Here is a 57,671-nt window from a genome sequence, read left to right on the forward strand (position 1 = left end):
ATATCAGCTAAATAATCAGCAACAAGAGGCTATAAATAAAATTATTTCATTAGATGCTTTCAGGGTTGTTGTGTTACATGGTGTAACTGGCTCAGGTAAAACAGAAGTATATCTTAATAGTGCAAAATCATTTCTTAATATTGGGAAACAAATTCTATTCCTTGTTCCAGAGATAAACCTTACTCCACAATTAGAAAATGCAGTAAGATCATATTTGGATAATTTAATTAAACAAGAGGAAATAGTTGTTATTCATAGTGGTTTGTCTATTCAAGAAAGAGTAAGATCTTGGTCTAGAATTCAAAAATCACAAGCAAGAGTTGTTTTAGGGACGCGTATGGCTATATTTGCTCCTATGAATAATCTTGGGTTAATAATTATAGATGAAGAGCATGATATATCATATAAACAGCAAAATGGACTAAAATATTCAGCTAGAGATGTTGCTATCTGGAGAGCTAAAGATTTAAATATTCCAATAATTTTAGGTTCTGCTACTCCTTCTCTAGAAACATGGAATCATGTTAATAATAATCGTTACTTACTAATATCTCTAGATAAAAGAGTAAAGAATATAAAAATGCCTATTATAAGGTTAGTTGACACTAAAAATATATTATTCTCTAGTGTTCTAACAGATGAACTTATAGAAGCTATAAAAGTTAGAATAAGTAAAAAAGAACAATCTTTAATATTTATTAATAGAAGAGGTTATGCTCCCGTTTTCTATTGCTATGCTTGTAATTGGATTAGCAATTGTCCTAGATGTAGCGTTTATACTGTTATACATAGCTATCCCAATAATCATTATGAACTACATTGTCATCATTGTGGTTATCATTCTCATATTCCGAAGATTTGTCCTGATTGTGGAAACCAAGATTTAAAAACTATAGGTTTTGGCACTCAGAAAATTGAAGAAACCCTTTTTTCAATTTTTCCAGAAGCTAAAATTGTTAGAATAGATTCTGATACAACAAAGAATAAGGGCAGTGTCAATTTATTGTTATCAGCTGTTCATGGAGGGGAAGTAGATATTTTAATAGGAACACAAATGGTTACAAAAGGTCATGATTTTTCTATGGTTAGTCTTGTTGGTGTTATTAATTCTGATTCGATGTTATTTTCACAAGATTTTAGGTCGTCAGAGCGTTTATTTTCTCAATTAATGCAGGTTTCAGGAAGGGCAGGTCGTCATCTTGATGATGCTGAAGTTATTATACAAACATCTTTTACAGATCATTTAGTATATCAGTCGTTAATTAAATATGATTACGTAGGTTTTGCCAATACTCTTTTAGAAGAAAGAAAGAAAACTTTATTACCACCTTATATTTTCCAAGCTCTTTTGACAGTTGAATCTAAAAAAATTGATATTTCAATGAGTTTTTTGGAAAAAATCAATTTTTCTATTAAGAATGATATTCTTCAAAAATTTGCAAAAAGAAATCAAATAATTTGTTATGAGCCATTGCCAGCAAGACTGGTTAAGATTTCTAATGTAGAAAGGGCTCAGTTATTAATAGAAAGTAGTGCTAGATCTACCCTATTAAGTTTTTTGAGATTATTAATACCTAATATTTCTGCTAATCAAAGTAGTAAAATTAGATGGCATTTAGAAGTTGATCCTTTGGAAATCTAGTTTTGATAACTATGTTGGTTAAGTATTTCACGTGCTGCTTCAGCAAGTTCGCTAGCTGTCATTCCGATAGGTCCCTTGTGTATAGAAGCTAAATGTTCAGCAGCTTTGCCATGTAGCCATACAGCTCCAGAAATTGCTTGTTGTATATCATTAGACTGTCCTAAAAAACTTCCTATCATTCCAGCTAATACATCACCTGTACCAGAAGATGCTAATCCTGGGTTACCACTAGTGTTAATTAATATATCTCCATTTGGGCTAGATATAATTGTTTCAAATCCTTTTAATACAGTCCATGAATTGTATATTTTGCTAATTTTTTTAGCTGATTTTATTCTATTTGATTGGATTTCTTTCGTAGTGCATTTTAGTAGTCTAGCTGCTTCACTAGGATGTGGTGTCATAATTATAGTATTAGAAGAGTTTTTGTATATCGTATTTTGTTCAGAAATAATATTAAGGGCATCTGCGTCTAACACAATATTCTTATTTTCTATATAACTTAGAGCTTTATGTAGAATATTATTAGAAATATTATTTTGCCCCATACCACATCCTATAATCCATGTGTCAATTTTTATTAAAAATTTTTTTAGTATTTGATTAGCAGTTTGCAACATAAGCTCTGGTTGAATTAAATCAACAGTGATAGGTATATTTTTTTGCGTAAAACCTATTAACACTTTACCTGATCCTATTTTTATGGCTGTTCGTGCAGCCAATAATACTGATCCTTCCATTCCACGGTTGCCTCCTATTATTGATATAGTTCCAAAATCTCCTTTATGGCTATTCTTTTCTCTTTTTTTAAATATGTTTTGTAGATTTTTCGGTTCTACATATTTAATAATTATTTCTTTAGAGGAAATATTACTCATAATAGTGCTAATATATAAATATCTTTAAAAGCATCCGTAGTTCAAAGGATAGAATGAGGGCCTCCGAAGCTCTTGATACAGGTTCAATTCCTGTCGGATGCGCCATATTATTTAGAATATGATTATATCTAGTAAAGTTCCAAGCTATTTAATATATAATTTTCGAGACTGCCAGATTCATTTTTCTCTATATTTTCTTGTAATTTAATTGAGTCCGCAGAATGATTCTGGTATTCAGTCAGAGTTTCTTTGCTTATCTTGTGTTTCATTATATTCTCGTAATGTTGCTTGCTTTTATCAAGAGTATATTCATGTAAGTTTTTCCTATTTTTCTGCATTTGATTTAACATATCGAAAGAAGGAGTCAGTTCTACATTATTAACTTTTTTAAGCTGTGTTTGTAGGGCTTTGCTATGTAATTCACCAGGATTGTCTTTATCCAGTAGCTCAGCATAAGGTTTTATTTTATCTATTATTTCATTTCCCCATTCTACCAAGGAAATACTTCTCTTATTATTTAATAAGAGTTTAGGTTTTCTGCCATGTGTAGATACTTTTATAAAGTTATCATAATAATGTTTGCAGTCTGCATTTTCATGAAAAAGCGGGCTTTCATCTACAGCACAAAATAATAAAAAAGCATCTAGGAACAAACAAGTATCCTTTGATATGCCTATGCTGGCATTAGGATCTATATCAAGACATCTAATCTCTACATATTCTATGCCTCTTTTTTTTAGTGCATTTATTGGTCTTTCGCCATTTTTGACAGTACATTTTGGTCTTATGCTGGAATAATACTCATTTTCTATTTGTAAAATATTAGTATTTAACTGTAGCCATTCGTTGTTTTGATATGTTCCTATTAATTCATATTCTGGCCAAGATGTCTTTAAACCCCAAGTGATTTTTTCAATAAACGCATCTAGGTCGTTATAACATATTTTTAATTGTTCTTGTACCTTACTTTGATAACCTATATCACTCATTCTTAAACTTGTTGCATATGGCATATATAGTGTTTCATTATCAAGAACATCTAATTTGCAAGTATGATTTGGTTTAAAAAATGTTTTTGATATTGCTGGTGATGATCCGAATAGATACAGTATTAACCAAGAGTACCTTATAAAATTTCTTATTAAAGAAGAGTAACTATGTGATTTAAGAGAACTTGTAATTGCTCTAGAATCATCATATATGGCTTTCCAAACATCATCACTAATTGAAAAGTTGTAGTGCAAACCAGATATACATTGCATCGTTTTTCCATAGCGATGAGCTAGACCTTTTCGGTAAATATGTTTTAATAGGCCAGCATTCGATTTTCCATAGAAGGCTATAGGTATATCTTCTTCATTTGGCATTAGCAATGGTGGCATTGAATTATGCCATAGTCTTTCTTCTTCCATTGCTTCATATACAAAACGATGTGTATCTAATAATTCTTTTATGAGTGAATCTATATTATTATGTGTGCCAGTAATAAGTTCTAATAAAGATTCAGAATAGTCAGTAGTTATTTTATCATTTGTAAGAGGAGAACCTAATTTTTCAGGGTGCTTTTTACAAGATAACTTGCCACTATTATCTACACGCAATCCTTCTCGTTCAATACCTCGTAGTATCTTATTTGAAATATTAGATTGTGTGGTAAGTCTATCTAGCTTATTTAAAAGTGCCTCTTTAAAATATATATTTCTTGAATTATGCATTATGAGATTGTTTTCTTACAATATATTCGATGTTGATTGACTTTATGAAACTAAATAATAAAGATAATAATCTTATAATTTTATTATCGCATAATATAATATGCATGTATATTTTTCATAGCACTATTTGTAAGTACTAGCATGAATTTTGATTCTATTGCGGTGTATAAATTATTTTTAGTGATATTTTTTATTGCTACTAATGGTGAATTTTAAAGCTTTTGATACAAAATATTGTATTAATAAATCAGTGGTAATAATAGTTTTATTCTAGGTTTTAAATAGATATTTTAGTCTAGATTGTTTTCGCAATATTTGATTAGATTTTATGTTGTATAATGAATTTTAATTTTTTATATGTTTTTATCTTATAAAGTAACACATAGTATTTAATTATAATAATGAAGTTCCTTGTTTTGGGTTTTTAGGATGTTTTATGTATAGACTATATTTAAATAGATTTATGTTGGTAATTATTATTAGTTTTTCGATTCTCTCAATTTCCTTTAATGCTGATGCAAGACGTATAGGTAATGGAGGATCTTATGGTAAGCAATTTTCAAATATTAGTAAAATACGTAATAATACTTATTACTCTAATAAATCAAACCATCATAATAAATCTTCAGTAAAAAAAGAAGTAATAAATAAAAAAGATAGAGGTATATTAGGTGCTATTTTAAGTGGTTTATGGCTAGCTGCTATTTTTTCATTTTTTGGTATGAACAATTTATTTTTTGCTGCTTTTACTAACTTATTGATTTGGATGTTGGCTATAGGGATTGTAATATACGTTATTAGAAAGTATTTTTTTTCAAAATTTTTGGTAAATCAAGTGGTAGCAGATACGAATTTTACAGTAGATAGATATCACCACAATTATGGGAAAATAGATAGTAAAGACATATCGGAAGCTAGGGTTATTTCTGATGATTTTTATGATGTCACAAAGAGTAATATTGAGTTTAACAAAGATCGTTTCTTAAATGAAGCAAAGAGAATTTTTATTTATATTCAAGAAATATGGAATAAAAGAGATCAGAATAATTTAAAAGAATATTTAACAAAGGAATTGTTATTAGAACTTCAGAATCAATTTGATACTCAGCCAGAAGTTATTGTTAAAGTTTTAGAAGTAGAAGCTAAATTTTTATCAATGAATAAATTGGATGATTGTTATTTAGCTAGTATTTGTTTTTCTGGTTATATAGAGTATTGCAATGATTTGAATCTTTTATATTTTGAGGAAATATGGAGTTTTCAGAAATATGACAGCACAGGATGGTTATTAGCAGGAATTCAACAAAAAAACATATAATTATTTTAATCAAATTTGTTTGATAATTAGAACCATTTGTGGAAGTGATGTAATGGACCATAACCTTGACCGACTTGTAGTCTATTTGAAGCTTTAATAGAGTTAGTCAGAAATAATTTAGCTTTTTCAGCTGCTGATAATACGCTTTCTCCTTGAGCTATGAAAGCTGTTAAAGCGGCTGATAAGGTGCAGCCGGTACCATGTGTGTTATTAGTATGTATTTTTTTTCCAGGTATTTCGACAATGTTTTCACCATTAAAGATCATATCAACCATCTCATTTCCTGGTAAATGACCTCCCTTAAGAATTACCCATTTGTTATTTGTATTAGAATTATTATTAATCATTTTATTATATAATTTTTTTATAGTAATTCTCATATCAGCTAAGTTTTCTGCTGGCGGTTCTCCAATAATTATTGCTGCTTCAGGTATATTAGGAGTTATCACAGTAGATAACGGTAACAATTGATCTACTAGGGTTTTTGTAGCATTGGATTTTAGTAAGTAATCGCCATGTTTAGATATCATTACTGGATCTAATATTATGTGGGCAGGGCTCCATTTTATCAGACTTTCTTTTACAGCTAAGGCAATCTCAGAGTTTCCAAGCATTCCTATTTTAACAGCATTGATGTTGACATCTTGAAAAATAGTATCAATTTGTTTGGAAATAAAGTTTATAGGCATATATGATATTTCATGTACACCAGATGTATTTTGTGCTGTAACTGCAGTTATTACAGCGCAGGCATAGACATTTAGAGCACTCATGGTCTTTACATCTGCTAGAGTACCAGCTCCTGCAGATGTATCAAACCCTGCTATACTTAGAGTATTAACTATATTTATCTTGTTCATTCAAGTTAGTTGTTTTTACTAGTATGAATTAATCCTTCGCGAGGAGAGCTGGGAGAACTTTCATACGTTTTTTTAGGCATACGTTTTGCTAGGAAAGCTTCTCTACCAGATTCTACTGATTTTTTCATTGCGCTAGCCATCAAAACAGGATTACCAGCACATGCTATAGCAGTATTCATTAATACTCCATCACATCCCAACTCCATAGCAATAGATGCATCTGAAGCTGTTCCAACTCCAGCATCTACTAATACTGGTATTTTGACATTATCAATAACTAATTTTAAATTCCATGGATTTAGTATTCCCATTCCAGATCCTATAAGGGACGCTAGTGGCATGACTGCAACAACACCTATATCTTCTAAAATTCGACATTGTATTGGATCATCAGTGCAGTATGCCATTACTTGAAATCCTTCCTTGACTAAAATTTCAGCAGCCTTAATTGTTTCAGGCATATTTGGGAATAATGTTTTTTCATTTCCTAGCACTTCTAGTTTTACTAGGTTGTGACCATTAAGTAATTCCCTAGCTAATCTCAAGGTTCTAATTGCATCTTCTGAGTTATAACATCCTGCTGTGTTAGGTAATAATGTAAATTCAGATGTAGGTATGAAATCTAATAGATTAGGAGATTCTTTATTTTGACCAATATTAGTTCTTCTAATTGCTACAGTTACAATTTCAGCCCCACTTGCGATTATTGCTTGTTTAGTTTGTTCAAAATCTTTATATTTACCAGTACCTACAAGTAGTCTAGATGTGAATTTTCTATCAGCAATATAGAAGATATCTTTATGATTCATATTAATTTCCAGAATTTATGCATTAATAAGGTTATATAGTTTATTGGATGATTTATAATAGCTCATTATAAGATTCCTATGCTATTGATGATTTAGACTACCAATATTTTCATATAACAAATTTATTTACAAGATTACTATAATGTTACACCTATTTGTGATATATGTGAATTGCTCTTTAGTTTAATGAAGTTACTTTATTTTATTATTTGTCGTTATTTAGAGGTCATATTTTATAGATTAGGAGGAGTATTTATTTTGTGTTTAAAATTGGTCTAACTGGTGGTATTGGGTCTGGTAAAACTCTCGTTTCTAATTATTTAAAACAAATGGGGGTTTTTATTATAGATACCGATGAAATAGCTAGAGACTTAACGAGTGTTGATGGTAAGGCTATTCAATGTATTAGGACAGCATTCGGTTCTGAAGCTATAGATGATAAAGGTTCTTTAAATAGAATATGGATGAGGAATAGGATTTTCTTAGATTATTCAGAAAAAATAAAACTTGAGAATATTTTACATCCTTTAATTATGGAGTATGCTTTTATACAAGCAGCCAACTTTTATGGAAGTTATGTGGTTTTTGTTGTTCCTTTATTAACTGAATCAAAAGACTGGATGAATAAGGTTGATCGTATATGTGTGGTTGATTGCAATATTTGTGATCAAATAAAACGGGTTAAAGACCGTGACTTTATTAAAGTAGATTTAATTATGAAGATAATTCAATCTCAGTCAACTAGGTCTATGCGTTTAAAGTATGCAGATGATGTCATTTATAATGGCAATGATGTTTCTGCTGATGAGTTATATAGGCAGGTTGTAATTAAACATAAAAATTGGTGTTTATTGTCCCAATAATGTTCGGTGTTTTTATTGTAAGAAATTTTAACTTTATAATTGGATTTTTATATAACGTGATTTTTTTTGAACATCCTTTTAATGAGCATATTCGAGCATATTTGCGCTTGGAATATTTGTTTGATAGATTGCTTTTTGCGATAAATAGTAATGATATTAGATTGCATCAATTAGCAGTATCTTCATTTTTTGATATCATTGATCTTATTGAACGGTCAGATGTTAAAGGGGCCGTTTTACAAGATTTAGAGAAACAACGCTTATCTCTTTTGCGTTTTCGTGAACATAATGCAGTTAATCAAAAAGCCCTAGAAGATGCACTGACTGAGATAGAAAATATTAGTTCTAGATTAGCGACATCAGGTAGACCTGGTAACATTTTGAGAGATAATGAATGGTTAAATAGTGTGAGAAGTAAACTTCTGGTTTATGGATGTGCAGCACAGTCTGATATGCCTTCATATCACTTTTGGCAACATAAACCAGATGAAGAAAGAAAACATGATTTGTTGTCTTGGTTCTCTCATATTAGTCCTTTATTTGATGCTTTAAAAATAGTTCTTGATTTGTTAAGAGAGTCAGGAGAGTTTTCAGAATGTTTGGCTGAAAAGGAAGGATATCGACAAATGTTAGGTGGGAAAATTTATCAGCTATTAAGAGTTGGTATTGATAAAAGGTCTGGGGTTTTTCCAGAAATAAGTGCTAATAAACATATGATTTGGATAAGATTTTCTCTTCAAGATGCAAATTTTAAATCTAAGTATGTGAAAGAAAATATTTTATTTGAAATGGCTTTATGTAAATAGATTATTTTTTATATAAAAGACCTGATTCCTGCTATTCCATGAGCTCCATGTTGGTATGCTAGTTCTCTACACTTTTCTGATTGACCACCTAGAGAAAATACTGGTAATTTTGCTTCTTTAACTAATTTTTGAAAGTTACTCCATCCCATTCCTAATTCACCAGGGTGTGTTAGTGTATTATTTACGGGACCAAGGACAGCAAAATCTGCGTTCAACTTATTAAAAGCAAATTCTAAATCATTGCTATTATGTGTTGATACAGCAGTTAAGAAATTAGATCTGTTTTTATTAGATTTATAGTGGAAACTCTCCATATCTGTGGAGCGTAAATGTAATCCATTTGCTTCTCTCCACCATGATTCTGGATGGGAGCTGTTTATTAATAACCTTGCATTGTGTTTTTTACACATATCTAACACTAAATTCATTGCTTTGTATAAAGATTTTGATGATATTCCATCTGGCCAATCTGGTTCTCTAAATTGAATAAGAGATAGACCTTTACTAAGAGCCTGATCTAGTCTAATTAAGAATGATTCAATGTTTTTTTCATTCTGAATTGAAGTTATTCCATATGTATTGGGTATTTTGAGCCATCTTATTGGGTAGAAAGTACTTGGAAGTAAATTATCAATTTTGTTGATTTGATTTATATTTACCCATTGTAGATTTTGTTTTTCTTTTCCATATATATTTCCTTGCCACTGGATTACTCTGTAAAATAATAAGTGATATTTTATATTTTGTTTATAGAAGATATGATTTACCCATGGATAAGCTTTTATTATATCTATATCTAACTCTTCTTTAAGTTCCCTATTTAAGGTATCATTTGGTAACTCATTTTTTTCCACTTTCCCGCCAGGGAACCCCCAATAGAATGGATATGATTCATTCTTAGGTCGTTGTTCTAGCAAAATTTCATTATTTTCATTTAATATGATTCCTATAGATACTTTTATAGTTATATTATTTGCCATTTTTTGATACCCAATGACGTGCAAATTGGTTTGCTATTCTTCCAGAACGCGATCCTCTTTCTAATGCCCATTGTAAGGCTTCTAAACGAAATGCATTTTGTTCTATTTTTTGTGTTCCAATTTTGTTTATCCAATATTGAACTATATCTAAGTAGGTATCTTGAGTGAAATTATAGAATGAGATCCAAATTCCAAATCTTTCAGAAAGAGATGTTTTTTCTTCTATAGTTTCTCCAGGATGAATTTCTCCATTAATATCATGAGTGTTTTGTAAATTTTCTTTAAAATATTCAGGAATTAAATGTCTTCTATTTGAAGTGGCATATATTAGGATATTATTTCCAGTAGATAAAATTGATCCGTCTAGAAATGATTTAAGTGCTTTGTACCCAATTTCTCCTTCTTCAAAAGATAGGTCATCACAAAAAATAATAAATTTTTCTGGTCTGTTATTTAATATTTCTACTACATCAAATAGGTCTCCTAAATCTGATTTGTCAATTTCAACTAATCTTAAATTTTTTTTGCTATATTTGTCGAGCATTGATCGAACTAATGAACTTTTTCCTGTTCCTCGAGCTCCTGTCATCAATACATTGTTAGCAGGACGACCATTTACAAATTGATAAGTATTATCATCTATAATATTTTTTTGTCTTTCTATATGAGATAAATCATCTAGGCTTATTTTTGAAAAATTACATATAGAGTGCAAATAGCCTTTAGGACCTAATTTTCTCCATTTAAATGCAATAGCATTCCAATCTACTTCTTTTGGTACAGGAGGAAGCCAATTATGGATTTGAAGTAGTACTTTTTCAGCTAAAGAATATAATTCATTAATGTTATTAGTTTTCATATTTTCTCGCTAAGAACGGTAATCTGCATTTATTGTTACGTATTCATGGGAAAAATCACAAGTATAAATAGTTTCGTTAGTTTTTCCTTGGTTAAGCGATATTCTTATGATTATTTCTTTTTGTTGCAAGACTTGTTGTCCATCAGATTCTATGTAATCTGGATTTATTTCTCCATTTTTAACAATAAGAACATCATTAAGCCATATGAATAAATTATTAGTTGATATTTTTACATCTGAGTATCCAACGGCGACCAGAATGCGTCCTATATTAGGATCAGATGCATAAAAAGCTGTTTTGACAAGAGGAGAATGAGCAACAGAATATGCTACTTTAAGTGCTTCTTGTGAATTGGTCGCTTTTTCTACATTTATAGTGATGAATTTCGTTGCTCCTTCAGCATCTCTAACAATTTTTTGAGCTAAATCTATCGAAGCTTTCTTTAATAATTCAAAAACCTTTTTATAGTTAGGATCATTTTCATTCCTAATGTCTAGGCCTGATTTACCCGTGCACATGATTATGAAAGAATCATTTGTTGAAGTATCACCATCTACTGTAATGCGATTAAAAGAAAAATCTGCAATTTCTTTAATCATTTTATTTAATAACGATTGCTCTATTTGAACATCTGTTCCAATAAAACCTAGCATTGTTGCCATATTAGGGCAAATCATTCCAGCCCCTTTGCTTATTCCTGTAACTGTTATTTCTTTTCCGCTAATATCTAATTTTTCAGAAAATATTTTTGGTTTCGTATCAGTTGTCATTATGCTATAAGCAGCATCTTTCCATGTATATTTGCCAAGACCATCCAAAGTTCTAGGCAAGGCATTTATTATTTTATCTTCAGGAAGTTGTTCCATTACTACTCCTGTTGAGAAAGTAAGTATTTCCTGTGAATCTATTTGTAACTGTTTTCCAAGCTCAGTACATATTTTTTGTGCTTTCTCTATTCCTTTAGAGCCAGTTCCTGCATTTGCATTGCCAGTATTGATGATTAATGTTTTTATTTGTTTTTGGTTTGCTAAATTTTTTTCAGAAATTATAACTGGAGCTGCTTTAAATAAATTCTTTGTAAATATTCCAGCTACATTAGTTCCTGACGATAATTTAAATATTGTAAGATCTTTTTTGTTATTTTTTTTTACGCCAGCTTCTCCAATTGCTATTTCTATTCCATTGATTGGAAAAATTTTATTGTCATCTGGAATATTTAAATTGACAGCCATATCACTAAACTCCAATATAGGTAAGAATGTAAATTTTTTGTTGATTAAGTAGCACTTATTAATTGATTACTAAGATAACTTTTTTGTAGAACTAAAGTGATTATGAGTATATATAAAATTATAGATATGATTAGTAACATAAATTATTAATAAAGAAACAATTTACTGTTTAATCTTGTGGAATGATTAAATATGTAGATTAAAGAAATTCAAGATTCGATTTAAAAAAATGGTGGCCTGGGGCGGAATCGAACCACCGACACAAGGATTTTCAGTCCTCTGCTCTACCGACTGAGCTACCGGGCCTTATAATCTAGTAACTATATATAAAAAAATGTAATATAACAATACCAATTGCAAATAATCAGTTGTTAGTTCATCATATATCTTGCAATGTATTGAATCTATGATGATTCTAAAATAATAAATGTTGCTTTTTTAACACTAAAATTTTACAAATGATAATAGTTCCTATTGTTATTGGCTTGAATCATACGTCAGCTCCTCTCGAAATTCGTGAACAAATGAGCTTGTCAGTTGATGTCATAAGAAAATTATTGTCTAATTTGCCAGTATTAGATGGAGATGTAATTAATGAGGCAGTGATTCTATCAACATGTAATCGTACAGAATTGTATTGTATTGCTAATCCTAAAATGCTTGATAAATTATTTTTATGGTTTGCAAAAACAGGCAGTATTAATCCAGATGTTTTTAGAAAGCATAGCTACCATTACATTGATTTTGACGCTGTATATCATATTTTTAGAGTATCTAGTGGCTTAGATTCAATGGTCTTGGGAGAGCCAGAAATTCTTGGCCAAATGAAAAAAGCAGTGCTAATTGCTAAAGAAGCTAAAGGCGTAGGTTTTTTCTTTCATCGTTTGTTTCAGGATGCTTTCTCTGTAGCTAAAACTGTGCGTACTCAAACTGATATAGGTAGAAATTCTATTTCTATTGCTTCTTCATGTTTAAAATTATCTAGTATTGTAATGAATAATGGAATACAAAATGCCAAAGTTTTGTTTATTGGTGCAGGAGAGATGATAGAACTTTGTATAAAACATTTTAGTTCTGTAAATTTTGGAGGATTAGTAATATCAAATAGAACTTTAGCAAAATCTAAAAATCTTGCTGATAAGTTTTCTATTGATTTTATCCCATTTGAACAAATATATGATGATATATCAGATTTTGATATTATTATTTCATGTACTGCAAGTAATGATTTTATCATTGATAACTCATATGCTGAAAAGCTATCTTATAGTACAAATAAATTAATGATAGATTTGGCAGTTCCTAGAGATATAGATCCGGTAATAGGTAATCTGAACAATGTTAAATTGTACTCAATTGATGATTTAGCAAGTATTATTAAACAAGGTTTGGACGCTAGAAGAGCTTCTATTCCAAAAGCTGATAATATTATATTGGCAAAAGTAAAGATATTTATGAAATGGGCTCATCAAAGAGATTTGACCTTAACAATAACTAATCTTATTAATAAAATCGAAAATATTAAGCTGCTAGAAATAGAAAGAGCTAATAGCATGATTAGTAAGAATTTTAATAAAGAATATGTCATAAGTGTTATGGCTCATAGGCTAACTAAGAAGTTTTTGCATGGGTTAATAAATGCTATGAAAAATAGTGAAGAAAAAGATTTTTCACATATCCATGGGTATTTGTCTAAAGTAATAGATAGTCAAGATAAATAATTTGTTTAATATAAAAGTATTTTTGTAGTGTAATTTTCATGAAGCAATCGATGCGTAAAAGATTGGAAGAATTATCTGATCGTTTAAAAGAAATTGATCTTATGCTTGCTGAGTCAAGTGTATTTAGTAATATTGATGACTTTCGTAAGTTGTCTTGTGAAAGGTCAGAAATAGCACCTGTTGTTGAAAAGTTTTCTGAGTTAGTTTCTATTGAAAACTATATTTCTGAAGCATATGAAATGATTTCTGATCCAGAACTAAAGAATCTGGCAGAAGAGGAAATTAAATCAAATAAGCAAATTTTAGAAAAATTAGAAAGTGCATTACATATTTTATTACTACCAAAAGATCCTAATGACGATCGTAGTTTTTTCTTAGAAATAAGGGCAGGAACTGGTGGTGATGAAAGCACTTTATTTTCCGCTGATTTATTGAGAATGTATATTCGTTATGCAGAGCGTAAAGGTTGGAAGACTGATTTAATTTCTGAAAGTTTATCAGATTTTGGAGGATATAAAGAAGTTATTATTCGAATTGATGGTCGTTCTGCTTATGCTAATTTAAGGTTCGAATCTGGGGGACATAGAGTGCAGAGGGTTCCTGATACAGAAACCCAAGGTAGAATACATACTTCTGCATGTACCGTTGCAGTTATGCTAGAGGCGGATACGGTTAGTGATATTGTGATAAATAATAATGATATAAGAATCGATACTTTTAGAGCTAGTGGAGCTGGTGGGCAACATATTAATAAAACAGACTCTGCTGTTAGAATTACTCATTTGCCTACTGGTATTGTTGTAGAATGCCAGGATGATAGATCACAGCATCGCAATAAAGAGAAAGCTATGCGCGTATTAGCTGCAAGGTTAAAAGATAAAGAAATAAGAGATTTGCAAAATAAAGAGGCTGCTGAAAGAAAAAGCTTAGTAGGCTCTGGAGATAGATCAGAACGTATAAGAACTTATAACTATCCTCAAAGTAGAGTCACTGATCATAGGATTAATCTGACGTTATATAAATTATCACAGATTATGGATGGTGACATGGACGAAATAATAGAAAGTTTATTAGCAGAATACCAAGCAGAACAGTTGGCTAATATTAGTTTGTAGTTTTATAGGTATATATTCGTGGTTTCTATTAAGAATTTAATAATGGACAGTAGAATTTCTAGATTAGAAGCTATGATTTTACTCGAAATGATACTGCAGAAATCTAGATCATGGATTCTTGCTCATGATGATGAAATTTTATCTGATGAGCTTGTAGATATGTATATGGAATTAAATCAAAGAAGATTAAGTGGTGAACCTATAGCTTATATTGTAGGCTATAAAGAATTTATGAGCCATATGTTCATGGTTAATAAAAATGTTTTAATACCCAGACCAGAAACAGAATTATTAGTTGAGCATGGCTTGAAATTACTAAGACATAAATATCTAATAAGCCCTAGGGTTATAGATCTAGGTATTGGCTGTGGCTCTATAGGGTTATCAATTGCCCTAACTAGACCTGATGTTAGCGTTGTTGGTTGCGATCTGAGTTCTCAAGCTTTGGAAGTAGCTCGTCATAATGCTACTGTTTTGGGTGCTACAGTTGAACTTATACAAAGCGATTGGTTTAAATCTATTAATCCAAAAGAAAAGTTTGATCTTTTATTAGCCAATCCTCCATATATTTCCAGAGAAGATAAACATCTTAGAATGGACTCTTTAATTTATGAACCAAGATCTGCTTTAACAGATGAATCTATCGATGGGTTGGAAAGTATTCGTAAAATAATAGAAACCTCTCCAGCATATATGAAAGAAGGAGCTTCTTTATGGATAGAACATTCCTGGGATCAAGCTTTTAGTGTAAAGAATATAATGAAGTCATCAGGGTTTAAAAATGTTTATAGTTTGAATGATTTATCAGGTATTGAAAGAGTAACAGGTGGTTTTGTATAGTATCTTTAAAGAATTTATTATTTTTAATTGACAGGTATTTTTATGAAAAGTATTGAGAAAATTATAGAGGACATAATTAGTAGTAATCACGTAGTTTTATTTATGAAAGGAACAAGCAAATTTCCTCTTTGTGGCTTTTCAGGCAAAGCGGTAAGAATATTGTTTGATTGTGGCATATCTGATATTTTTACTGTTAATGTTTTAGAAGATGAAGATCTACGTCAAGCTATCAAAGATTATTCTAATTGGCCAACAATACCCCAATTGTATATAGATGGTGAATTCATAGGAGGTGTTGATATTATGTCTGAGCTCTATGAAACTGGTGAGTTAAAGAATCTTCTTAATAAGAAGTAAACTAATACAATTTATTTACTATTTTTGTATTAGATTTCAAATCTAATACATTATTATTTTATAAAGCTAATTATCCAATTCTAATGTCAAAGACATCAGTTTTATAGTTTTTTACTAGTAGATCACCAGTAGATATTAAGAAGTATGCTCCATGTATTGCTAATGACCCATTATTTATTTTTGCCTTTATAGAAGGAAATGTTAGTAAATTATTAATGCTATGTGATATCACCCCAAGCTCTAATTTTTTGCTATTTTCTTTATTGTATTGGTTGTTTATATTTAGTGAAGAAGATACTGGGGCAATTTGGGACATCCATTTGCCTATAAAGTCTACAGTGCTTAGAGGTTTTTTGTTTTCTATGAAAGATTTTATTCCGCCACATGATTCATGACCTAATACTACTATATGTTTTATATTTAGAGCGCTTACAGCGAATTCTATAGCTGCACTAGTTCCATGATAAGAAGAATTAGGATCTTTATCATAAGGAGGGACTAGGTTGGCAACATTACGAACTACAAACATTTCGCCTGGTTTTGAGTCGAAGATTAATTCAGGAGACACTCTTGAATCACAACATCCTATAATCATTATTTCTGGATTTTGACCAGAGGTTGCTAGCTCTTTGTATCTAGTTTTTTCACTAGCTAACTTTCCATTTCTAAAGGAGAAATAGCCATCTAATAGTCTTTTAGGAAACATATTCACTTAGATTTAGTTTTTTGTGCGTTATAAGGTTTTATACAACAGTTTATAATGAGAACAATTATAAACTGTTGTATTTATTTGTCGAGTAATAAGAAGTTATTATCCAGAATTTCTTAATCCTGCAGCTATTCCATTAATAGTTAAGTGTATAGCTCGTTGTATTTTTTCTATTTCATTAATTGATAGGTAATCTTGTTGTGATCTATATCGTTTAATTAATTCAATTTGTAGATAGTTTAATGGGTCAATATATACGAATCTATCATTTAGTCTAGATAGCAAAGTAGGATTATCTTCTAATAGATCTCTTTGTGTCAGTAGTTGAAGCATTTTTATTGTTTTATCATGTTCCGTGCTTATATTATTAAATATGCTGCTTCTTAAAAATTCATTTTTAACTAGTTTTGAGTAGCAAGAAGCGATTTTAATATTAGATTTTACTAATACCATTTCCATGTTAGATAATAATGTCTTGAATGCAGGCCATTCTTTAGTCATGGCCCTTAACTGGTCAAGTCTTTCTTGTTTAGACTTTGTTGTTGACTTGTTACCAAACTCTATATAATGCTCTATAGCAGATCCTATTCCATACCAGCTAGGTATCATTAGTCGACATTGAGCCCAGGAAAAACTCCAAGGTATTGCTCTTAAGTCCTCTATATTTTGATTTTTGCTACGAGAAGAAGGTCTTGATCCTATATTAAGAGCTGATATTTCATTTATTGGAGTTGAGGAAAAGAAATATTCTGAGAAGCCTGGATTTAAATAAACTAAATCACAATATAGTCTTTGTGCATATTCAGACATACTTGACATAACGTCGCCAAATTGTTTGATATGCAAATCTTCTTGAGAGGCAATCTTTCTATCTATACATAAACTTGATTCTAGAGTTGCAGAGGTTAGTAGTTCCAAATGCCATTTTCCTACTTCTGCATTGTTATATTTTCCTTGAATAACTTCTCCTTGTTCTGTCAATCTAATTTGACCTGATACCGTTCCTGGAGGTTGAGACATTATGGCGTCAAAACTAGATCCACCTCCACGTCCAACTGATCCTCCTCGTCCATGGAATAGCCTAAGTTTTATGCCTCTAGCATTAAATACGTTAACTAATGATCTTTCTGCTTGATATAAAGACCAGTTTGATGTTAAATATCCTCCATCTTTATTACTATCAGAGTATCCTAACATTACTTCTTGAGTATTGTGTTGTGCATTAGTAATTCTTGTTTTTATTTCTGGAATATCTAGCCATGCAGCCATAATTTTAGAGCTGTTTTGCAGGTCGTTTATCGTTTCAAATAAAGGGACAATCATTAACCCATTGTCCTGTTCAGTATCACTAAATATAGGTGGTATTAACCCAGTTTCTTTTTGTAACAATAAAACTTCCAATAGATCACTTAGTGTTTCTGTATGAGATACTATAGAGTGTTGTATAGATTGCTTCCCGAATAAAGATCTAATTTCAGCAGCTGTTTTCAAAATATTTAGTTCTTTGTTTGTTTCTTCACTATAATTTATCCATGGAGATAGGAGAGGTCTTCCTTGATTTAATTCTTTTATGAGAAGCTCTACTTTTAAATCTTCGTCTAGTTCTGAGTACTTATTTTTACCTTCTAGATATACACCAGCTTTTTGAAGGAGTTCTTCAAGAACTCTTTCGTGCACATCTGAATTCTGTCTCAAATCTATAGTGCTTAGATGGAAGCCAAAGACTCTGACAGACTGACGTAATTTTTTTAATCTTAGAGCACTAATTGTTTTTCCATGGTTATGAACAAGTGATTTATGAATGATAGTTAGATCTTTATAAAACTCTTCATGGTTAGAATAAGGATGGGCTTGTATAGTATCTCTTCTAGCAAGATTTAATCCAATTAGTTTTTTTGAAGTGGAAGCTAATCTTGAGTAAATTCCTATTAATGCACGACGATAAGGTTCATCTATCAGATGACTAGATTCATCTCCGCTTCTATTGGCAAGAAACAAAAGTTCATCATCTACTTTTATCAAGAGTGAACTTATGGATAATTCTTTTTTTAATGCATATATCTCTTTTAAGTAATGTTCAAGAATAACAGTAGATTGTTTTATTGCTGCTTGTTTTAATGTTTTTTCATCTACATAAGGATTTCCATCTCTATCTCCACCTATCCAACTACCCATTCTTAGAAAAGGATTAATGGAATCAGGTAGAACTGCTTTGTTGTATTTTTGGTTAATAATATTTATTAATTCATTGTATAGTTTTGGTATTGCAAATAAGAAAGTGCTTTTGTAATAAGACAAGGCATTCTCTATCTCATCTATCACTGTTAGACGTGAATACCGAAGCATTCTAGTTTGCCAGAGCATTGAAATATAACCAGTAAGCTCATAATCTATATCATTTTTCTCATCATTTGTTTGGGCCAGATAACGCTGAGATAGCTTATCTGCAATATTCCAGTGTGAATCTAGGATACTTCTGCGTTGTATTTCTGTTGGATGGGCTGTAAGTACAGGCATTATGCAAGAAGATTCTAATATTTCAGAAATTTCCGATGACGTTACATTATTAATTATTAGTTTTTGTACAATATCTTTTAAACTTCCTCTCTGCATTGTTTCCGAAGAAGCATCTATTTCTTTTTGCCTACGATTTTGATCTAAATCCTCAGATATATTTAATAATTGTAGTAAAAACCCAAAAGCTCTAGCAACATAGTTGGTGTCATTACTATCTAATTCATTGATTAGCTTTTCTAATTTTTCATTATTAAGAATTTCACTATTTTCTTCTATATTGATAGCAACTTTTCTTATGGTTTCTATTGTGTTAAAAAGTCTTTTGCCTTCACATTCTTGTATAACATTTCCTAGGATTTTTCCTAATAATCTTATTTCAGAGTGTAGATGTGATTTTCGAGATTCTTCAGAGTACATTTTTTAACGGTGTCTTTGGTTGTTTAATAAATAAAATACTTGTTTTTTCTTATTGTTTGATAGTACAAGTATAAGTGTTTTTAGTTTTAAAAAATATACAAATAATGAAAATAGATATAAGTTATTACATATAAAAGGTAACTGATAATGAAAGTAAGTAATAAGGCATTAGTATTGTTTTCAGGAGGTCAAGATTCTACTACTTGTTTAGCCTGGGCTCTAGATGTTTATGATGAAGTCGAAACTATTTCATTTGATTATGGTCAGCGTCATAATGTTGAGCTGATTGCTAGATCAAAAGTATTAGAGTCTATTAGATCATCATTCCCAGCATGGGATAAGAAACTAGGTAGTGGTTATTTAGTTGAAATAGATTTCATAAAAAAATTTTTGGAAACATCATTAACTAGTAATACTAGTATTGAGACAAATAATGGAATGCCAAATACTTTTGTGCCAGGAAGAAATTTATTGTTTTTTAATTTGGCTGCGACACTAGGGTATAAAATAGGAATTGAAACAATAGTCGGAGGCATGGGACAGACAGACTTTTCTGGTTATCCTGATTGTAGAGATAATAGTATTAAATCACAACAGGTGGCACTGAGTCTTGGTTTTGGTAAAGATTTTATTTTAGAAACCCCTTTAATGTGGAAGAATAAGAGTCAGGTATGGGCTTTTGCAAAAGATATAGGTGGTCATAAACTCATAGATATTATTATTAAAGATACTCATACTTGTTATATTGGAGATCGTTCTAAATTAAACGGTTGGGGATATGGTTGCGGAAATTGTCCATCATGTATTTTACGTAAAAGTGGTTGGGAATCGTGGATTAATGTAGAATAATTCCAAGTAACAGTTTGTTTATTTTTTTAATGTAAATATATTATAGGTTTGAGTCATGCCACATTATCGTTCACGTACTTCTACTTATGGTCGCAATATGGCCGGTGCACGCGCTTTATGGCGAGCTACTGGGATGAAAGATAGCGATTTTGGAAAACCAATTATTGCTGTTGTAAATTCTTTTTCACAGTTTGTGCCAGGTCATGTTCATTTGCGCAATTTAGGTATGTTGGTCGCAAAAGAAATTGAATCAAGTGGTGGTGTTGCTAAAGAGTTTAACACTATCGCTATAGATGATGGAATTGCTATGGGTCATGGAGGGATGTTGTATTCATTACCTTCTAGAGAATTAATAGCTGATTCTGTGGAATATGTTGTAAATGCTCATTGTGCTGATGCGATGGTATGCATTTCAAATTGCGATAAAATTACACCTGGAATGTTGATGGCTTCTATGAGGTTAAATATTCCTACTGTTTTTGTTTCTGGTGGTCCTATGGAAGCAGGTAAAATTGTTTCCGTTGTAAATAATGTTATATCTAAAATAGACCTTGTTGATGCCATGATAGTTGCTGGTGATTCTAATATCAGTGATGAGGTTGTAGAAGAAACAGAGAGATCTGCCTGTCAAACTTGTGGTTCTTGTTCTGGTATGTTTACAGCTAATTCTATGAATTGCTTAACAGAAGTGATTGGATTGGCGTTACCTGGAAATGGAACATTATTGGCTACACATGCTAAACGAAGAGAATTATTTAAGTCAGCTGGTCGTTTAATTGTCGATTTATGTGATCGTTATTATAAGAAAGAAGATTATTCTGTTTTACCAAGGAGTATAGCAACCAAAGAATCTTTTGAAAATGCTATGGCTCTAGATGTTGCTATGGGTGGATCTACCAATACAGTGCTACATTTATTGGCTGCAGCAAGGGAAGCTGGTGTTAACTTCACAATGGTTGACATAGACAGGATATCTAGAAAAGTTCCATGTTTATGTAAATCTGCACCTGCTACTAGCAAATATCACATAGAAGATGTACATAGAGCTGGCGGTGTTATGGGAATATTAGGGGAGCTTTCCAGAGCAAATCTATTAGATCTCTCCACAGTTAATATAAATGGTGGAACATTAGGTGATGTTATAAAAAAATGGGATCTAGCAGATTCTCCTTCTGAAGAAGTAAAAACTTTTTATAAAGCTGCTCCTGGTGGTATAAGAACAACTGAAGCTTTTAGTCAAGATTCTTATTTTGATGATTTGGATATTGATCGTGTTTCAGGTTGTATACGTAATCTAGAAAATGCATATTCTAAAGATGGTGGTTTAGCTGTTTTATACGGCAATATAGCAGAAAAAGGTTGTATAGTTAAAACGGCTGGTGTTGATGAGTCACAATTAATTTTCCAAGGAAGAGCTCGTGTTTTTGAGAGTCAAGATTCTGCAGTGGAAGCAATTTTAGGAGATAAGATCTTAGCAGGTGATATAGTTGTGATTCGATACGAAGGTCCTAAAGGAGGACCAGGAATGCAGGAAATGTTGTATCCGACTTCCTACTTGAAATCAAAAGGATTAGGTAAAACATGTGCCTTGTTTACTGACGGTAGGTTTTCAGGTGGATCATCTGGGTTAGTTATAGGACATGCTTCTCCTGAGGCAGCTGAGGGAGGGTCTATTGCTTTAATTGAAGAAGGGGATGATATATCTATAGATATACCTAATAGAAAAATTAGTCTTTTAATTACTGATATAGAATTGATTCGTCGTCGTAACTCAATGTTAGCAAAAGGTGATAAGGCATGGAAACCATTAAATCGTGATCGTTTTGTTTCTAATGCATTGAAAGCATATGCTCTACTTGCTACTTCAGCTGATTGTGGTGCTGTACGAGACATATCCAAACTTGATAAGTGTTAATTACTCTGAAGTTAATAGCCTTACTTCTTTAAGGAAGTAAGGCCTAATATTTATATTTTTTTAAGTTGCCTTATGTCTCCAGTATTGCCACCATTTTTGATAGTTCGTTGGTTATTATTATTGATTATAGTAACGGGACTGTATTTCATAAAAAGTTTTTTAATGCCTTCTTTAGCAGCTTTGATTATTGGTTTAGCTAGCTGGCCAATTTACCATCGTGTTTTGTATATGCTTGGTGGTAGGAATACATTAGCTGCTTCTGTTTCTTTATTGTTTTTTTTATTGGTTTTAGTTATTCCTATTACATGGGCATTTGCTTATACAGTTCATGAAGCAAGTGTTTTCATAAAATGGGCAATTACAGCTAATAGAAATGGAATAGAAATTCCTATATGGATATCTTCTATACCTCTTTTAGGAGATAAATTATCAGATTATTGGAATTTGTATTTTGGTGAGTCATATGCTTTGGGCAAAACAGTACAGATGATAAGTGGAGAACATCTTGGTAATATATATCGTATGTTGTTGTCTGCTACAGGAAATGTTTTTCATTCATTGTTATCAATTTTTTTTATGTTGATTACGCTGTTTTTTGTGTACAGAGATGGTAAGAATATTTTATCTCAGATAGATGTTCTTGGGAAAAGCATGTTGCCTGATAGATGGATTCAATTATCACGCTTAGTTCCAGCAATGATAAGTTCTACAGTGACAGGAATGGCTCTTATTGCAATGGGCGAAGGAGTAATTCTTGGATTTGCTTATTGGGTTTCTGGTGTGCCTTCATTTGTATCCTTGGGTTTGATTACATGTTTTTTAGCTTTAGTGCCTGGTGGAGCTCCTTTTATATTTACCATGGTTTCATTATATTTATTAGCATCAGGTAGAATGTTTGCATCCATAGGTTTATTTATTTGGGGCACTTTAGAATTATTCATTGTTGACAAGACCATTAGACCTAAATTGGTAGGTGGTCCAGTAAAACTACCTTTTTTACCAACATTCTTTGGTTTGGTAGGAGGTTTAAAAACACTTGGTTTGATAGGACTGTTTATCGGCCCTGTGTTGATGGCATTGATAGTTTCTATATGGCGTGAATGGGTTTCAAGCATTAGAAACAAAAATCAACATCAGAAAATCAATAATGATTAAAGAATATATTGGTGCCCGGGGCCGGACTCGAACCGGCATGCCTCTCGGCGGGGGATTTTGAGTCCCCTGCGTCTACCAATTTCACCACCTGGGCAACAACAATAATGAATTATACACGCTCTTGAAAAATTATGCATCATCTCCATACTAAAATTATGATATTTTTAATTTAATTGTTTTAATTTAATTCTTATTCCTTAATTATGAGCCAAAATAGTCAATCTGAAAAAATGAGTTTTCAAGCTGAAGTAAAACAATTGCTTCATTTGATGATACATTCCCTATACAGTAATAAAGAAATATTTTTGAGAGAGTTAGTTTCTAATGCGTCGGATGCATGTGATAAGTTGCGTTTTGAATCTTTAGACAATCCTGATCTTTTATCTAAAGATTCAAAATTTAGCATAATTGTTTCTTATGACAAAGATAAACATACCATCACTATTTCTGATAATGGAATAGGTATGTCTAGAGAGGAAGTTATTAATAATCTAGGGACTATAGCAAAGTCTGGCACTAAAGATTTTTTTAAAAGTTTAAGTGGAGATAAACAAAAAGATGCTCAATTAATTGGTCAATTTGGTGTTGGGTTTTATTCTTCTTTTATTATAGCAGATAAGGTTAAAGTGACTACTCTTAAAGCTGGATTAAGCAAAGAGTTTTCTGTTAGTTGGGAATCTGATGGGTTAGGTGAGTTCATTGTCTCTGAGTCAAATCGTGAGACACATGGAACTGATATTGAACTACATATAAAAGAAGACTCATTTGATTTGTTAAATGGTTGGAGGTTAAGAGAAATTTTGCATAAATATTCTGACCATATATCTTTGCCTATATACATGTTTAAAGAAGAGTGGGACGATGAGAAAAAAACACAAATTCAAACCAATGATCTAGAAATAGTTAATAAATCTAATGCATTATGGGCAAGACCAAAGTCTGATATTATTGAAAGTGAATATAAAGAGTTTTATAAAGTTTTATTCCATGATTTTGAAGACCCATTGTTTTGGACTCATAATAAAATAGAGGGTCGTAGCGAATATACACAGTTATTTTTCATTCCAAAACATGCTCCATTAGACATATGGGATAGAGATAGTAGTCATGGTATTAAGCTGTATATAAAGCGTGTATTTATTATGGATGACTCAGAACAATTGCTTCCAAGATATTTACGTTTTGTGAGAGGTATTATAGACACGTCAGATCTTGAATTGAATGTTTCTAGAGAAATTTTGCAAGAAAGTAAAGATATATTTTCTATAAAAGAAGCATCCATTAAACGAATATTAGGTTTGTTAGATGATGCAGCAAAAAACAAGGCAGAAGATTACAATATATTTTGGAATGAGTTTGGTCAGATTCTTAAAGAAGGTATAGGAGAGGATTTTGCCAATCAGGAAAAAATTGCTAAATTGTTAAGATTTGTTTCAACCTATGGTGAAGATGATAGTCAATATACATCTCTTTCTGAATACGTATCTAGAATGGATTCGAAGCAAGAAGGTATATATTATATTACTGCTGATTCTTTAATGGCTGCTAAAAACAGTCCGCATTTGGAGATATTCCGCAAAAATAATATAGAGGTTTTATTATTGCCTGATAGAATAGATGAATGGATGATCTCTCATTTGAGGGATTTTAATGGAAAGCCTCTTATTTCTATAGCAAAAGAAGGTTTTGATGTAAGTAAAATTAGTGGTGAAGTGGATATAAAGAACCCTGCTGAGATATCAGAATCTTCAAAATCAATCATAACGAAAATAGAAAACTTGTTGAAAGATCGCGTTAAATCTGTCAAGGTTTCTTCTCGTTTGATAGATTCTCCTGCATGTATTCTTGTAGAAAAAAATGAACTAAGTCCTCATATGGTTCGTATTTTGAAGGCTGCAGGACAAAATCCGCCAGATTCTAAATTGATTTTGGAAGTAAATCCAGATCATGATTTTTTTAAGAAACTAAGTGATTTAGATGATGCTGATTTTGAGCAATGGTCAAATTTGTTGCTTGATCAGGCAATCCTGACTAGTGGAGGCAATTTAAATGACCCAGTTGCTTTTGTCAGATGTTTAAATAGTATTCTTTTAAAAACCTAATAAAAATTGTCTTAAAAAGAGTTTGCAATATAATTTGCAACTCTTTTTAACTACTTGGTTCATGATTTTATATAAATATATATGCTAGATAATTTGACTAAACGATTTTCAAAAATTATAAAAAAAATAAAGGGAGAGGCTCGTTTAACTGAAACGAATACTAGCGATATGTTACGCGAAATACGAATAGCTTTATTAGAGGCAGATGTTTCTTTTGTTGTAGTTAAAGATTTTATAGATAGTATTAAGAAAAAGTGTCTTGGTGTTGAAGTTGTTGATAGTTTAAATCCTGGGCAAGTATTGGTTAGTATTGTTCATAAAGAATTAGTTAGAGCTATTGGTGGGGATTTTGGAGAATATTCTACAGAGATATCTTTGGATTCTAAACCTCCTGCTATTATTCTTATGGTTGGTCTGCAGGGAGTAGGAAAGACTACGACCGCTGGAAAATTGGCATATTGGTTTAAAAATGGTCATCATGTTAGAAATGGAAAACTAACAGGTAAAAAAAAGGTGCTCTTAGTTAGTACTGATATATATCGTCCAGCAGCAATAGAACAATTAAATATTATAGCTAATCAGATAGAGGTAGATTTTTTTGATGTTAAAACATCTTTAAAACCATGTGATATAGCTATTGAAGCTTTAGATTATTCTCGCCGTCATTATTATGATATTGTTATTTTTGATACAGCTGGTCGTCTTGGCATAGATGATTTTATGATGAATGAAATAAAGTCATTACATAAAATAGTTAGTCCTATTGAAACATTATTTATTGTTGATTCTATGCAAGGGCAAGATGCTATAAATACAGCCAAAGCATTTTCTGAAGTTGTTCCAATAACTGGGATTATTTTAACAAAGTTAGATGGTGATTCTAGAGGTGGGGTAGCCTTGTCTGTGAGTAAAGTCACAGGAAGACCATTGAAGCTTGTTGGTGTATCAGAAAAAATAAATGGGTTAGAATTATTTCATCCAGATCGTATGGCTAGTCGAATACTAGGTATGGGAGATATTCTTTCTCTAGTTGAACAAGCTCAAAAGAATATAGATTTTAATGATAATAATAGAACGATAAATTTATTGAAATCTAAGGATAAATTTGATTTTAATGATTTTTATGAACAAATTTCTCAAATGAAGAAAATTGGTTCTATGAGTGATTTGTTAGATAAACTGCCAGAAGGGCTACAAATTCCTAGTCGAGCTTTAGGAAGCAACAATCCTGATAAAATGATTATCAAAACAGAGGCCATCATTAATTCCATGACTTTATTAGAAAGGAGTAAACCAGACATAATAAAGTCATCTAGGAAACGTAGGATATCCAAAGGATCAGGAACAACAGTTCAAGATGTTAATAACTTAATTAAACAGTTAGATCAAATGCAGTCGATAGTTAAAAAAATTAAAAAGAACGGTTTTGGTAAAATTTTTCGTTCTATAACAGGGGTTAATAATTTTTTTAAGTAGAGCGTTAATTCCTATATTAACCACCACCTATAGCTGATACTATTTCCACAACATCTTCGTTTTTTAAGAATGTTTCATTGTATTTATGTTTTGGTATGATATTGCTATTTAATTCTATTGCTATTTTTTTGTTATCATGCTGTAAGCTTGATAGTAGCTCCAATATGGAAATATTATTTTGAATATTTAATTCTTTGCCGTTAAGTTGAATTTTCATTTTGTATACCATTTGAGATATATTGTTGCAATTTACACGTTTGATTGTATCAGATGTATAAAATTTATCAAATCTATATTGCCACCAGTAATTATTATTCCTATTCTTTTATTTTTAATTTCGTTTTTGATGTTTTGTATGGCAGCAAACCCTAAGCAACCTGTTGGTTCTACAATCATTTTTAGTTTATTTGCTAGTGTAGACATAGATTCTATTAGTTGTGAGTCGCTTACTGTTAAAATATCTTTCACATATTTCTGAATGATATAAAAATTTTTTTCTCCTAGAGATTGAGTTTGTGCTCCATCGGCTATAGTTTGAGGTGTACTTATTCTAGTTAAAATCCCTGTTTTTAATGATATTTGTCCATCATTAGCATTGATAGGTTCTACGCCATATACGTCACATAGTGGATTTTTTTCTTTTATATATAATGATGATCCAGATAATAAACCTCCACCTCCTACTCCCATAAATACAGCATCTAAATTATGAACTTCTTCGAATAGTTCTTTTACTACTGTTCCTGATCCAGCTATTACATCATTATTATTATATGAAGAAATTGGGATGGCTCCAGTTTTTTTTACTAATTGGTCTAATATTTGTTCTCTATCATCATTATATCTATCGTATAGTATTATGTTGCAGTTTTTATATTTTTTGGTATTGTATATTTTAATTTTAGGAGCATCTGTGGGCATAAGAATAGTTGATTTGATACCTAATATTTCAGATGCTTTTGCTATTGCTTGTGCATGATTACCGGATGAAAAAGTAATAACTCCTAGTTTTTTTTCTTGAGTTTTTAGATTTGCTAAAGCGTTAAATGCCCCTCTAAATTTAAATGCTCCTGTAATTTGTAGGTTTTCACATTTGAAAAAAAAATCAGCATTAAATATATCGTTAATATCTGGAGATACTAAAACTGGTGTTTTACAAACATAATCAGCAATTCTTTTAGATGCGAGTACAATATCTTCTGCACTTGGTAATGAAAGATTATTTTCCATGTTTGTTTAATAGGTTATATTTTTATGTGTACATTTTAAATGTCCATTCCTAAGTTTTTAGGAAATTTAGCTTACTTTCATACCAGGGAAGGCTCCGCTATCTGGTTCTATGAGATAAATTTTTTTGTTATCTGTTTCTTCCTTATTGCTTGCAGCTAGAATCATTCCTTCTGAAATGCCAAATCTCATTTTCCTTGGTTTCAGATTAGCAACAAAAATAGTTAGTTTTCCAACAAGTTCTTCAGGTTTATATGAGGACTTTATCCCTGAAAAAACATTTTTGCTAGGTTCATTGTTACCTATATCTAGTGTTAATTGTAGTAGTTTTTCAGAATTTTTTACTTCTTCACATTTAGTAATTTTTGCTACTCTTAGATCTATTTTCATAAAGTCTTCTATGTTAATAGATGGGTTTTCTTGTTTGTGATCCATATTTTCAATTGTAGATTGAGTGTTTTCAAATAATTTTATAAGTTGTTCTTTTTCTGCCCGTTGCATCAGATGCTCAAATTTATTTATAGTTAATGGTAGTTCTTGGATATCAGCCCAATCAAAATCTTTTTTCATGCCAAATAGATCAATAGATATTTTCTTAGATGTTTTAGGCAATATAGGACTTAACATTATTGATAGTGCTTTGAATCTAGCTAATGTGCAAGAGCAAATAAATTGTAATTTTTTATAATAACTACAATTAGTATCCTCTATTTTTTTTGCAATTTCCCAAGGTTTTTCATTATCAAAACACTGATTTGTGTAATCAGCATAGGACATTATTTCTTTAATAGCTCTGCTGTATTCACGATCTTCTAAGTTTTTTCTAACTATTTCTGTGCGCAAATATAATTCTTGTGATAGCTCTTTTTCTTTTTCGTAATAGTTAAGTTTGCCACCAAGATATTTTGCTATTAATTGGCATGTGCGACTTGCAATGTTAATATATTTACCTATCAAATCGCTATTTATCTTTCTTATAAAATCATCAATAGTAAAGTCTATATCTTCTATTTTGGAGTTTAATTTTGATGATAGATAATATCTTAGCCATTCTGGATTTAGGCCTAATTCTAAATATAATAATGGGGAGATTCCTGTGCCACGACTCTTGGACATTTTTTCTCCATTCACAGTGATAAAACCATGAACATTAATTTCATCAGGTGTTTTTCTTCCAGAAAATTTTAGCATAGCTGGCCAGAAAAGAGCGTGAAAGTATATTATGTCTTTGCCAATAAAATGAATTTGTTCTACATTATTATTGGGATCTAAAATCTCATCAAAATCAATGTTACTTTTTTTACAAAATGCTTTCATAGAAGCTAAATAGCCAATAGGAGCATCTAACCAAACGTAAAAATATTTTTTTGGAAAATCTGGTATTTCTATTCCAAAATAAGGTGCATCTCTGGAAATATCCCAGTCGTTTAGATTTACATTAGAAGGATCTGATCCTAACCATTCTTGTATTTTAGAGAAGACTTGATCCTGTAATTTTTTCTTTCCTTGTTTATTCTTGCTTGTAGTCCACTCTATTAAAAAATCAACACATTCCTTGCTAGATAATTTAAAAAATAAATGTTCAGAAGATTTGAATACTGGAGTTGCTTTTGTAAGAGAAGAATAAGGATTTATTAGCTCTGTTGGTTTATATGTAGATCCACAAGATTCACAAGAATCGCCATATTGATCTTTAGAGTGACATTTGGGGCATTCTCCTTTTATATATCTATCAGCAAGGAACATTTTTTTTTACTGGATCATAGAATTGATTTATACTTCGTAGTTCAATCAAATTATTTTCTTTAAGATGTTTATATATTTCTATGGCTAGTTCTTTATTTTCTTCTGAATCTGTTGAGTGCCAATAATCAAAATCTACATAAAATCCATTCAAATATAATGGTCTTTCCAATGAATAACGAGTTGTTAGTTCTCTTGGAGATATTCCTTCTGCTTCCGCTTTCAACATAATAGGTGCGCCATGAGCATCATCTGCTCCGATAAAATATACCTTGTGGCCAGACATTCTCATAGATCTTACCCATATGTCAGCTTGTATATATTCCATGATATGTCCAAGATGCAAAGAGCCGTTGGCATAAGGTAAAGCAGTGGTAACAAAGAGAGTGCGTTGCATATAATTATTATAAATTTGATGTGTTTCTTGTATTGCCTATGAATAGCATTCATACTTAATGTATGATGGATGATAATATATTTTATATTAGATATCCTTTATATTGTTAAATATTTGTTTGCTTAATCATAGATATTTATTCTTATTATAATGATTTTTTTTTTGAAATTGTGAGTTTATTTTAAATGAGTACAACTATAGAACAAATTAGAGCCATATTACATAGTATAAAAGATCATAATGGTATAGATATTTTAAATAAATATTCTAAGGTTCTTATAGATGTAAATGAAGGATTGGTAATAATAAATTTGGAGTTAAATTATCCAGTAAATCAGTCCATAGATGTATTAATGAAGGAAAAGATCGTTCATGCTCTTGAAAGCATAGGTGTTTTAAAAGTATATATTAATATTACATGGCAAGTTATGACACATGTAACTAGCAACTTACTAAAATCATATACAGGCGTTAAGAATATTATTGCTGTTGTGTCGGGAAAAGGAGGGGTTGGAAAGAGTACTGTTTCTGCTAATCTGGCCTATTCATTATATTTGTTGGGAGCCAGAGTAGGTATAGTTGACGCTGATATTTATGGTCCTAGTATCCCTATAATTATGGGAGTTAGTGATCAACCTGAAATTATTGAACATGATAGAATGGTTCCAATTATTAAGCACGGTATTCAATTAAATTCATTAGGTTTTTTATTGGATTATGATTCACCGGCTGTATTACGTGGGCCAATGATTACGAAAATATTCGAACAGCTAGTTAGTAAAACCAAATGGTGTGACCTGGATTATCTGATCGTAGATATGCCACCAGGAACTGGTGATATTGCACTTAGTCTTGCAAAAAATGTTCCTGTTGTAGGAACAGTTATAGTTACTACACCACAAGATGTATCTTTAATGGACGTCAGACGTTGTATAAAGATGTATAAGAAAGTTGGAACTAGAATACTTGGAATTATAGAGAATATGTCTTCTTATGTCTGTCCTCATTGTATGAATGGCAGCAATCTTTTTGGCAGTGGTGGAGGCAAGCGTATATCTGCACAGTATGATGTGCCATTGCTAGGAGAGTTGCCATTTGATAATTATATTCGTAGTCAGTCTGATATTGGAGAATTTTTAATATTTAATAATCCATTAACAAATATTGCTAATAAGTACTTAGATATGTCTATTAATTTATCAAAGCAGATAGCTCTTTTGCCAAAGAACGATAGGAATATTTTTCCACCTATAGTATCCAGATAATTGTAAAAATATAAAATGAATCGTTTTATAATCAATATATTTGTAATTCTACAATTTTTAATAATGTCTTTTTCATATGCATTTGGTCATACTGAAATTTTAATTGAATCTGAAGATTTACCTAGAGAAGTTGTAGATGCAACTTTGAATTCTGTACGTTCTATTGCTAAGTTAATTGAGGATCAAGATGGAGGGGAAATTAATAGACTGCGCCGTAGAGCTTATGATTCTGTTATGACATCTTTGGCAGCTGATGGCTATTTTTGCCCGGTAGTAAACTTTGATGTTAATAACAAAGGTTGTAATGAAAAATGGAAGATTAGTATTATTTCTGGCAAACGGGCTATAGTTTCAAAAGTAAATCTAAGGTTTACAGGTCGCATTAGTTATAGTGATTACGAAGATCGTATAGAGAAGTTAAGTACTAGTTGGGCTCTTCCAGTTAGTAATGTTTTTACAAACAATGACTGGGCTAGTGCTAAAAAAAAATTGTTAGATTCTGTAACATCTAGAGACTTTTTATTAGCTAAAATAACTAATTCTGAAGCTAAAATAGATACAGAAACATCAGAAGTGGAATTGTCATTAGTAATAGATAGCGGTCCGCTTGTTTTAACTGGTGAAGTTCATACCCATGGTTTTGTGAAAATTCCATCCAGTCTAGTTTGTAGATATACAAATTATAAAGAGAACAAACCTTTTAATCAGGATTTGTTAGATGATTGGCAACAGTACCTGCAGTCAACAAAATTTTTTAGCGGTGCATTTATAACTATTGACTCAATGCATGATAATCTTTTTAAGAAGAATATTTTTAGTGGTAGCCATGAAGATAAATATGGTTTGTTTAATTTTGATAATAATTTAACAATAAATTCCAGTCAGCTTAATTTATCTAGTTATGATAATAAAGATGAGGTTACTTTACCAGTTCATGTAATAGTTATTGAGTCACCTTTAAAACAGATGGTATCTTCTATTGGAATTGATGATGGAGCAGCAGGGTTAAGATTTGAAAGCGTTTATAAGCAAAATATGCTTAGAGATTTTCCTGTAACTTTATCTTCCGGAGTGGGGGTCGATAGATTACATAAAAGGTTGTTTGTTGATATAAATTTGTTGCCAAGAGCTAATGGGAAAAGAGACTCTTTCGGAGTTTTATGGGATACTTCCGATGCTCATGGATTAAAAGTAACTCGTTCTGCTTTTGGTTTTACAAGATCAAATAATGGGTATAATAGTATTTATCAAGATAAAAACAGCATAAGTTATGAAACTAGTTACCAATCTTTACTGGCATATGACTATATCGACGTAAAGCATGACTGTAATTTTTCTTTGCCTACAGTTACTAATACCTTTTCTATTTCTCGTGTTCATGTAGATAGTAAATATAATCCTAAAAAAGGTAATATCTCAGCTATGAGTATGGCTATAGGTTTATCTTTAAATAAAATTATTCCATATGCCCGCATAAAATTCAGGTCTCAATATTGGTGGCCTATTTTTAATAATGGTGTTGCAACTTTGAGGGCGGAATTTGGTAAGATATGGCCATCTAATAATCAAATATTAATCCCAGACGATTTTGGTTTTCGCATAGGTGGAGCTAGATCTATTAGGGGTTACACTTATCAAAGCATAGGTTCTCAGCGAGGATTTGCAGTTGTTGGTGCTAGTATGATGTCTGTTGTAAGTGCTGAATATAATCATTATTTTAATGAAAGATTTGGATATAGTTATTTTATTGATTTGGGTGATGCTTTTAATTTTGTTAATCAGATGAGATTAGCCCTAGGCTATGGTATTGGGTTAAGAGTGCGTACTCCAGCTGGTCCATTATCATTGGATTTAGCTTATGGCTATAGGAATCATGATCTGAAATTACATTTTTCGTTAGGAATTGTATTTTGAGTGATTTTCGCCAAAGAATTCGTATTTTTTTTAGTTGGATGCTACCAATCTTTTCCATTTTTGTAGCTGTTATATGTGGTATGGTTTTTTGGGTTGTTTTTTCCAGCAGTGGTAGCAAAATGCTAGTTGGTGTCGTTGCTAATCATTTTGGAGGTAGAGTATCTATTGTTAACGGTACAGTTATTAATGGTTTGAATTTAAAAAACTTGCATTTAACTGTTTTAAACTCAGAAATAGAAATAGAAAATTTGCATATTAACATAAAACTAGAGTCTTTATTTAGAGGTCTTTTTAAGATTACTGACTTGTCAATTTCTTCGTTATGCATAGAGGTATTGGAAGATAGAGGAAATGCAAATAAATATAAAAATAATACAGTTACATCAGATAACAAATCTTTTTTTGCTATAGAAGTAGATAATATTAATATAGAAAATATTCTTCTAAAGTATAGTAATAAATTTCTTGGTGATGTGCAGTTAAGAAAACTATTTGCTAATTTTAAGATTGATCAAAAGAAATCAGTATGTTCTATAAATAATTTAGAAATTAAGACTAATAGATTTGATAGCAATTTAACTGGATATTTAGCATTTGAAAGTCAAAAGTCTATTGTATTTAATTCAGAGCTTAGGCTTGAAAATAAAATTAATAGTTTTATGAGTACGCAGGATGATGCATATGGTTTTTTGAATCCTGCTTTATTTGATTCTTCAGTACAAGTCAAAGCCACTGGTTCTTTTAATCAAATTATTATGGCTATAAATGCTGAGAATAGTGAGATGGTAGCTAATAGTGCAATTGTCTTACAGAGAAGATCAGGTTTTGAAATTAAGAAAGTAAGCATTGATTTATATCAATTTAGGAATTCTGGTTCTATTTCCTTTATGGCAAATAATATAAGAAATGAAATAAATGTTAATCTTTCTTTATCTAGTCTAGATAGTAGTCTTTTTTTTGTGGAAAATATCCCTAGGGTCATAATTGGTCTGAACTCTGACGTCAAAATAGATTTTAATAATAATAAAACAACGGATGTTAGTGTCGATTTTATAATTGATGATGAAAGCAAGTGGGGCGATAGCCCAATGAATGGTTATTTTGGCATTGGGTTTAAAATTTTTAATAATGTTAATTATCTTAATTTTTTAGATATTTTGGAGAGATGCCTTGTTAACAGGCTCAAAGGTTCAATAAGTATTGGGTCTAATAACGTTGAGATTAATAGTTGTACTGAAATTAGTGAAAATATTTTGAGTATTAGTGTTTTAATGCCTGATATTAAGAAAATTTGGTACAAGTTTAGTGGTTCTATTGATATGAAAATTAACTTTTCTGGAGATTTGTCCAGCTATTATGGAGAAGTTAAAGCTTTTTTTGATAAGGTAAGATTTAGTGATTTTTATAAATGGAAAGATCTAAAGATACAAACAGATTTTAAAGGCACTCGTAATAAAGATAAGAATATAGCTTGGGATTTAGATATTTCAAGATTAAATGTTAAGTTAGATAATCTTAGGGTAACTCTTATAGATTTATTAACCTTTAAATTGCTTATTGAAAATTATTCAGAATGGTATTGGTCCATAAATCAATTTAATATGATTTTTGAGTCTATTGATAATGGCAAGGTTCTTTTTAATAGCGAAAGTTGTAGAGGCACACAAAATGGTTGGGAAACGCATGGACAATTTAAAAATTCAGTGTTTGATAGTTCTATATTTGTGGATCTTGCAAAAATACTTGGCATCAATCTTAATTTGCCTAAAATTGAAAGAGATATGCCTGATAATTCCAAAAAAATATTTATGTATGGTAGTTGGAATGTTCAATATGGAAAAAATTTATCTGGTGATTTTTCTTTAAGAATTTATGAAAATGATGATAAAGAACAATTAGATCAATTGTTTTTATTGGATATAAATCTAGAACATATAAAAAATGTAACTAATAAATTAGATATGTTATTAAAAATACAAGATCCAAAAATTGGAATAATTGATGGTTTTTGCTCTATGTTTTTTAGTATTGATTCGAGAGGATTAATAATTTTAGATAAAGAAAAAATTTTTGCAAAATTAAATGCTGACATAAAAGATTTATCTGTATTTAATTATTTTTTAAAAGACAATGTAGAAATTGGTGGCGCAGCAAAAAGCCTTATAGAAATAAATGGTTTTGTTGATAAGGAATTAGTTGCTAGTGGTTTTGTTAATGGCGAGAAGTTAAAATTAATTAGAGTGGATGATGGAATCAGGTTATTAGATGGTAGTTTAGATGCTTATTTATTAAATAGCCAACTCATTATAAATCGTCTCTTTTTTCCTGCTAATTATAGAGTGATACCTCAAGATATACGTGTGCGCGATCATTTAACTTTGATAAATAAAAATATTACAGAAGGTCATATATCAGCTAGTGGTAATATAGACTTTTCTCGTAATTATAGTAGAGTAGAATTTGATGTGCGACAATTTCCTATTTTACAGCGTTCAGATTGTTATGCTGTTATTTCAGGAAGATTATTCACAGATTTATTTTATAAAAAAATATATGTTGGTGGAAAGTTACTAATTGATACAGGATCAGTATGTTTAGATTCATTTAGAACCTGCTCTTCTTTAGATGATGATGTGAAATTAGATTCATTTATTCTCGAGTCCCATAAAGAGAACTCTAGAGATATAGAAGTAAAATCTGATCTAGCACTTGATTTAGGAGATAGATTCTATTTAACTGGATTGGGGTTTGATACAGGTTTGTTAGGCTCACTTAGATTATCTCTTAAAAACGATGGTCGTTTTTCTTGTCTAGGTACAGTTACAGCTTCTGAGAATGGAGTAATAGAATTTTATGGACAGAGGTTAAGTTTTAATAGAGGAAATCTTACTTTCCAAGGACGTGTAGATAATCCATTAATTGATGTTGAAGCTGTTAGGTTAGGTAAGCAGGTAGAGCCTGGTGTGAAAATATCAGGCACGTTACAACATCCAATTATAGATTTAATATCTTACCCTAATGTTAGCGATGTTGAGAAAATATCATGGTTGTTGCTTGGAAGAGGTCCAGATGAACAAACTATGGATATTAGTTTCTTGCTTTCAGTAGGGGCTGCTTTTTTAAGTGGAGGACAACCTTTTTACAGGCAGTTTGGTTTAAGTAATTTTGATATTCGTAGTGGTTCAATCGGGAAATCTGGTAGCATTTTACCAGACCACATAGTAGCTGGTGGTATTAATAAAGATAGTTACAATGATTTTTCAACGCAGTTTGTTGTTTTAAGCAAACAATTTGCCAATGGTATAAATTTAAGTTTAGAACAATCGTTAGTTGCTAGTGAAACAGTTGCTAGGATTAGTTATAGGCTTTCTCGTCGTTGGTCTTTTGATATGAAAGGTGGTTCTGTAAATGGAGTTGCTTTTATTTACCGAACTTTTTTTGATGATTAGTGTTCTTTTTGCAGACGACTTAACAAGACTAAGATATTTTTAATATTTTTTCTTGTTGAGAGCAAAAAATTCACGAACGTATAAATATATTGTAATAATTATGAGTATTAAGAGTGATCGTTGGATTCGTGCTGCTGGGAAGGAGGGAATGATTTGCCCATTCGAGCCTTATTTAGTAAATGAAAATCAAGGGCGTCGTATTGTTAGTTATGGTACTAGTAGCTACGGATATGACGTGCGTTGTGCAAAGGAATTTAAAATTTTTACAAATATTAATCATGCTATAGTTGATCCTAATGCTTTTGACGAGAAATCTTTTGTAGATTTTTATGGTGACGTATGTATTATTCCTCCTAATTCATTTGCTCTTGCAAGGACTATAGAGTACTTTCGAATTCCTCGTAACATACTTACTATATGTTTGGGTAAAAGCACTTATGCTCGTTGTGGAATTATTGTTAATGTAACTCCTTTAGAGCCTGAATGGGAAGGGCATGTAACACTAGAGTTTTCTAATACTACTCCTTTACCGGCCAAGATATATGCTGGTGAAGGCTGCGCCCAGATGTTATTTTTAGAAAGTGCTGAAACATGTGAAATATCATATGCTGATCGTAGTGGGAAATATCAAAAACAAACTGGTGTTACTTTACCTAGGTCTTAATTTTTTGTTGTTTTAATTTTTTGTGATTTGATTCATTAGTTAAATTGTTTAGGATATATGCAAATGAAGTTCTTGTTTCCAATTTTTATCATAGATGAGGATTATCGTTCAGATAATGCCTCTGGTTTAGGAATCAGAGCATTGGCAGATGCTATTGAAGCACAAGGTATGCAGGTTATTGGAGTAACTGGTTACAATGATATAAGCTCTTTTGCTCAGCAACAAAGTAGGGCAAGTGCTTTCATTCTCTCTATAGATGATGAAGAGTTTGATGTAGATTCTCCGGAAGATGTGGCAACTGCTATTAAGAAATTGCGAGTATTTATAGGGGAAGTAAGGTTTCGTAATTCTGATATACCAATTTATTTATATGGTGAAACAAGGACATCAGAACACATTCCTAATGATATATTGCGAGAGCTACATGGATTTATTCATATGTTTGAAGACACACCAGAATTTGTTGCTCGTCATATAATCAGAGAAGCTAATAGTTATATAGCTAGTCTTGCTCCTCCATTTTTTAGAGAATTAGTGAAATATGCGCAGGATGGTTCTTATTCTTGGCATTGTCCAGGACATTCTGGTGGTGTAGCTTTTCTAAAAAGTCCTGTCGGTCAGATGTTTCATCAGTTTTTTGGTGAAAACATGTTGCGCGCAGATGTTTGTAATGCAGTTGATGAGCTAGGTCAACTACTTGATCATACTGGCCCAATATCTGATTCTGAAATTAATGCTGCTCGTATTTTTAATGCAGATCACTGTTATTTTGTTACCAATGGTACTTCTACATCAAACAAAATAGTATGGCATGCAAATGTTGCGGCAAATGATATAGTATTGGTTGATCGTAACTGTCATAAATCTATATTGCATGCAATAATTATGACTGGTGCAATCCCTGTGTTTTTAAAGCCTACTAGAAATAATTTTGGTATTATTGGGCCAATAGCTCTAAGTGAATTTGATCCATCAAATATTAGAAAGAAAATAGAAGAGAATCCACTTACTAAGAATCTCGAAAATAAGAAACCAAGAATTTTAACTTTAACTCAAAGTACTTATGATGGTGTCATATATAATGTTGAAATGATAAAAGAATACTTAGATGGTTATGTTGATACCTTGCATTTTGATGAGGCATGGTTACCACACGCATCTTTTCATGATTTTTATCGCAATATGCATGCTATAGGACAAGAAAGACCACGTAATGTAAACTCAATTGTTTTTGCTACTCATTCAACTCATAAATTATTAGCTGGAATATCACAAGCTTCTCAAATTATTGTACAAGAGTCACAGAATAGTAAATTTGATCACGCTTCTTTTAATGAAGCGTATTTGATGCATACCTCTACTTCTCCACAGTACGCAATTATTGCATCTTGCGATGTTGCTGCTGCTATGATGGAACCTCCAGGTGGAACTGCCTTGGTAGAGGAAAGTATAAGAGAAGCTATGGATTTTAGGCGAGCGATGCGCAAAGTTGAATCAGAGTATGGTAAAGATGACTGGTGGTTTAAAATATGGGGTCCAAATAAAATAATGCCTGATAGAATAGGTAGTCAGGATGATTGGATGCTTGACTCTGATAATCAGTGGCATGGATTTGGTCAGCTAGCTGATAATTTTAATATGCTTGATCCAATTAAAGTTACAATAATTACACCAGGGTTAAGCATGTCAGGTAGTTTCGATGAAACTGGGATTCCTGCTTCTCTAGTCTCTAAATATCTTACAGGACATGGGGTTGTAGTAGAAAAAACTGGTCTTTACTCTTTTTTTATTTTATTTACTATTGGGATAACTAAAGGACGCTGGAATACTTTATTAACTGCTTTGCAACAATTTAAGGATGATTATGATCGTAATCAACCAATGTGGAGAATATTGCCTGAGTTTTGTAAAATCAATAAAAAATACGAAAAACTTGGTTTAAGAGATTTATGTGACTTGATACATGAAGATTATCGTAAATATGATGTAGCAAGATTAACTACTGAAATGTATTTGAGTGATATGGTGCCTGTTATGAAGCCATCTGATGCTTTTGCAAAAATTGCTCATCGTGAGGTAGAAAAGGTTGAAATTTCTCAATTGGAGGGTCGAGTTACTGGTGTTTTATTAACTCCATATCCACCGGGTATTCCATTGCTAATTCCTGGTGAAAGATTTAATAAAATTATTATCAAGTACCTAGAGTTTGCTCAGATTTTTAATAATAATTTTCCAGGTTTTGAAAACTATATACATGGCTTAACAATTGATAATAATACTAAACAATACTATATAGATTGTTTAAAATAATTATTCCATAATAGTCCTCTTGCTATTTTTTTATATATTACAAAATCATATTTGAGACCATTTTCAGGTAGTTGATGGTCTCTTTTTTCTTCTATCCATAACTTTTTATTTATTTTTGGGAAAAAAGCATCACCTTGAAATTCATTATGAATTTCAGTGGCTATAATGGTAGAGGATAAAGGCATGAATTGTTTATATAATTGCTCACCCCCTATAATAAATACTTTTTGTTTAGTGCTACACTTTTGAATGGCATCATATAAAGAATATGCTGCTACACCATCCTTGAATGTAAGGCTAGTGTTATTAGTTATAATAATATTTTTTCTATTTGGCAATGGTTTTATTTTTAGTGATTCCCATGTTTTTCTACCCATTATTATTTGATTATTGATAGTTGTCTGCTTAAAATGTTTCATATCACCAATTAGATGCCATGGAATAGTATTTTGGCGCCCTATAACTCTATTTTTTGAATATGCGACTATTATAATTATTTCCATAAATAAGTGTAAATTCGGTTGTTTATTAAACTGCAACTGTAGCTTTTATATGAGGATGATGTTTGTAATCTTTGATTTCAAAAGATTCATACTTATACTGAAATATAGAATCTGGGTTTTCATTAATCCTTAATGTTGGCATTGTTAAAGGCGAACGAGATATTTGTATTTTTGCTTGCTCAATATGATCATTATATATGTGGCAATCACCACCAGTCCATATTAACTCAGATACTTCTAGGTTGCATTGTTGAGCAATCATATGAGTTAGTAAAGCATAACTTGCTATATTAAATGGCACTCCTAAGAAAACATCGGCGCTTCTTTGATAAACTTGGCAGGAAAGTTTATTATTTGCCACATACATTTGAAATAGTATGTGGCATGGGGCTAATGCCATTTTATTAATATCAGATACATTCCAAGAAGAGACAATAAGTCTTCTTGAATTGGGGTTATTTCTAATTTGATCAATAAGATTACTTATTTGGTCTATATGCTCTCCATTGTTGGTAGGCCACGATCTCCATTGGACTCCGTAAACAGGACCCAGATTACCATTTTCATCGGCCCATTCATTCCAAATTCTTACTCCATTTTCTTGTAGCCATGTTATATTGCTATCACCATTTAGAAACCAAAGTAATTCAATAATAATGCTTTTCATATGTATTTTTTTTGTTGTGACCAGAGGAAATCCTTTTGTTAAATCGAATCTCATCTGATAACCAAAAATTGATATTGTTCCAGTTCCAGTTCTGTCTTCTTTTTTAGACCCGTTATTCAAGATGTGTTCTAATAGTTTTGTATATTGATACATATATAGTTTTATCGAATTTGGTGAAAGATGTTGTGTTTTACGTTATGAGAATTATTATGTAATTTATATAATATTCTTCGAATGCAAAGTCTTATATATAATATATTTTATTGGAATTTCTTATATTTATTTTTGCTCTAATTTTTGTGAATTAAATTCCAAAAGTCATAAATATATTAATTATAATACTATAATCAATCATGTATTGTAGAAGATCTTAGAGTTATTAATTATATTCTATAAATTTTTTAAACATGTATTTGTATATAGATGTTTCTTAACCTAGATTATATGTTTCTGACTAATATTTATGAAATGTTTGAGAAAAACTTATATTATAAGAATAGTTAAACGAATTAGTTACCATATAATTAGTTATTTAAGAGAAAAGTATATCAATGAGCTTTTTAAACACTCTATCATCAATAGTAGGCTCTGATCATGTATTGACAGGAGAAAAGGCCTTGCCTTTTTTATCTGATTGGCGTGGTCGTTATAAAGGAAATGCTATAGCTATAGTTCGTCCTAGTAGTGTACAGAGTATTATCAATATTGTGCGATTATGTAAACAGTATAATATTGCAATCGTACCTCAAGGAGGAAACACTGGATTGTGTGGTGGGAGCATACCTAATAATAATTCGAAAGATTCTATAATATTATCTAGTACTAGACTTAATCAAATTAGAGAGATAGACCTATCGAACAACTCCATAGTTGTAGAAGCTGGGTGCACTTTACAGAAATTACAGGATATTTCTTTAGAGAAGAATAGATATTTTCCATTAAGTTTGGCTTCGGAGGGAACCTGTACTATTGGTGGTAATTTGGCAACAAATGCTGGCGGTACGCAAGTTCTCAGATATGGGAATATAAGAGAACTGACTCTTGGTATAGAGGTTGTTAGTCCTGATGGATATGTTATTGATTTGCTAAGGGCACTCAGAAAAGATAATACAGGATATAGTTTAAGGGATCTGTATATTGGTAGTGAAGGCACTCTCGGTATTATTACTGCAGCAGCATTAAAATTATTTCCAATTTGTGATAAAAAATGGGCTATTTTAGTTTCTTTATCTTCTATAGAAAATGCTATTGAATTTCTAATGGAAACTCGTTGTGTTTTTGATGCATCTTTAACTGCCTTTGAATTAATTAGTCAATTTTGTTTAAACTTGTCATTGAATTTTTTAAATGACAAGAAATATAGATTAGACACTGATTTTATTGACCATCCATGGTTTGTTTTATTGGAAATATCAGCTATTGGTGATATTCGAGAGGTTGATGACTTTATGTCAAATAGAATTAAAATTTTTTTAGAGAAGTGTATTGTTCTTGGGTATATAGATGATGCAATTATTTCATTTGACAATTTACATTTTGCATCTTTGTGGCATTTAAGAGAAAGCATACCATTAGCGGAAAAAGATTTTGGCAAAGGCATTAAACATGATATATCTTTGCCTGTTTCTGTAATACCTAGTTTTCTTAGTGATATGGAAAAGTCTCTTAGATTACATTTTAATGGTGTGCAAATAGTTGTATTTGGGCATCTTGGTGATGGTAATCTTCACTATAATGTTTTTAAATCTATCGATCAGTCAGAAGAAAGTCTTTTATCTTTACAGTGGCAAATTTATGATTTGGTGCATAGTAAAGTACATGATTTTGGGGGTTCTATTAGTGCAGAGCATGGTATAGGTCAATTAAAAGTTAATGAGTTGCAAAAGTATAAGAATGCTGGTGCGTTGGATATAATGCGTAGGCTGAAGAAATCTGTTGACCCAGATAATATGATGAATCCAGGTAAAGTATTAGATATCTAAATAATTATTTCTGACATTTTGGACAATAATAAGTGGACCTTTTATTTTGAGAGATTTTTAGAATGTAATTTTCATTGCATACAACACATTTCTCTCCCTCTTTATTATACACACAGGCATATTGCTCTATATATTTACCAGATACACCATTAGTATTTGCAAAATTTTTTAAAGAACTACCTCCAGACTCTATTGCAATATAAAGAATACTTTTTATTGTGTTAGCAAGCAGTTCGCATTCTTTAAAAGAAAGCATTTTAGCAATTTTCATAGGATTGATTTGTGCTTTGAATAAACTTTCAGATGCATAAATATTACCTGTTCCCACTACAATTTTTCCACTAAGTAACGCTTGTTTTATTGAACAACTACGTTTTTGAAATTGATTAAATAAATATTGTCCATTTAATTCTTTCGAAAACGGTTCTAATCCTAGGTTTTTTATTAGTGGATGTTCGTCGATAGAGCCATTTTGTTTAGGATGCCATATAACAGCACCAAAGCGTCTAGGGTCATTTAACCTCAGAGAAAAATTTTCAAAAAACCATTCTATATGATCATGTTTTGCTAAAACATTATTCTTTTCGCTAAATTTTAATGATCCAGACATTCCTAGGTGTATTAGTTGTATACCATGTTCAAAATGAATTAATAAGTATTTACCTCTTCGTGAGCAGCTTATAACTAGCTTGTTTTCTAAGATTTTATTTAAATCTTCTCTAACAGGCCAGCGAAAACGACTTTCTCGAATAACAATTTTTTTTAATTGTTTATTTGTAATCTTATTGTCCAATTCTTTTTTTATTATTTCTACTTCTGGTAATTCTGGCATTTTTAGTCTAATTTATTTAATAATTAAGGGAAGTATTGCGATTTATTACTCACTCTTAATTTGTTGTTTTGATTAATAATGTTATTTAGAGTTGCATTTTTATTTTATTGATTTTTTTGATAAAAACAAAATTTATAAAGCACTTATTTGTGTTCAAATGAGATATCTACTATGAGACTTTTAAGGCAATTACAATGTCAATATTAGATAATCTACATTATGCTATAATTTATAATATATAGCATTTGTATACTAGATATAAACTATGGTTTTTATATACGAAGAGAAAATGTGATTTCTATAATCTATTATACATTTTTGCGATAAGAATATGAAAAATTATATTCATGGGATCTAATACAAGAGAAAATCATGTTTATCAAAGTTTTTAATATATAAAATTTTTGAGAATTACATATATTTTTATTTTTAGAGCTATTTGCTACGATAATAAAAAGCAGTGCTAATTTTTGATTGATATAACTTGTTTCTAATATATTTTGTTAGCTCAGTCAAATATTTACATCAATATAATAAGATTTAGTCAATTTTCTTTGAAAAAAAATTTAAATCGGGTTACAATTAAAAAAAGATTATAAGGCTTTGGGTTCTTTTTTAGCAAGAATGATTTCTAGCATATCATTCCTGATAGTTTTCCTGCAGTCAGAGAAATAGTTGATTTTGTCAAAAGTGTGGTTTTATTTGGACTTTTGTTCCTAGCCATATATTTGTAAAGTATAATGACTGCGATAATGTTCTTTTGGCATAAAGGAAAATAAATACTATAATGAATATCGAAAGTGGAGTCTTCAAGAATTCGAAGGTTATGTTTTGTTCAATATTATTCTAGTCTTGATATTCATCCACTATAAGAATTGGTTGCTATTTAAATTAATGGGGAGTCGCCAAGTTGGTTAAGGCACCGGATTTTGATTCCGGCATTCGAAGGTTCGAATCCTTCCTCCTCAGCCAATAAGTGATTGGTATCTAGTAGGCGCCATTTTTCAAAAACTATTTCTACGAACTTTGTTATGACAAAACATAATTTTATGGTTTTTACAGGCACAGCTAATAATAAATTGGCTATGGATGTTGTTAACTACTTAGGCTCTTCTTTGGGAAATATGACAATAGGTCGTTTTTCAGATGGAGAGGTTATGGTTGAAGTAGAGGAAAATGTTAGAGGTCAGGATATATTTGTTCTGCAACCTACATGTGCTCCAACTAATGATAATTTGATGGAAATTATGGTTATTGCTGATGCATTGCATAGAGCTTCGGCTGGGCGCATTACAGCAGCAATTCCTTATTTTGGTTATGCTAGGCAAGATAGGATTTCTAGATTTGCTAGGGTAGCTATAAGTGCTAAGGTTGTTGCTAACATGTTGCAGAGTGTTGGAGTAAACCGTGTATTGACTATGGACTTACATTCTGAGCAAATTCAAGGTTTTTTTGATATTCCTGTTGATAATATTTATGCTGCTCCTATCTTAATAGAAGATATAAGAAAAAAGGATTTAACTGATATAGTTGTTGTTTCTCCAGATATTGGTGGTGTTGTTAGAGCAAGGGATTTAGCAAAGCATTTAAATGCTGATCTTGCTATTATTGATAAACGTCGCCCTAGTCCTAATGTTTCTGAAGTTATGAACATCATTGGTGAGGTCAGTAATAGGAATTGTATTCTTGTGGATGATATGGTAGATACTGCAGGAACTTTATGTAAAGCTGCTTTTGCGCTAAAAGATCATGGAGCGAAGTCTGTTTATGCCTATTGTACGCATCCAGTTTTGTCTGGAAAGGCTACATCATTGATAGAATCCTCTGTTTTGGATGAATTGGTAGTTACTGATACGATACCTTTATCTAAAGATGCAAAAGATTTTAGTAAAATCAGACAATTGTCATGTGCTTCTCTTTTAGGTAAGACTATATTGAGAATTTGTAATGCAGAATCTGTTGGTTCTTTATTTTCGTAGTAAATTTTATGATTTTACATGTTGGTCGCGATAGGTAGAATCTTTTAAATTTTTTATAAATATTTATTCGGAGTTTTTTTGTGAAATTTGATGCCACATTACGTAGCGTTCATGGTACGAGTGCGAGCCGCCACCTGCGCCATAAAGGACGTATTCCTGCAATAGTTTATGGTAAAAACTCATCGCCATTAAACATAGAACTCGACCATAATTATATATATCATGCATTGCGTAAAGAAGAGTTCCATTCTTCCGTTTTAAGTATGAATATTCTTGATAGCAAGAAAGTTGAACAAGTGATCTTGCGCTCTGTGCAATGGCATCCTTATAAACAACAGGTTTTACATGTTGATTTTCAACGTGTAAGTGCAAATCAGAATATTAACACCAAGGTTCCGTTGCATTTTCTAAATGCAGAAACATCTCCTGCCGTTAAATTGGGAGGAGCTATAATTAATCATGTTATTACTGAACTAGAAATTTCTTGTTTGCCTGCAGTGTTACCTCCATTCATAGAAATTGATTTGTCTAATATTGAATTAGGAAATTCTATTCATTTTTCTGATATTATTTTGCCTGCCGGTGTTTCATATAATGGCAGTGACCCAGATCCTTTGTTAGCAACTGCTTTTGTTAATGAGGGCGTGGATGATGAAGATCAAAAAGTTGAAGAGGATAAGAGTGAGTAGCCTTATTGATGAATTTATTTCGATCGGGTTATTTTTTTTTAAATGAAGGCAGCTTTGCGTTTAATTGTAGGTTTAGGTAATCCTGGCTCGGAGTACCTAACTACTCGTCATAATGCTGGTTTCTGGTTGCTAGATATTTTTTCAGAAGCTCTAAAAACAAATTTTGTTTATGATAAATATTTTGATGGCTTGATTTCTAAGGTTTATCGTAATAGTAATAATATTATATTTTTTAAGCCTTCTACATACATGAATAATTCTGGTGATGCTCTTTATAGATTAGTTAACTTTTATAAAATTAATCCAGAAAGTATATTAGTTCTTCATGATGAGTTAGACCTTCCTCCTGGTGATATTCGAGTGAAATTTAATGGAGGAAGTGCTGGCCATAATGGTTTGAGATCAATACAGAAGGTTATAGGCAGTGATTTTTGGCGTATTCGTATTGGAATCGGCCATCCTAGATCCTTAAGTAGTAAACAGTTGGTTTCAGATTTTGTGCTTGATAGTCCAAATTCTTCTGAACAGAGGCAAATAAATGTAGCTATGGATTGTTGCCTGAATTGTATATTTGATATATTGGATGGTAATTTTGAAACCGTGCGTAATAAGTTAAAAAATACTTGATGTTTATAAATCTGGCAAATGTTTAATAAAAATAGTTTATTTTTTAATGAAGTTGTGTCATTTTTTGCTTTTTTAAAAAAACCAAAGAATTATGTAAATACTCTTAGAGATTATAATTTTGCTATAAACATATATAATTTCTTTCTCATTAAATTTGAAATATTGTTTTTTTGGACTATTGTATTATGGATTATAAATATTTTTTTATTAGGTCCAATATCCTATAATTTTTCTAAAATTATAGGCGCTCATCACAAAACAGAATTTATAAATATTCCAATGTATATTGGAATATTGTGGGCTCCATTAATAGAAGAAATGTTATTTAGATATCCTCTTCTATGTAATCCTGTGCAGTTTGTTGTAACATTGCCTTTTTTTATCTTATTATTATTAACGGGTCCTAGTTATTATAATTTGTTTTTGCTATTTTTGTTGATCTTAGTTTGCGTGTATTTTCGTGTGAAAAATTCCTTCTCAATTATCTTTGATTGGAATTACTATATTTTATATTATCAAATAATTTTTTATATATTTAGTGTTCTATTTGCGTTTATACATGTTTTCAATTTTTCATTTGATGATAGTAAATTAAATTTATTTTTTATTCCATTGTTATTGTTACCGCAGTTAGTATCTGGTCTAGTTTTAGGTTGGATAAGGGTCAGCAGGGGGATATTTTCATCGATAATTGTACACTCATTGTTTAATGGTGGAGCAATTTTATTAATATGGATTTTTTCTAATAGAACTTGTGTTTGAATTATATTAATTGGAATTAATTATGGCGTTACGTTGTGGTATAGTTGGATTGCCGAATGTTGGTAAGTCAACATTATTTAATGCTTTGACTAAAGCTGGAATAGCTGCTGAAAACTATCCTTTTTGTACTATAGAACCTAATATTGGGATAGTAGAAGTTCCTGATAATCGTTTACATAATTTGGCAGAAATAGCAAAACCTGAGAAGATTATATCTGCAACAGCGGAATTTGTTGATATAGCTGGATTAGTAGCAGGTGCTAGTAGCGGTGAAGGATTAGGTAATAAGTTTCTATCTCATATACGTGAGACTGATGCTATAATCAATGTCGTTCGATGCTTTGAAAATCCTGATATAATTCACTATGAAGGAAAGGTAGACCCTATTCATGATATAGAGGTTATAGAGACTGAGTTAATTCTATCTGATTTAAGCACTGTAGATAAATCATTAAGTAAATATAATAAACTATCTGTCAATGATAAAAGCAATATTGCCATAGTAAATGTGCTTAAATTATGTTTGTCTCATCTTAATAATGGAAAATCTCTAAGAACTTTGCAATTATCGGAAGAAGAACAAGAAATAATTAAGAGATTTGATTTTTTGACATATAAGCCTATTATGTATGTTGCCAATGTTGATGAAAAAGGTTTTCTTGAAAAAAATAGTTTATTGACAGCAGTTATTAATTATGCAGCCGATAATAATATTCCAGTAGTGTCTATTTGTGCTTCTTTGGAGCAAGAAATAGGTGATCTATCATTGGAAGATAAAAAAATTTTCTTGCAGGATTTAGGTGTAGAAGAAGCGGGTTTAGATAGATTAGTACGTTCAGCGTTTTTGCTATTGGGATTGCAAACATATTTTACGGTTGGGGTAAAAGAGGTGCATGCCTGGACTATTCCAATAGGAGCTACAGCACCTCAGGCTGCTGGGGTAATACATACTGATTTTGAAAAAGGTTTTATTAGAGCTCAAACAATTTCGTATGAGGATTTTGTAGCTTTTAGAGGAGAATTGAAAGCAAAGGAAGCTGGTAAAATGAGATCAGAAGGCAAGGATTATATTGTTCAAGATGGAGATATAATTAATTTTTTATTTAATGTTTAATGTACTGATTTTTTTTGAAAATATTTTTCAACGGTTGGAAATACAAACTTACTGATGTCTCCACCAAGGTAAGCTATTTCCTTAACCGCAGTGCTAGAAATGAATTTAAATTGATCTGAAGATGTTAAAAAGACTGTTTCTACATTGTTTATTAATTGTTTATTAATATTTGCCATTTTGCATTCATATTCAAAATCTGAATATGTTCTGATGCCCCTTATTATTATCTTTGCTTTGTGTTTCTCTACAAAATCCTTAAGTAATCCATCAAAACTATATATACTTACATTCTTGTATTTAGCTAATATTTTTTCAGCCATTTCAATACGTTCTTTAATAGTGAAAAGAGGTTGTTTCTTTTTATTACATGCTATTGCTATAAAAACTTGATCAAATAGACATGAAGCTCTTTTAATTAGATCTTCATGACCAATAGTTATTGGGTCAAAAGTTCCAGGATATACAGCAGTTATCATATGAGTTGTATCCACAATATACAGAAAAGCATAACTTGCTATGAAATTGTGCAAGTTATGCTTTTTCTTTAAAGCAAATTTAAAAAAGTTAAGTAAGGATTTTTAGAAATCCATACCACCCATACCGCCCATACCACCCATACCACCCATACCACCAGGCATAGATGGTGCTGAAGGTTTGTCTTCTGGTAATTCTGCTATTGCAGCTTCTGCTGTCAATAACAAGCTTGCTACAGAGGCAGCATTTTGTAAGGCAGTTCTAGTAACTTTAGTAGGATCAAGAACTCCTTGTGCAACTAGATCGGTATACTCACCAGTAGCTGCATTATATCCATAACTACCTTTACCATTTAGAACGTTATTTACTACAATACTTGCTTCTTCTCCTGCATTGGAGACGATAGTACGTAAAGGTTCTTCTACTGCTCTTAGGATCAACTGTATGCCAGCATTTTGGTCTGGAGTATCTCCTTTAAGTTTAGAAATAGCTTGTTTAGCACGAAGTAATGCAACTCCACCTCCGGCAACAACACCTTCTTCAACTGCAGCGCGAGTAGCATGCAAGGCATCTTCTACGCGAGCTTTCTTCTCTTTCATTTCAACTTCTGTTGCAGCTCCAACACGTATTACAGCCACTCCACCAGCCAATTTTGCTACACGTTCTTGAAGTTTTTCTCTATCATAATCCGATGTTGACTCTTCTATTTGAACTCTAATTTGTTTGACTCGAGCTTCGATAGATTTAGTGTCGCCTGCTCCATCTATAATGGTAGTGTTTTCTTTTCCTATCTCAACTCTTTTAGCTTGGCCAAGATCATTAAGCGTAGCTTTTTCTAGAGTCATTCCAGTTTCTTCAGATATAACTACGCCACCTGTAAGAATTGCAATGTCTTCCAGCATAGCTTTTCTGCGATCACCAAAACCAGGAGCTTTAACAGCAGTTGTTTTTAGTATTCCTCTAATATTGTTCACTACTAAAGTAGCTAAAGCTTCTCCTTCAACATCTTCTGCTAGAATTAGTAAGGGCTTGCTGGATTTTGCTACTTGTTCTAGCAATGGTAGTAAATCTCTAATATTGCTAATTTTTTTGTCATATATGAGAATATATGGTTCATCTAAAGCGGATACTTGTTTTTCTGGATTGTTAATAAAATAAGGAGATAAATAGCCCCTATCGAATTGCATCCCTTCTACAACGTCCAGCTCATTTTCTAATGATTTACCATCTTCTACTGTTATTACACCTTCTTTACCTACTTTATCCATAGCTTTTGCTATTATATCGCCTATAGAACTATCACTATTGGCAGATATGGATCCTACTTGTGCAATTTCTTTATTTGTAGTAATAGGTTTTGATTGTTTTTTTAATTCCTCTACTGCTGCAGCTACTGCTTTATCTATTCCTCTTTTTAGATCAATAGGGTTAAATCCAGAAGCAACATATTTTAGACCTTCTTGTACTATGGATTGAGCAAGAACTGTAGCAGTAGTTGTTCCATCTCCAGCACTATCAGAGGTTTTTGAAGCAACATCTTTTACAAGTTGAGCTCCTATATTTTCTATCTTGTCTTTTAGTTCTATTTCTTTAGCAACCGACACACCATCTTTGGTGACAGTAGGTGCTCCAAATGAGCGTTCAATTACAACATTTCTTCCCTTAGGACCTAAAGTTGTTTTTACAGCATTAGCAAGAGTATTGACACCGCGTACAATTCGTACCCGAGCATCATCACCAAATAAAACTTGTTTGGCTGTCATTTTAAGCTTCCTTGAATATAAGTTTATCTAATGTTAAAGTTAACTACTAAATTAATTAATTACTGCTAATACTTCATCTTCACGTATTACTAGTAGTTCTTCACCGTCTACTTTAACTGCTTGACCGGCATATTTACCGAACAAGATTTTATCTCCAACTTTTAAATCTATTGGTAAAATTTTACCATCTTCAGTTTTTTTCCCTGGACCTACAGAAAGTACTTCACCTTGATCAGGTTTTTCTGCTGCGCTTTCTGGAATAACAATACCAGAAGCAGTTTTTCTTTCATTGTCCAAGCGTTTGACGATTACACGATCGTGCAGAGGACGCAAAGCCATAAGAAACTCCTGTTTTAAATTACTATAAAAACTGGTTTGCAAAAACAAATTATACCAGCCATCGTTAAAGATATATATGGTCTAAATTTCTCTGTTCAAGAGGTGGATAGAAAAATAATTAATAATAAAAAATATATAATTTATAACAAAATTTTACAACTATATATATCTAAATGTTATGCTATAATGGAAATTTATGGGTTGTTAGCTCAGTTGGTAGAGCAGCGGACTCTTAATCCGTAGGTCGAGTGTTCGAGTCACTCACAGCCCACCATTCATTATAACTTACAGTAACAAGTTGGATCTTATTGCAAAAGATATGTTACATATAGTTAATTTATTTAAAAATTTTGACTGATATATAATATATTGATTGTGCATAACTGTATGTATACATGGGTTTTTGTAAACATGAAAGTAACTTTCTAGTTGTAGACTCTACAGTATTGTTAGCGATAAAGACTGTGCACAATTTTTTGGTTTTTCTAATATATATATTATTTTCTTTCTATAGTGGCCGCGTTATATCTTTATCTCTTGATGAGACGGTAGCAATTAATTTCTATAGATTCAGTGTATGTAAGCATAATCAATTATATCTGAATCATCCAACAATACACACACAGTCTGTTTTAATAGAAGCTGATAATGTAGTTGTCGATGATACTTATTTAAATCTAAAATCTAATGCCAAGATAAGTAGTAATAATAATATTTTTATGGGAGATCTAATTACTATCAATAGGCTAGATCACAATTTATGCATATATGGATTTTCAAGTATTTTAAATAAAGGAAACCTTTTTGTTGGTCGCAATCTTTTTTTTGATCTGAAAAAATATATTGGTAGATTAGAAGATGTAAAATTATGGTTGGAACCTAATAAAAGCTATATCGAATCTAGTAAGGTTGAGTTTCTTACTTCTTCAAGAATTAAATTAAGTAATCCTATATATAGTAGTTGTTTATGTAACAAAAGAACTTGGTATACAAAGTCTGATTATATTTATTTGAATCTCCAAAAAAATGAGGCTATTTCTAGAAATAGTTTTTTGTATTTTTATAATGTCCCAATTTTATTTTTTCCTTATTTGAGTTTTCCTTTAAATAAGGAATCAAAATCTGGTTTTTTATTTCCTACATATGGAATTACATCTGTTGATGGATTAGATATTAGTTTGCCATATTACTTTAGTCTTAGTAATAGATGTGATATGACAATAGCTCCAAGAATTATGTCAAAAAGAGGTCTAATGCTTGAGAGTGAAGTAAGATATTTGTATAAGGATATATCAGGTTGTTTTACTGGTAATTATATACATTATGATAATTTGGTTCATAAACATAGATGGTTTTATAATTGGAAAAGTCATATTGTTATCTCTAATGCTGTTAATTTTAATATTAATCTCTCAAGAGTCTCAGATGCAGATTATTTTAATGATTTTGACTACATATGGTCGAATAAATTTTCTGCAAAAAGTTTATTGCAAACTTGTCAGTTGAGTTTAGATGCTAATAATTTTCAAGGAAAGATTAGGTTTTTAAAAAATCAACTTTTAAAAGAATTATCTAACGCAGATTTATTTGATAAATTGCCAGAAATTGCCTTTTGTGGAAATTTAGACGGTTATAAAAAAAGTAATATTAAAATTTATTCTAATATTACAAATATTAGAAGAGTGGGTACTAATAGATTGAGTTCTTTAGAGGCAGATTGTGCTACAAGGTTACAAATATATCCTTCTATTTCTTGTAATATAAATAAAAATGAATATTATATTAAACCCAAAATAGGAATACACATTTCTAGGTATTGGGTTAATAATGCTCTAGATGTAAAGCAGAGAATAATATCTAGAAGTCTTCCGATTCTTTCCTTAGATGGAGGAGCCAGTTATTATAGGAATATTTTTTTATTTGGGCAGGAAAACAAACAAATAATAGAGCCTAAATTTTTCTATTTATATGTGCCATATAAAAATCAGTCTGACATACCTTGTTACGATACGTTTTTATTAAATTTTAATTTTTCCAGACTGTTTAAAGAAAATATATATTCCGGAGGCTGGGATCGGATACCTAATGCGAATAATGTAACATTTTCTATTACAACAAAACTATTAGAATCCAACAATAGTTTAGAGAGGATTTCTTTTTCCGTAGCTAGAATATTTTTTTTAAAACCAAGAAATATTTTTATTCCTAGTGAAAATCTTAATAATAATTATGAGAAGAAAATTTTATCCTCTATGAGGCTCTTATTAGCAGATAATCTACGATTGGAAGGACAAATCAAATATGATTATGTTAATAATAGGCTAGGTGATTTGTCTGTTATAACGAACTATTTTCCTAGTATTCTTAAAAATGTATATCTATCTTATAATTATAGCTTAAACAAACTAGATCATAGAGCATGCCTTAATAAGAGACAGAACAATATTAGTTTAGCTTTTCAATGGCCTATAAATGAATCTTTTTATAGTGTTTGCAGGTTTGATTATTTATTATGTTTTGAAAAAAATAATAAGACTAATTTTCATAAAGTTTCTTCTGAGATGATACAATCAATACTAGGCATCGAGTATAAGAAAGATAACTGCTGGGTAGGTAGAGTAGTTGTTCATTCTAAAAATAATACTAAATATAATACGGCTTTATTTTTGCAAATAGAATTTACAGGTTTAGGTTCTTTAGGTTTAGATCCTATAAAATTATTGAGGAAAAATATACCTGGTTATCATACTACGAGTTATAAAAATAAGCTTGGCGATATTTTTGAGATATATAAATAATGCATAAAATAAAAAAATTGGTCATTTTATATTTTTTTATAACATTTCTTACTTTAGTAAGTTATTTTGCTTCGGCAATAGAAAAAAGTAGTGATTGTAAATCTTTTTCTTGCGATAAGATCGCACTTGTTGTTAATGATCAAGTGTTTACTTTGAGAGATCTATTAAACGAAGAGAATAATCTGTGCATAGAGTTAGAAAAAAAAGGAGTTCAGAAAGGTCAGAGAAATATTAGAGAAAATGCTATAAATAGGATCATTGAAAAAGCATTGATAATTCAAGAGTCTAATAAAAAAGGTATTTTTGTAAATAATAGTGAACTTAATAGTGTTATAGATAATATACTTATACATAATAATATTAATTTAGATCAGATGCGTTTGCAGGTGGAGAGAGATAATATAAGTTGGGACTCATATTTAGAAATGTTACGTTGCGATATATATAAAAACTATTTATGCCAACATATTATGGATGAAAAAAGAATTATTGCTAATAGTGATATAGATATTTTCTTAAAAAAATCAAAATTTGTTGATAAAAAATATTTAGAAATTAGTAACAGTAAAAACAATCAAGTACTTTCTTTAGCACAGATTTTGATCAAAGTTCCAGAGAATGCTTCATCTGAAGATATTCAGGGTTTTTATCATAAAGCTGAATCATTGCGAAATAAATTACTTATTGGTGATAATTTTTCTGATATTGCTAAAGAATTCTCAGATGGACCTGAATCTTCTATTGGCGGTTTTTTGGGAAAAAAAACATTAGATTTTTGGCCTGATTTGTTCATTGAAAATATTAATTTTTTATCTGAAGGTCAGATTAGTGAAGTTTTTCGTAGTAAAAAAGGATTCCATATACTAAAAATAATTAGTATAGATTTTTCTAATATAGAAAAAGCTGCTTCTAGTAATAACTTGGAAGAACAAGTATATTTAAAACAAATACTAGTAAAGAAATCTTTTGCTACATCTGCTTCGGATGCTGTTATTTATTTGTCTCATATACGTCAGGCAATTGTGTCAGAAAGTATTAGTTTTAAAGATGCAGCACAACATTATTCACAAGATATTACTGCTCCTCAAGGTGGTGATATTGGTTGGATCAGTACCAATAGTTTAGTTCCAGAATTTAGAGATGCTATCAAAAATTTAGGAGATAAGAAACTTACAGAGGTAATTACTTCATCTGAAGGTTATTATTTGCTAAAATTATGTGACAAAAGGATATTTGATTTTACTGAAAACAAGAAACGTAATTATGCTTATCAATGTTTATTTGATTTGCAAGTTGATCCTGTGTTCTCAAACTGGTTGGAATTTATAAAATCAAAGTCACAGATAGATATCAAATGTTTATAATTAATGCTTATTTAATATATTGTAATTATGGTTGTTCATAAAGCTAGGAAGCGTTTTGGCCAGAATTTTTTGGTGGATGATAGTGTAATACATAATATTATCTCAACTTTTAAACCTATGAAACATGATTATGTTGTCGAGATTGGCCCTGGTTTGTCAGCAATAACAGAGCCATTGATTCATTCGGTAAATGAGTTATTGTGTATAGAAATAGATCGTGATTTAGTAAAAATCTTAGAACACAAATTTTCTAAATATAAGAATGTTAGAATTATCGAGTCTGATGTTCTAAATTTTGATTTTAACACTTTAAATATAGGCATAAGGCTTATTGGTAACTTACCATATAATATTTCGACTCAATTATTATTTAAAATAATGGAGTTTAGTGATCAAATTATTGATGCACATTTTATGTTACAAAGAGAAGTTGTTGACAGAATGATTGCTCAGCCATCTAGTTCCGATTATGGTCGTTTATCCGTCATGTTACAAGAGTGTTATGAAATTGAGAGATTATTTGATATTAGACCTGATTCATTTAATCCTATGCCTAAGGTTTTTTCATCATTTGTTCGCATTAAGCCCTTATCTTTTAACAGAGTTAGGCCGAAAAACTATAATATATTTAAACAATTAGTAACTAGAGCTTTCTCACAAAAAAGAAAAATTTTGAAAAACTCTTTAGGAGAATGGTCTAAACACCTTGATTGGGAAGCTTTAGATCTCAATTCTCAAATAAGAGCTGAAAATCTTTCTGTAAGTAAATTTATAATGATTTCGGATTTTTTGCACAATAAAGGCCTTATGTAACTAAGGATTATATAAGGAAAATAGTTGATAAACCTAGGAATATCAGAAATCCTAAAGAATCTGTTACAAAAGTCAAAAGCACTGATGATCCTATTGCTGGATCTTTTCCAAAACGAGACCTTAGTATTGGCACTAAAACTCCAACTAAGGTGCCTATTAAAACATTACACACAATAGCTCCCATCATTACTAAGGCAATCATCATTGATTTAGACATAGCCCATGCAAAAATAGCAGCTACTATACCGCCACAACTCCCTACTAGTGAAGCTACAAGCATTTCTCTTTTTAGTAATTGCCAAAGATCTCTTTCTGTAATATGACCAGTAGCTATTGCTCTTATTACCATTGTCATTGTTTGATTACCAGAATTTCCACCTATTCCTGCTACTATTGACATAAGAAAGGCTAATATTACTAGTTTGCTTACAGTTCCCTCAAATCTAGATGCTATGAATGAGGAAACAGATGCAGTAAATAAGTTAGCTAGTAACCAAGGGGCCCTATTTATTAGGGCTGTTGTTAAATTAGAAAATATATCTTCTTCTTGTAAGCCAGCTCTCGATAGTTCTTGTACTTGTGAGTTTTCTTGTATGACATCGACTACATCTGCAATAGTTACTCTACCAATTAGTTTCCCATTTTCATCTATTACAGGAGCTGATACAAGATCATATCTTTCAAAAGCTCCAGCTGCATCTATATCAGAATCTAGTGGGTTTAATGTTAGGAAATCACTACTCATTAATGTTTTTACTTCTGCGTCAGGTTCGCTGATTAATATAGTAGTTAGAGCCAAAACACCTTGTATTTTGTCTTGTCTATCTACAACAAATATTTGGTCTGTATGATCGGGTAGT

44 protein-coding genes, 5 tRNA genes and 2 pseudogenes (2 of these 51 only partly in view) are annotated in these 57,671 nt (G+C 31.0%); 30 read left to right on the top strand and 21 right to left on the bottom strand.

All coding sequences use genetic code 11. The features are described from left to right. A pseudogene (gene priA, locus CKCE_RS03305) lies at window positions 1-1,642 on the top strand (replication restart helicase PriA); it begins 439 nt to the left of the window's first position. Here the strand turns inward: priA and CKCE_RS03310 are convergent. Then, entirely contained in the window at window positions 1,639-2,520 is an 882-nt protein-coding gene (locus CKCE_RS03310) for an NAD(P)H-hydrate dehydratase (protein WP_015238904.1), read from the bottom strand. The pseudogene priA and the gene CKCE_RS03310 sit on opposite strands and share 4 nt — an antisense overlap. 30 nt (window positions 2,521-2,550) lie before the next feature. On the opposite strand from CKCE_RS03310, the gene CKCE_RS03315 reads away from it, so the two are divergent. Then, window positions 2,551-2,625, top strand: a tRNA-Arg gene (locus CKCE_RS03315). 23 nt (window positions 2,626-2,648) lie between these two features. Here CKCE_RS03315 and gshA read toward each other — a convergent pair. Then, complete coding sequence (gshA, locus tag CKCE_RS03320) at window positions 2,649-4,235, bottom strand: glutamate--cysteine ligase (RefSeq protein ID WP_015238905.1); 1,587 nt, start codon at window positions 4,233-4,235, stop codon at window positions 2,649-2,651. Window positions 4,236-4,671: 436 nt separating this feature from the next. Between gshA and CKCE_RS03325 the strand changes: the two genes are divergently transcribed. After that, window positions 4,672-5,553, top strand: a complete 882-nt coding sequence (locus tag CKCE_RS03325; protein ID WP_225968701.1) for a Tim44 domain-containing protein — start codon at window positions 4,672-4,674, stop codon at window positions 5,551-5,553. A 26-nt stretch (window positions 5,554-5,579) separates the two neighbouring features. Here CKCE_RS03325 and thiD read toward each other — a convergent pair whose 3' ends face one another. Together thiD and CKCE_RS03335 are read right to left on the bottom strand one after the other, a co-directional pair. Next, the gene (thiD, locus tag CKCE_RS03330; protein ID WP_015238907.1) at window positions 5,580-6,413 is read right to left on the bottom strand and encodes a bifunctional hydroxymethylpyrimidine kinase/phosphomethylpyrimidine kinase; all 834 of its coding nucleotides are present in this window, start codon (window positions 6,411-6,413) and stop codon (window positions 5,580-5,582) included. Between the two features lie 5 nt (window positions 6,414-6,418). Next, entirely contained in the window at window positions 6,419-7,222 is an 804-nt protein-coding gene (locus tag CKCE_RS03335) for a thiazole synthase (protein ID WP_015238908.1), read from the bottom strand. Between the two features lie 260 nt (window positions 7,223-7,482). Between CKCE_RS03335 and coaE the strand changes: the two genes are divergently transcribed. Both coaE and zapD read left to right on the top strand, forming a co-directional pair. Then, window positions 7,483-8,085 carry a dephospho-CoA kinase gene (coaE, locus tag CKCE_RS03340; protein WP_015238909.1) on the top strand — a complete coding sequence of 201 codons (603 nt, stop codon included), beginning with the start codon at window positions 7,483-7,485 and terminating at the stop codon, window positions 8,083-8,085. Window positions 8,086-8,141: 56 nt separating this feature from the next. Continuing rightward, window positions 8,142-8,891 (top strand): cell division protein ZapD, encoded by a 750-nt coding sequence (gene zapD, locus CKCE_RS03345; RefSeq protein WP_015238910.1) that lies wholly within the window; start codon window positions 8,142-8,144, stop codon window positions 8,889-8,891. A gap of 8 nt (window positions 8,892-8,899) precedes the next feature. On the opposite strand, the gene CKCE_RS03350 is transcribed toward zapD, so the two are convergent. The 4 genes from CKCE_RS03350 to CKCE_RS03365 all read right to left on the bottom strand — a co-directional run bounded on the left by CKCE_RS03350 (window position 8,900) and on the right by CKCE_RS03365 (window position 12,269). Continuing rightward, window positions 8,900-9,871, bottom strand: coding sequence for a Nudix family hydrolase (locus CKCE_RS03350; RefSeq protein WP_015238911.1), 972 nt, complete (start codon window positions 9,869-9,871; stop codon window positions 8,900-8,902). Next, window positions 9,861-10,730, bottom strand: a complete 870-nt coding sequence (locus tag CKCE_RS03355; RefSeq protein WP_015238912.1) for an ATP-binding protein — start codon at window positions 10,728-10,730, stop codon at window positions 9,861-9,863. The genes CKCE_RS03350 and CKCE_RS03355 overlap by 11 nt, the downstream gene beginning before the upstream one ends. A gap of 9 nt (window positions 10,731-10,739) precedes the next feature. Then, complete coding sequence (gene argJ / locus CKCE_RS03360) at window positions 10,740-11,963, bottom strand: bifunctional glutamate N-acetyltransferase/amino-acid acetyltransferase ArgJ (protein ID WP_015238913.1); 1,224 nt, start codon at window positions 11,961-11,963, stop codon at window positions 10,740-10,742. Window positions 11,964-12,193: 230 nt separating this feature from the next. Next, window positions 12,194-12,269: transfer RNA gene (locus CKCE_RS03365), tRNA-Phe, on the bottom strand. Window positions 12,270-12,421: 152 nt separating this feature from the next. Here CKCE_RS03365 and hemA point away from each other — a divergent pair. Genes hemA through grxD form a run of 4 tightly spaced genes read left to right on the top strand, consistent with a single transcriptional unit; the run spans window position 12,422 to window position 15,996 of the window. Next, window positions 12,422-13,684: a glutamyl-tRNA reductase gene (gene hemA, locus CKCE_RS03370; RefSeq protein ID WP_015238914.1), complete on the top strand. Its 1,263-nt coding sequence runs from the start codon at window positions 12,422-12,424 to the stop codon at window positions 13,682-13,684. A 38-nt stretch (window positions 13,685-13,722) separates the two neighbouring features. Then, the gene (gene prfA / locus CKCE_RS03375) at window positions 13,723-14,799 is read left to right on the top strand and encodes a peptide chain release factor 1 (protein ID WP_015238915.1); all 1,077 of its coding nucleotides are present in this window, start codon (window positions 13,723-13,725) and stop codon (window positions 14,797-14,799) included. A gap of 42 nt (window positions 14,800-14,841) precedes the next feature. Beyond that, window positions 14,842-15,639 carry a peptide chain release factor N(5)-glutamine methyltransferase gene (prmC, locus tag CKCE_RS03380; RefSeq protein ID WP_225968702.1) on the top strand — a complete coding sequence of 266 codons (798 nt, stop codon included), beginning with the start codon at window positions 14,842-14,844 and terminating at the stop codon, window positions 15,637-15,639. 42 nt (window positions 15,640-15,681) lie between these two features. Next, entirely contained in the window at window positions 15,682-15,996 is a 315-nt protein-coding gene (gene grxD / locus CKCE_RS03385; protein ID WP_015238917.1) for a Grx4 family monothiol glutaredoxin, read from the top strand. Window positions 15,997-16,066: 70 nt separating this feature from the next. On the opposite strand, the gene CKCE_RS03390 is transcribed toward grxD, so the two are convergent. Both CKCE_RS03390 and ppc read right to left on the bottom strand, forming a co-directional pair. Further along, a complete protein-coding gene (locus CKCE_RS03390) occupies window positions 16,067-16,702 on the bottom strand; it encodes a carbonic anhydrase (RefSeq protein ID WP_015238918.1) in 636 nt (211 codons plus the stop codon). A 105-nt stretch (window positions 16,703-16,807) separates the two neighbouring features. Beyond that, the gene (gene ppc / locus CKCE_RS03395; protein WP_015238919.1) at window positions 16,808-19,639 is read right to left on the bottom strand and encodes a phosphoenolpyruvate carboxylase; all 2,832 of its coding nucleotides are present in this window, start codon (window positions 19,637-19,639) and stop codon (window positions 16,808-16,810) included. Window positions 19,640-19,786: 147 nt separating this feature from the next. Here ppc and queC point away from each other — a divergent pair, with 147 nt between their 5' ends. The 3 genes from queC to CKCE_RS03410 all read left to right on the top strand — a co-directional run bounded on the left by queC (window position 19,787) and on the right by CKCE_RS03410 (window position 23,558). Then, window positions 19,787-20,488, top strand: coding sequence for a 7-cyano-7-deazaguanine synthase QueC (gene queC, locus CKCE_RS03400; RefSeq protein ID WP_015238920.1), 702 nt, complete (start codon window positions 19,787-19,789; stop codon window positions 20,486-20,488). 55 nt (window positions 20,489-20,543) lie between these two features. Next, window positions 20,544-22,403, top strand: coding sequence for a dihydroxy-acid dehydratase (gene ilvD, locus CKCE_RS03405; RefSeq protein ID WP_015238921.1), 1,860 nt, complete (start codon window positions 20,544-20,546; stop codon window positions 22,401-22,403). A gap of 72 nt (window positions 22,404-22,475) precedes the next feature. Further along, window positions 22,476-23,558 (top strand): AI-2E family transporter, encoded by a 1,083-nt coding sequence (locus CKCE_RS03410; protein WP_015389049.1) that lies wholly within the window; start codon window positions 22,476-22,478, stop codon window positions 23,556-23,558. A gap of 9 nt (window positions 23,559-23,567) precedes the next feature. Here CKCE_RS03410 and CKCE_RS03415 read toward each other — a convergent pair. Further along, window positions 23,568-23,652 (bottom strand) — tRNA-Leu (locus tag CKCE_RS03415). A gap of 109 nt (window positions 23,653-23,761) precedes the next feature. Here CKCE_RS03415 and htpG point away from each other — a divergent pair. Both htpG and ffh read left to right on the top strand, forming a co-directional pair. Continuing rightward, window positions 23,762-25,660 (top strand): molecular chaperone HtpG, encoded by a 1,899-nt coding sequence (gene htpG, locus CKCE_RS03420; protein WP_015238923.1) that lies wholly within the window; start codon window positions 23,762-23,764, stop codon window positions 25,658-25,660. Window positions 25,661-25,741: 81 nt separating this feature from the next. Then, the gene (gene ffh / locus CKCE_RS03425) at window positions 25,742-27,136 is read left to right on the top strand and encodes a signal recognition particle protein (protein WP_015238924.1); all 1,395 of its coding nucleotides are present in this window, start codon (window positions 25,742-25,744) and stop codon (window positions 27,134-27,136) included. A gap of 16 nt (window positions 27,137-27,152) precedes the next feature. Here ffh and thiS read toward each other — a convergent pair whose 3' ends face one another. From thiS to metG, 3 genes and pseudogenes are all read right to left on the bottom strand, one after another. After that, window positions 27,153-27,353, bottom strand: coding sequence for a sulfur carrier protein ThiS (gene thiS, locus CKCE_RS03430; RefSeq protein ID WP_015389050.1), 201 nt, complete (start codon window positions 27,351-27,353; stop codon window positions 27,153-27,155). Window positions 27,354-27,385: 32 nt separating this feature from the next. Beyond that, window positions 27,386-28,366, bottom strand: coding sequence for a pyridoxal-phosphate dependent enzyme (locus CKCE_RS03435; protein ID WP_015238926.1), 981 nt, complete (start codon window positions 28,364-28,366; stop codon window positions 27,386-27,388). A 66-nt stretch (window positions 28,367-28,432) separates the two neighbouring features. Then, window positions 28,433-30,503 (bottom strand): annotated as a pseudogene (gene metG / locus CKCE_RS03440) (methionine--tRNA ligase). A gap of 185 nt (window positions 30,504-30,688) precedes the next feature. Here metG and CKCE_RS03445 point away from each other — a divergent pair. The 5 genes from CKCE_RS03445 (at window position 30,689) to CKCE_RS03465 (ending at window position 40,105) form a co-directional block, all read left to right on the top strand. Then, window positions 30,689-31,768, top strand: coding sequence for an Mrp/NBP35 family ATP-binding protein (locus CKCE_RS03445; RefSeq protein WP_015238929.1), 1,080 nt, complete (start codon window positions 30,689-30,691; stop codon window positions 31,766-31,768). A gap of 63 nt (window positions 31,769-31,831) precedes the next feature. Further along, window positions 31,832-33,682 carry an autotransporter assembly complex protein TamA gene (locus tag CKCE_RS03450; protein WP_015238930.1) on the top strand — a complete coding sequence of 617 codons (1,851 nt, stop codon included), beginning with the start codon at window positions 31,832-31,834 and terminating at the stop codon, window positions 33,680-33,682. Beyond that, window positions 33,679-37,131 (top strand): translocation/assembly module TamB domain-containing protein, encoded by a 3,453-nt coding sequence (locus CKCE_RS03455; protein WP_225968703.1) that lies wholly within the window; start codon window positions 33,679-33,681, stop codon window positions 37,129-37,131. The genes CKCE_RS03450 and CKCE_RS03455 overlap by 4 nt, the downstream gene beginning before the upstream one ends. A gap of 100 nt (window positions 37,132-37,231) precedes the next feature. After that, complete coding sequence (gene dcd / locus CKCE_RS03460; protein ID WP_015238932.1) at window positions 37,232-37,795, top strand: dCTP deaminase; 564 nt, start codon at window positions 37,232-37,234, stop codon at window positions 37,793-37,795. Between the two features lie 63 nt (window positions 37,796-37,858). After that, window positions 37,859-40,105, top strand: coding sequence for an arginine/lysine/ornithine decarboxylase (locus CKCE_RS03465; RefSeq protein ID WP_041572063.1), 2,247 nt, complete (start codon window positions 37,859-37,861; stop codon window positions 40,103-40,105). On the opposite strand, the gene CKCE_RS03470 is transcribed toward CKCE_RS03465, so the two are convergent. Continuing rightward, the gene (locus CKCE_RS03470) at window positions 40,084-40,608 is read right to left on the bottom strand and encodes a dihydrofolate reductase (RefSeq protein WP_015238934.1); all 525 of its coding nucleotides are present in this window, start codon (window positions 40,606-40,608) and stop codon (window positions 40,084-40,086) included. The genes CKCE_RS03465 and CKCE_RS03470 overlap by 22 nt on opposite strands. Before the next feature lie 25 nt (window positions 40,609-40,633). Next, window positions 40,634-41,428 carry a thymidylate synthase gene (locus CKCE_RS03475; RefSeq protein ID WP_015238935.1) on the bottom strand — a complete coding sequence of 265 codons (795 nt, stop codon included), beginning with the start codon at window positions 41,426-41,428 and terminating at the stop codon, window positions 40,634-40,636. A gap of 398 nt (window positions 41,429-41,826) precedes the next feature. On the opposite strand from CKCE_RS03475, the gene CKCE_RS03480 reads away from it, so the two are divergent. Then, window positions 41,827-43,257 (top strand): FAD-binding oxidoreductase, encoded by a 1,431-nt coding sequence (locus CKCE_RS03480; protein ID WP_015238936.1) that lies wholly within the window; start codon window positions 41,827-41,829, stop codon window positions 43,255-43,257. 4 nt (window positions 43,258-43,261) lie between these two features. Here CKCE_RS03480 and mutM read toward each other — a convergent pair whose 3' ends face one another. After that, window positions 43,262-44,089, bottom strand: coding sequence for a bifunctional DNA-formamidopyrimidine glycosylase/DNA-(apurinic or apyrimidinic site) lyase (gene mutM / locus CKCE_RS03485; protein WP_015238937.1), 828 nt, complete (start codon window positions 44,087-44,089; stop codon window positions 43,262-43,264). Window positions 44,090-44,984: 895 nt separating this feature from the next. Here mutM and CKCE_RS03490 point away from each other — a divergent pair. From CKCE_RS03490 to ychF, 6 genes are all read left to right on the top strand, one after another. Further along, window positions 44,985-45,061, top strand: a tRNA-Gln gene (locus CKCE_RS03490). Between the two features lie 59 nt (window positions 45,062-45,120). Further along, complete coding sequence (locus CKCE_RS03495; protein WP_015238938.1) at window positions 45,121-46,068, top strand: ribose-phosphate pyrophosphokinase; 948 nt, start codon at window positions 45,121-45,123, stop codon at window positions 46,066-46,068. Between the two features lie 80 nt (window positions 46,069-46,148). Then, window positions 46,149-46,757 carry a 50S ribosomal protein L25/general stress protein Ctc gene (locus tag CKCE_RS03500; protein WP_015389052.1) on the top strand — a complete coding sequence of 203 codons (609 nt, stop codon included), beginning with the start codon at window positions 46,149-46,151 and terminating at the stop codon, window positions 46,755-46,757. A gap of 42 nt (window positions 46,758-46,799) precedes the next feature. Beyond that, entirely contained in the window at window positions 46,800-47,384 is a 585-nt protein-coding gene (pth, locus tag CKCE_RS03505) for an aminoacyl-tRNA hydrolase (RefSeq protein ID WP_015238940.1), read from the top strand. A gap of 18 nt (window positions 47,385-47,402) precedes the next feature. Then, entirely contained in the window at window positions 47,403-48,146 is a 744-nt protein-coding gene (locus tag CKCE_RS03510) for a CAAX amino protease (protein ID WP_015238941.1), read from the top strand. 22 nt (window positions 48,147-48,168) lie between these two features. Next, entirely contained in the window at window positions 48,169-49,260 is a 1,092-nt protein-coding gene (gene ychF / locus CKCE_RS03515) for a redox-regulated ATPase YchF (protein WP_015238942.1), read from the top strand. Here ychF and coaD read toward each other — a convergent pair. From coaD to CKCE_RS03530, 3 genes are all read right to left on the bottom strand, one after another. Continuing rightward, window positions 49,257-49,736: a pantetheine-phosphate adenylyltransferase gene (gene coaD / locus CKCE_RS03520; RefSeq protein WP_015238943.1), complete on the bottom strand. Its 480-nt coding sequence runs from the start codon at window positions 49,734-49,736 to the stop codon at window positions 49,257-49,259. The genes ychF and coaD overlap by 4 nt on opposite strands. A 102-nt stretch (window positions 49,737-49,838) precedes the next feature. Continuing rightward, window positions 49,839-51,497, bottom strand: coding sequence for a chaperonin GroEL (gene groL / locus CKCE_RS03525; RefSeq protein ID WP_015238944.1), 1,659 nt, complete (start codon window positions 51,495-51,497; stop codon window positions 49,839-49,841). 51 nt (window positions 51,498-51,548) lie between these two features. After that, window positions 51,549-51,836 (bottom strand): co-chaperone GroES, encoded by a 288-nt coding sequence (locus tag CKCE_RS03530; RefSeq protein WP_015389053.1) that lies wholly within the window; start codon window positions 51,834-51,836, stop codon window positions 51,549-51,551. A gap of 198 nt (window positions 51,837-52,034) precedes the next feature. On the opposite strand from CKCE_RS03530, the gene CKCE_RS03535 reads away from it, so the two are divergent. From CKCE_RS03535 to rsmA, 4 genes are all read left to right on the top strand, one after another. Beyond that, window positions 52,035-52,110: transfer RNA gene (locus CKCE_RS03535), tRNA-Lys, on the top strand. A gap of 121 nt (window positions 52,111-52,231) precedes the next feature. Further along, window positions 52,232-54,634: an LPS-assembly protein LptD gene (locus tag CKCE_RS03540; RefSeq protein WP_015238946.1), complete on the top strand. Its 2,403-nt coding sequence runs from the start codon at window positions 52,232-52,234 to the stop codon at window positions 54,632-54,634. Continuing rightward, complete coding sequence (locus CKCE_RS03545) at window positions 54,634-55,998, top strand: peptidylprolyl isomerase (RefSeq protein ID WP_015389054.1); 1,365 nt, start codon at window positions 54,634-54,636, stop codon at window positions 55,996-55,998. Before CKCE_RS03540 ends, CKCE_RS03545 begins: the two co-directional genes overlap by 1 nt. 27 nt (window positions 55,999-56,025) lie before the next feature. Next, window positions 56,026-56,811, top strand: coding sequence for a 16S rRNA (adenine(1518)-N(6)/adenine(1519)-N(6))-dimethyltransferase RsmA (gene rsmA / locus CKCE_RS03550; protein WP_015238948.1), 786 nt, complete (start codon window positions 56,026-56,028; stop codon window positions 56,809-56,811). Window positions 56,812-56,818: 7 nt separating this feature from the next. Here rsmA and mgtE read toward each other — a convergent pair whose 3' ends face one another. Next, on the bottom strand, window positions 56,819-57,671 hold the 3' portion of the coding sequence (gene mgtE / locus CKCE_RS03555) for a magnesium transporter (RefSeq protein WP_015238949.1). The gene runs 602 nt beyond the window's last position; the window shows 853 of its 1,455 coding nt (coding positions 603-1,455); its start codon lies beyond the right edge, outside the window; the stop codon is at window positions 56,819-56,821.

The sequence above is a fragment of the Candidatus Kinetoplastibacterium crithidii (ex Angomonas deanei ATCC 30255) genome, from assembly GCF_000319225.1.
GTDB classification, from domain to species: domain Bacteria; phylum Pseudomonadota; class Gammaproteobacteria; order Burkholderiales; family Burkholderiaceae_B; genus Kinetoplastidibacterium; species Kinetoplastidibacterium crithidii_B.

Excerpts from the sequence above, each read along its gene's own strand:
- rsmA (WP_015238948.1), top strand. The coding sequence starts at position 56,026 with ATGGTTGTTCATAAAGCTAGGAAGCGTTTTGGCCAGAATTTTTTGGTG.
- CKCE_RS03325 (WP_225968701.1), top strand. The coding sequence starts at position 4,672 with ATGTATAGACTATATTTAAATAGATTTATGTTGGTAATTATTATTAGT.
- prmC (WP_225968702.1), top strand. The coding sequence starts at position 14,842 with ATGGACAGTAGAATTTCTAGATTAGAAGCTATGATTTTACTCGAAATG.
- coaD (WP_015238943.1), bottom strand. The coding sequence starts at position 49,736 with ATGATAACTGCTGTATATCCTGGAACTTTTGACCCAATAACTATTGGT.
- CKCE_RS03410 (WP_015389049.1), top strand. The coding sequence starts at position 22,476 with ATGTCTCCAGTATTGCCACCATTTTTGATAGTTCGTTGGTTATTATTA.
- CKCE_RS03435 (WP_015238926.1), bottom strand. The coding sequence starts at position 28,366 with ATGGAAAATAATCTTTCATTACCAAGTGCAGAAGATATTGTACTCGCA.
- CKCE_RS03475 (WP_015238935.1), bottom strand. The coding sequence starts at position 41,428 with ATGTATCAATATACAAAACTATTAGAACACATCTTGAATAACGGGTCT.
- CKCE_RS03545 (WP_015389054.1), top strand. The coding sequence starts at position 54,634 with ATGCATAAAATAAAAAAATTGGTCATTTTATATTTTTTTATAACATTT.
- grxD (WP_015238917.1), top strand. The coding sequence starts at position 15,682 with ATGAAAAGTATTGAGAAAATTATAGAGGACATAATTAGTAGTAATCAC.
- CKCE_RS03465 (WP_041572063.1), top strand. The coding sequence starts at position 37,859 with ATGAAGTTCTTGTTTCCAATTTTTATCATAGATGAGGATTATCGTTCA.
- thiD (WP_015238907.1), bottom strand. The coding sequence starts at position 6,413 with ATGAACAAGATAAATATAGTTAATACTCTAAGTATAGCAGGGTTTGAT.
- ppc (WP_015238919.1), bottom strand. The coding sequence starts at position 19,639 with ATGTACTCTGAAGAATCTCGAAAATCACATCTACACTCTGAAATAAGA.
- CKCE_RS03480 (WP_015238936.1), top strand. The coding sequence starts at position 41,827 with ATGAGCTTTTTAAACACTCTATCATCAATAGTAGGCTCTGATCATGTA.
- ffh (WP_015238924.1), top strand. The coding sequence starts at position 25,742 with ATGCTAGATAATTTGACTAAACGATTTTCAAAAATTATAAAAAAAATA.
- argJ (WP_015238913.1), bottom strand. The coding sequence starts at position 11,963 with ATGGCTGTCAATTTAAATATTCCAGATGACAATAAAATTTTTCCAATC.
- CKCE_RS03530 (WP_015389053.1), bottom strand. The coding sequence starts at position 51,836 with ATGGCTTTGCGTCCTCTGCACGATCGTGTAATCGTCAAACGCTTGGAC.
- CKCE_RS03495 (WP_015238938.1), top strand. The coding sequence starts at position 45,121 with ATGACAAAACATAATTTTATGGTTTTTACAGGCACAGCTAATAATAAA.
- htpG (WP_015238923.1), top strand. The coding sequence starts at position 23,762 with ATGAGCCAAAATAGTCAATCTGAAAAAATGAGTTTTCAAGCTGAAGTA.
- CKCE_RS03540 (WP_015238946.1), top strand. The coding sequence starts at position 52,232 with ATGGGTTTTTGTAAACATGAAAGTAACTTTCTAGTTGTAGACTCTACA.
- ychF (WP_015238942.1), top strand. The coding sequence starts at position 48,169 with ATGGCGTTACGTTGTGGTATAGTTGGATTGCCGAATGTTGGTAAGTCA.
- mutM (WP_015238937.1), bottom strand. The coding sequence starts at position 44,089 with ATGCCAGAATTACCAGAAGTAGAAATAATAAAAAAAGAATTGGACAAT.
- gshA (WP_015238905.1), bottom strand. The coding sequence starts at position 4,235 with ATGCATAATTCAAGAAATATATATTTTAAAGAGGCACTTTTAAATAAG.
- CKCE_RS03470 (WP_015238934.1), bottom strand. The coding sequence starts at position 40,608 with ATGGAAATAATTATAATAGTCGCATATTCAAAAAATAGAGTTATAGGG.
- CKCE_RS03390 (WP_015238918.1), bottom strand. The coding sequence starts at position 16,702 with ATGTTTCCTAAAAGACTATTAGATGGCTATTTCTCCTTTAGAAATGGA.
- CKCE_RS03510 (WP_015238941.1), top strand. The coding sequence starts at position 47,403 with ATGTTTAATAAAAATAGTTTATTTTTTAATGAAGTTGTGTCATTTTTT.
- ilvD (WP_015238921.1), top strand. The coding sequence starts at position 20,544 with ATGCCACATTATCGTTCACGTACTTCTACTTATGGTCGCAATATGGCC.
- hemA (WP_015238914.1), top strand. The coding sequence starts at position 12,422 with ATGATAATAGTTCCTATTGTTATTGGCTTGAATCATACGTCAGCTCCT.
- dcd (WP_015238932.1), top strand. The coding sequence starts at position 37,232 with ATGAGTATTAAGAGTGATCGTTGGATTCGTGCTGCTGGGAAGGAGGGA.
- CKCE_RS03450 (WP_015238930.1), top strand. The coding sequence starts at position 31,832 with ATGTCTTTTTCATATGCATTTGGTCATACTGAAATTTTAATTGAATCT.
- CKCE_RS03335 (WP_015238908.1), bottom strand. The coding sequence starts at position 7,222 with ATGAATCATAAAGATATCTTCTATATTGCTGATAGAAAATTCACATCT.
- CKCE_RS03350 (WP_015238911.1), bottom strand. The coding sequence starts at position 9,871 with ATGGCAAATAATATAACTATAAAAGTATCTATAGGAATCATATTAAAT.
- queC (WP_015238920.1), top strand. The coding sequence starts at position 19,787 with ATGAAAGTAAGTAATAAGGCATTAGTATTGTTTTCAGGAGGTCAAGAT.
- pth (WP_015238940.1), top strand. The coding sequence starts at position 46,800 with ATGAAGGCAGCTTTGCGTTTAATTGTAGGTTTAGGTAATCCTGGCTCG.
- prfA (WP_015238915.1), top strand. The coding sequence starts at position 13,723 with ATGAAGCAATCGATGCGTAAAAGATTGGAAGAATTATCTGATCGTTTA.
- groL (WP_015238944.1), bottom strand. The coding sequence starts at position 51,497 with ATGACAGCCAAACAAGTTTTATTTGGTGATGATGCTCGGGTACGAATT.
- CKCE_RS03310 (WP_015238904.1), bottom strand. The coding sequence starts at position 2,520 with ATGAGTAATATTTCCTCTAAAGAAATAATTATTAAATATGTAGAACCG.
- CKCE_RS03445 (WP_015238929.1), top strand. The coding sequence starts at position 30,689 with ATGAGTACAACTATAGAACAAATTAGAGCCATATTACATAGTATAAAA.
- thiS (WP_015389050.1), bottom strand. The coding sequence starts at position 27,353 with ATGAAAATTCAACTTAACGGCAAAGAATTAAATATTCAAAATAATATT.
- CKCE_RS03355 (WP_015238912.1), bottom strand. The coding sequence starts at position 10,730 with ATGAAAACTAATAACATTAATGAATTATATTCTTTAGCTGAAAAAGTA.